Source organism: Croceicoccus sp. Ery15 (assembly GCF_020985305.1).
GTDB lineage: Bacteria > Pseudomonadota > Alphaproteobacteria > Sphingomonadales > Sphingomonadaceae > Croceicoccus.
The window spans coordinates 508,993-566,663 of sequence record NZ_CP087588.1; the positions used below are offsets into that span (position 1 = coordinate 508,993).

The 57,671-nt window shown below is 61.0% G+C and carries 43 protein-coding genes and 1 pseudogene (2 of these 44 only partly in view); 25 read left to right on the forward strand and 19 right to left on the reverse strand.

Annotated elements, in window-relative coordinates; all coding sequences use genetic code 11:
* Positions 1-2,773 carry the 3' portion of a TonB-dependent receptor gene (locus LOZ77_RS02600; RefSeq protein WP_230280657.1) on the forward strand. Its footprint begins 413 nt before the window's first position, so the window shows 2,773 of its 3,186 coding nt (coding positions 414-3,186); its start codon lies beyond the left edge, outside the window; its stop codon occupies positions 2,771-2,773.
* 14 nt (positions 2,774-2,787) lie between these two features.
* Positions 2,788-4,056: a metallophosphoesterase family protein gene (locus LOZ77_RS02605; protein WP_230280658.1), complete on the forward strand. Its 1,269-nt coding sequence runs from the start codon at positions 2,788-2,790 to the stop codon at positions 4,054-4,056.
* 194 nt (positions 4,057-4,250) lie between these two features.
* Here LOZ77_RS02605 and LOZ77_RS02610 read toward each other — a convergent pair whose 3' ends face one another.
* Positions 4,251-5,306, reverse strand: coding sequence for a nitronate monooxygenase family protein (locus LOZ77_RS02610; RefSeq protein ID WP_230280659.1), 1,056 nt, complete (start codon positions 5,304-5,306; stop codon positions 4,251-4,253).
* Positions 5,307-5,379: 73 nt separating this feature from the next.
* Positions 5,380-5,853, reverse strand: coding sequence for an Lrp/AsnC family transcriptional regulator (locus LOZ77_RS02615; protein WP_230280660.1), 474 nt, complete (start codon positions 5,851-5,853; stop codon positions 5,380-5,382).
* A 76-nt stretch (positions 5,854-5,929) separates the two neighbouring features.
* Between LOZ77_RS02615 and LOZ77_RS02620 the strand changes: the two genes are divergently transcribed.
* The 3 genes from LOZ77_RS02620 (at position 5,930) to LOZ77_RS02630 (ending at position 7,130) form a co-directional block, all read left to right on the forward strand.
* Complete coding sequence (locus LOZ77_RS02620; RefSeq protein ID WP_230280661.1) at positions 5,930-6,103, forward strand: hypothetical protein; 174 nt, start codon at positions 5,930-5,932, stop codon at positions 6,101-6,103.
* Positions 6,103-6,294 carry a hypothetical protein gene (locus LOZ77_RS02625; RefSeq protein ID WP_230280662.1) on the forward strand — a complete coding sequence of 64 codons (192 nt, stop codon included), beginning with the start codon at positions 6,103-6,105 and terminating at the stop codon, positions 6,292-6,294. Before LOZ77_RS02620 ends, LOZ77_RS02625 begins: the two co-directional genes overlap by 1 nt.
* A gap of 63 nt (positions 6,295-6,357) precedes the next feature.
* A protein-coding gene (locus LOZ77_RS02630; protein ID WP_156170621.1) for an IS5 family transposase occupies positions 6,358-7,130 on the forward strand; the annotation gives its coding sequence in 2 pieces (ribosomal slippage) (positions 6,358-6,676 and positions 6,676-7,130; 774 coding nt in all).
* A 449-nt stretch (positions 7,131-7,579) separates the two neighbouring features.
* Here the strand turns inward: LOZ77_RS02630 and LOZ77_RS02635 are convergent.
* A protein-coding gene (locus LOZ77_RS02635; protein WP_230280663.1) for an IS3 family transposase occupies positions 7,580-8,930 on the reverse strand; the annotation gives its coding sequence in 2 pieces (ribosomal slippage) (positions 7,580-8,594 and positions 8,593-8,930; 1,353 coding nt in all).
* Positions 8,931-9,002: 72 nt separating this feature from the next.
* Between LOZ77_RS02635 and LOZ77_RS02640 the strand changes: the two genes are divergently transcribed.
* A complete protein-coding gene (locus LOZ77_RS02640) occupies positions 9,003-10,001 on the forward strand; it encodes an IS110 family transposase (protein ID WP_196846159.1) in 999 nt (332 codons plus the stop codon).
* Positions 10,002-10,298: 297 nt separating this feature from the next.
* Here LOZ77_RS02640 and LOZ77_RS02645 read toward each other — a convergent pair whose 3' ends face one another.
* Positions 10,299-10,553 carry a hypothetical protein gene (locus LOZ77_RS02645; protein WP_230280664.1) on the reverse strand — a complete coding sequence of 85 codons (255 nt, stop codon included), beginning with the start codon at positions 10,551-10,553 and terminating at the stop codon, positions 10,299-10,301.
* Positions 10,554-10,627: 74 nt separating this feature from the next.
* A complete protein-coding gene (locus LOZ77_RS02650; RefSeq protein WP_230280665.1) occupies positions 10,628-11,437 on the reverse strand; it encodes a universal stress protein in 810 nt (269 codons plus the stop codon).
* Between the two features lie 251 nt (positions 11,438-11,688).
* Between LOZ77_RS02650 and LOZ77_RS02655 the strand changes: the two genes are divergently transcribed.
* On the forward strand, positions 11,689-12,648 hold the full coding sequence (locus tag LOZ77_RS02655; RefSeq protein WP_230280666.1) for an MBL fold metallo-hydrolase: 960 nt from the start codon (positions 11,689-11,691) through the stop codon (positions 12,646-12,648).
* A gap of 225 nt (positions 12,649-12,873) precedes the next feature.
* Here the strand turns inward: LOZ77_RS02655 and LOZ77_RS02660 are convergent, their stop codons facing one another.
* Entirely contained in the window at positions 12,874-13,596 is a 723-nt protein-coding gene (locus LOZ77_RS02660; protein WP_230280667.1) for a PepSY domain-containing protein, read from the reverse strand.
* Positions 13,597-13,799: 203 nt separating this feature from the next.
* On the opposite strand from LOZ77_RS02660, the gene LOZ77_RS02665 reads away from it, so the two are divergent.
* Complete coding sequence (locus LOZ77_RS02665) at positions 13,800-15,149, forward strand: IS1380 family transposase (protein ID WP_230280112.1); 1,350 nt, start codon at positions 13,800-13,802, stop codon at positions 15,147-15,149.
* A 169-nt stretch (positions 15,150-15,318) separates the two neighbouring features.
* Here the strand turns inward: LOZ77_RS02665 and LOZ77_RS02670 are convergent.
* Together LOZ77_RS02670 and LOZ77_RS02675 are read right to left on the reverse strand one after the other, a co-directional pair.
* A protein-coding gene (locus LOZ77_RS02670) for an IS5 family transposase (RefSeq protein WP_156170621.1) occupies positions 15,319-16,091 on the reverse strand; the annotation gives its coding sequence in 2 pieces (ribosomal slippage) (positions 15,319-15,773 and positions 15,773-16,091; 774 coding nt in all).
* A 436-nt stretch (positions 16,092-16,527) separates the two neighbouring features.
* Complete coding sequence (locus tag LOZ77_RS02675) at positions 16,528-21,969, reverse strand: autotransporter-associated beta strand repeat-containing protein (RefSeq protein WP_230280668.1); 5,442 nt, start codon at positions 21,967-21,969, stop codon at positions 16,528-16,530.
* Positions 21,970-23,561: 1,592 nt separating this feature from the next.
* On the opposite strand from LOZ77_RS02675, the gene LOZ77_RS02680 reads away from it, so the two are divergent.
* Complete coding sequence (locus LOZ77_RS02680) at positions 23,562-24,911, forward strand: IS1380 family transposase (protein WP_230280669.1); 1,350 nt, start codon at positions 23,562-23,564, stop codon at positions 24,909-24,911.
* Between the two features lie 140 nt (positions 24,912-25,051).
* On the opposite strand, the pseudogene LOZ77_RS02685 reads toward LOZ77_RS02680, so the two are convergent.
* The 5 genes and pseudogenes from LOZ77_RS02685 to LOZ77_RS02705 all read right to left on the reverse strand — a co-directional run.
* Positions 25,052-26,866 (reverse strand): annotated as a pseudogene (locus tag LOZ77_RS02685) (efflux RND transporter permease subunit); the annotation flags it as partial.
* A gap of 43 nt (positions 26,867-26,909) precedes the next feature.
* Positions 26,910-28,058 carry an efflux RND transporter periplasmic adaptor subunit gene (locus tag LOZ77_RS02690; protein WP_230280670.1) on the reverse strand — a complete coding sequence of 383 codons (1,149 nt, stop codon included), beginning with the start codon at positions 28,056-28,058 and terminating at the stop codon, positions 26,910-26,912.
* A gap of 11 nt (positions 28,059-28,069) precedes the next feature.
* Positions 28,070-29,323, reverse strand: coding sequence for a TolC family protein (locus LOZ77_RS02695; protein ID WP_230280671.1), 1,254 nt, complete (start codon positions 29,321-29,323; stop codon positions 28,070-28,072).
* 62 nt (positions 29,324-29,385) lie between these two features.
* The gene (locus LOZ77_RS02700; protein WP_147367032.1) at positions 29,386-29,733 is read right to left on the reverse strand and encodes a hypothetical protein; all 348 of its coding nucleotides are present in this window, start codon (positions 29,731-29,733) and stop codon (positions 29,386-29,388) included.
* Positions 29,734-29,743: 10 nt separating this feature from the next.
* Positions 29,744-30,516, reverse strand: a protein-coding gene (locus tag LOZ77_RS02705; RefSeq protein ID WP_156170621.1) for an IS5 family transposase whose coding sequence is annotated in 2 segments (ribosomal slippage) — positions 29,744-30,198 and positions 30,198-30,516 — 774 coding nt in all. Because the reading frame shifts where the segments join, the coding sequence is not laid out codon by codon here.
* Positions 30,517-30,606: 90 nt separating this feature from the next.
* Between LOZ77_RS02705 and LOZ77_RS02710 the strand changes: the two genes are divergently transcribed.
* On the forward strand, positions 30,607-31,197 hold the full coding sequence (locus LOZ77_RS02710) for an EamA family transporter (RefSeq protein ID WP_230280672.1): 591 nt from the start codon (positions 30,607-30,609) through the stop codon (positions 31,195-31,197).
* Between the two features lie 105 nt (positions 31,198-31,302).
* Here LOZ77_RS02710 and LOZ77_RS02715 read toward each other — a convergent pair whose 3' ends face one another.
* Complete coding sequence (locus LOZ77_RS02715; protein WP_119592595.1) at positions 31,303-32,559, reverse strand: IS701 family transposase; 1,257 nt, start codon at positions 32,557-32,559, stop codon at positions 31,303-31,305.
* 1,116 nt (positions 32,560-33,675) lie between these two features.
* Here LOZ77_RS02715 and LOZ77_RS02720 point away from each other — a divergent pair.
* From LOZ77_RS02720 to LOZ77_RS02735, 4 genes are all read left to right on the forward strand, one after another.
* Positions 33,676-33,831, forward strand: coding sequence for a hypothetical protein (locus LOZ77_RS02720; protein ID WP_230280673.1), 156 nt, complete (start codon positions 33,676-33,678; stop codon positions 33,829-33,831).
* Positions 33,832-34,214: 383 nt separating this feature from the next.
* On the forward strand, positions 34,215-34,670 hold the full coding sequence (locus tag LOZ77_RS02725) for a hypothetical protein (protein WP_230280674.1): 456 nt from the start codon (positions 34,215-34,217) through the stop codon (positions 34,668-34,670).
* A 107-nt stretch (positions 34,671-34,777) separates the two neighbouring features.
* Complete coding sequence (locus LOZ77_RS02730) at positions 34,778-35,167, forward strand: UrcA family protein (protein ID WP_230280675.1); 390 nt, start codon at positions 34,778-34,780, stop codon at positions 35,165-35,167.
* Between the two features lie 200 nt (positions 35,168-35,367).
* Positions 35,368-36,936, forward strand: a complete 1,569-nt coding sequence (locus LOZ77_RS02735) for a sulfotransferase (protein ID WP_230280676.1) — start codon at positions 35,368-35,370, stop codon at positions 36,934-36,936.
* A 57-nt stretch (positions 36,937-36,993) separates the two neighbouring features.
* Here the strand turns inward: LOZ77_RS02735 and LOZ77_RS02740 are convergent, their stop codons facing one another.
* The 5 genes from LOZ77_RS02740 to LOZ77_RS02760 all read right to left on the reverse strand — a co-directional run bounded on the left by LOZ77_RS02740 (position 36,994) and on the right by LOZ77_RS02760 (position 44,098).
* The gene (locus tag LOZ77_RS02740; protein ID WP_230280677.1) at positions 36,994-39,438 is read right to left on the reverse strand and encodes a TonB-dependent receptor; all 2,445 of its coding nucleotides are present in this window, start codon (positions 39,436-39,438) and stop codon (positions 36,994-36,996) included.
* Positions 39,439-39,671: 233 nt separating this feature from the next.
* Positions 39,672-40,652, reverse strand: coding sequence for a sterol desaturase family protein (locus tag LOZ77_RS02745; protein ID WP_230280678.1), 981 nt, complete (start codon positions 40,650-40,652; stop codon positions 39,672-39,674).
* Positions 40,653-40,996: 344 nt separating this feature from the next.
* Entirely contained in the window at positions 40,997-41,941 is a 945-nt protein-coding gene (locus LOZ77_RS02750) for a YncE family protein (protein WP_230280679.1), read from the reverse strand.
* Between the two features lie 33 nt (positions 41,942-41,974).
* The gene (locus LOZ77_RS02755) at positions 41,975-42,976 is read right to left on the reverse strand and encodes an MBL fold metallo-hydrolase (protein ID WP_230280680.1); all 1,002 of its coding nucleotides are present in this window, start codon (positions 42,974-42,976) and stop codon (positions 41,975-41,977) included.
* Between the two features lie 33 nt (positions 42,977-43,009).
* Positions 43,010-44,098: an MBL fold metallo-hydrolase gene (locus tag LOZ77_RS02760; protein WP_230280681.1), complete on the reverse strand. Its 1,089-nt coding sequence runs from the start codon at positions 44,096-44,098 to the stop codon at positions 43,010-43,012.
* Positions 44,099-44,308: 210 nt separating this feature from the next.
* Here LOZ77_RS02760 and LOZ77_RS02765 point away from each other — a divergent pair, with 210 nt between their 5' ends.
* The 11 genes from LOZ77_RS02765 to LOZ77_RS02815 all read left to right on the forward strand — a co-directional run.
* On the forward strand, positions 44,309-45,394 hold the full coding sequence (locus LOZ77_RS02765; RefSeq protein WP_230280682.1) for a putative urea ABC transporter substrate-binding protein: 1,086 nt from the start codon (positions 44,309-44,311) through the stop codon (positions 45,392-45,394).
* A 32-nt stretch (positions 45,395-45,426) separates the two neighbouring features.
* Positions 45,427-46,242, forward strand: coding sequence for an ABC transporter permease (locus LOZ77_RS02770; RefSeq protein WP_230280683.1), 816 nt, complete (start codon positions 45,427-45,429; stop codon positions 46,240-46,242).
* Positions 46,239-47,063, forward strand: coding sequence for an ATP-binding cassette domain-containing protein (locus LOZ77_RS02775; RefSeq protein ID WP_230280684.1), 825 nt, complete (start codon positions 46,239-46,241; stop codon positions 47,061-47,063). Before LOZ77_RS02770 ends, LOZ77_RS02775 begins: the two co-directional genes overlap by 4 nt.
* A 12-nt stretch (positions 47,064-47,075) precedes the next feature.
* Positions 47,076-47,567 carry a CopG family ribbon-helix-helix protein gene (locus tag LOZ77_RS02780; RefSeq protein ID WP_230280685.1) on the forward strand — a complete coding sequence of 164 codons (492 nt, stop codon included), beginning with the start codon at positions 47,076-47,078 and terminating at the stop codon, positions 47,565-47,567.
* Positions 47,564-48,388: an urea amidolyase associated protein UAAP1 gene (locus LOZ77_RS02785; protein WP_230280686.1), complete on the forward strand. Its 825-nt coding sequence runs from the start codon at positions 47,564-47,566 to the stop codon at positions 48,386-48,388. Before LOZ77_RS02780 ends, LOZ77_RS02785 begins: the two co-directional genes overlap by 4 nt.
* Positions 48,389-48,404: 16 nt before the next feature.
* Positions 48,405-49,040 (forward strand): urea amidolyase associated protein UAAP2, encoded by a 636-nt coding sequence (locus LOZ77_RS02790; RefSeq protein WP_230280687.1) that lies wholly within the window; start codon positions 48,405-48,407, stop codon positions 49,038-49,040.
* Positions 49,037-52,624, forward strand: coding sequence for an urea carboxylase (gene uca / locus LOZ77_RS02795; protein WP_230280688.1), 3,588 nt, complete (start codon positions 49,037-49,039; stop codon positions 52,622-52,624). The genes LOZ77_RS02790 and uca overlap by 4 nt, the downstream gene beginning before the upstream one ends.
* Complete coding sequence (gene atzF / locus LOZ77_RS02800) at positions 52,621-54,387, forward strand: allophanate hydrolase (protein WP_230280689.1); 1,767 nt, start codon at positions 52,621-52,623, stop codon at positions 54,385-54,387. The genes uca and atzF overlap by 4 nt, the downstream gene beginning before the upstream one ends.
* 95 nt (positions 54,388-54,482) lie before the next feature.
* A complete protein-coding gene (locus tag LOZ77_RS02805) occupies positions 54,483-56,024 on the forward strand; it encodes an ATP-binding protein (protein WP_230280690.1) in 1,542 nt (513 codons plus the stop codon).
* Complete coding sequence (locus LOZ77_RS02810) at positions 56,014-56,934, forward strand: response regulator (RefSeq protein WP_230280691.1); 921 nt, start codon at positions 56,014-56,016, stop codon at positions 56,932-56,934. The genes LOZ77_RS02805 and LOZ77_RS02810 overlap by 11 nt, the downstream gene beginning before the upstream one ends.
* A gap of 177 nt (positions 56,935-57,111) precedes the next feature.
* On the forward strand, positions 57,112-57,671 hold the 5' portion of the coding sequence (locus LOZ77_RS02815; protein WP_230280692.1) for a sterol desaturase family protein. Its footprint extends 427 nt past the window's final position; 560 of the gene's 987 nt are visible here — the first part of the coding sequence; the start codon lies at positions 57,112-57,114; its stop codon lies off the right edge, out of view.

Below are 57,671 nucleotides of genomic sequence, written 5' to 3' on the forward strand. Positions count from 1 at the left end.
CGTCACCGGCTATTTCGAGGCACTGCAAGAGTCAGTCGAGAAAAAGCGCGATGCCGATGTTATCTCAGATACGGTCAGCGCGGACGACATGGGCAAGCTGCCTGCCAATAATGTCTCGGAATCGCTTGCGCGCCTGCCCGGCGTGAACGCCGTACGTAATGCCACGACTGGTGAGGGTGACCGCATCACGGTGCGCGGCCTATCGACTGAACTTAACAATTATTCGATCAATGGCGTGCGACTTGGCGGTGCGGGTTCGCGTGACGAAGTGTTCTATCGTGGTGTGCGTCTGTCAGTATTGCCGCCGGACGGGATCAAGGAAATCACCGTCTTCAAAACGCTGACTCCCGATCGCGATGGCGACGCATTGGGCGGATCGGTCGATATATCGACTCCCACGGCCTTTGATCAGGACCCCACCTATTTCCGCCTATCGGCCCAAGGCGGGATGCTTGACAAGTTCGACGATCGCAAATCGGCGCAAGTGTCCGCCGCTGCATCGCGTCAATTCTCGGACAGTTTCGGCGCTTTCGTTTCAGGCAGTTGGAGCAAGCGCCGATCGCAGTTCGAACAGAACGGGGTGGACGGCGATAACCAGCCCGACACATGGTATGCAGACAGCGAGACACTGGGCTGGGACCCGAACCGGTTCGTGCTACGCGGCATGGATCTGGGCTTTGGCGATACAGAGGTGGAACGTTGGGGCGTGAACTCCAGCGTGGACTTCCGTTCGGAGAACCACGATTTCCATTTGCGCGGCCAGTACAATGAATATCGCCAGACCGAATTCCTGAACCGGCTGAATTTCCGCAACGATACCACGCGTAATTCGACCCGCCTGTCGCAGGTGGACGCCGGTCAAACCGACTTGCTTCAGCCCGAGGATAATATCGTCGGCTATGACGATGCACTGGGTCGCATCTATGCCTATACTACCGGCCAGATCGTGGATCGCGACGGTGATGGGATCATCACCGATGCCGACCGTTCCGCCCGCTCGACTTATAGTCTTGTCGGCAGTTCGGGACAATGGGACCCGCAAGGCTTCCGCCTTCGCCGATTTTGGGAAGGATCCAACGAAACCGGTACGCTGGGATCGGCCAATTTCGGCGGCGTATCGCGCTTTAACGCCATTACGGTTGACTACGACCTATCCTATTCGCAGTCCGAGGACAATCTGGACGACGGGTATGAGCTGGAATTCCGCAGCGACAAATATGGCTGGCGTGGCAACAAGGGCGTGCTGTTTTCGGCTGCCGAGGATGCGCGCTTTCCGAAATGGTTGTTGAACGATGCGGGTCTGGCCGGGGTGCAGGACCCGGCCGAATATAATTTCAGCGGGCTCGAAGGCGAAGTCGGCGGTTCGAACGAAAAATTGTGGCAGGCCCAGTTCAACCTTGAATGGGAACTCGGCGGCGGCCTGCTGGACACGGTGAAGACGGGAGCGAAGTACTACAACTCGCGCCGCCGAACCTACGAAGGCTCGTTTCTCGACCTGAATGCCGATGGCACTCTGGCGGATTTTTCCAGCCTGTACGGCAAGGAAATTACCAGCCTGTTCGGCGGCGCCTATAGCGGCGATTATCGGCTGGGCGTAACGCTGGACAATGATGCGATGATGGACGAACTGCAGCGCGCCGAAAGCGGCGAGAGCAGCCTGTTCGACGGTTTCGCTGTCGATCCCTCGCAAGCCGATTTGTCGGACGAGGACAGCTTCCATTTCGACGAGCGTGTGATCTCGGCCTATATGATGGGAACGGCGCAAATCGGCAGGGCACAGCTGATCGCGGGGCTTCGCATGGAGAATACCCGCAATACCATCGATGCGTGGAATATCGATCCGGTGCTGGGCGAACGTTTCGCCAACGACCGGTCCAGTTTTACCAACTGGTTGCCTTCGGTTCATGTCAATTACGATTTCGACAATCGCACCAAGCTGCGCGGCGCAGTCTGGACCAGCTTCGCCCGCCCCGATATCGCGCGCATGAGCTCCGCCCGCGAATATGCCTATGATCAGGACCCCGATGGTGACGGCGTGCTTAACCCGACGAGCGACTGGGTGCTGGTCGGGATCGAGATGGGCAATCCCGATCTGAAGCCCTTGACGTCGACCAATTTCGACCTGTCGCTGGAACATTATGCAGGTCGTTCGGGTGCCTACTCGGTCGCTGTGTTCTATAAGGACATCAGCAATTTCCTGTTCCGTTCGTCGTCGAGCAATATCCGCGACGGGACGGCAGGGGTTAACATCAATCCCGAAGGTGTTGTCGTGACGATGCCGAACAATGGCGAATGGGCCAAGGTTTACGGCGTTGAAATAAGCGCGCAGCAATTGCTGCACTGGCTGCCGGGCGTGTTCGGTTCGCTGGGCTTTGCGGGCAATCTTACCCTTCAACGGTCGGAAGCGAAGACGGGGCTGTCCTGGCATCCTGACGATTACACGCTGCCCCTTATGGAAACACCAGAAACTATCGCGAACCTGCAAATATTCTGGGAACGCGACGGTTGGGAAATCTATGGCGCGTGGAACTATCAGTCCAAGTTCCTTGCCGGGATCAACGACTTCGGCAACGATCCATACGAACAGGCATATGACTTTGTGGACCTGACTTTCCGGAAGAGCTTCATGGAAAAGTCGTCGGTCCAGTTTCAGGTGCAGAACCTGTTCGATTCCCACACCTATTGGCAGACCGTGTCGACGGGCGAAGGGGCGAGCCGCGCTTATATCAAGAACGGGCGGTCGATGTCGCTCGGCTTGAACCTGATCTTCTGAACGGAGCGAGCAAGATGAAACCGGCTTTGCCATATCTTTTCGCCGCCAGCATGTTGTTCACCTGCGCCGTCCCCGTGACGGCGCAAGATACCGCACAGCCTGCACTTGCACCCGCAACCGTCGCACCAGAGCGTATAATCCTGAATCTGACCGAGGATACGGCGCATGAAATGGCAATAAGCTGGCGCAGCGCCCCCGGCCTTGTCGGCAAGGTCGAATTTGCGGTCGCGACGGCAGGGCCGGATTTCGCGAAAAGCCCGATGGTCGTTGCTGCAGTGACCGATGACGCGACCTATGCGGTGCAGGAAAACCCCGCCTTTAGCGCGGCCTATCATTCAGCGGTGTTGCGCGATCTTCAGCCCGAAACTGTCTATGCCTATCGTGTGGGCGACGGGACGAACTGGTCGGAGTGGTTCCAGTTCCGCACCGGTTCCGAAACGCTCAAGCCGTTCAGCTTTATCTATCTGGGCGACATGCAGAACAATGTATTGTCCGAGGCATCGCGGACCTTGCGCATGGCGTTTCGCATGGGGGGCGAAGCGGCATTTGTGATCCACGCGGGCGATCTGATCAATCGCCATAATTCCGACCGTGAATGGGGCGAATGGTTCGCAGCGGGCGGTTTTCATTATGCCCAGACGCCGCAGATGCCGACGCCCGGCAATCACGAATATGGCAAGGACGAGGTCGCGGCCGCAGGTTCTTCCGTGACCGGCCAGTGGCGCCGTCAATTCACTCTGCCCGAAAACGGACCGGCGGGGCTGGAAGACGGAGCCGAGACCTACTGGCACACCGATTACCAAGGGCTTCGCCTGATTTCGATCGATTCCCCCCAGCTTGACAGGAATGATGAGGCGCGGGCCGAAACGCTGGCATGGCTGGAAGGTTTACTGGTCGACAACCCCAATCGCTGGACTGTTATTTTCCTGCATTTCCCGCTGTTTTCCAGCGAACCCGACCGTGACAATCCCAAAATACGCGCTGCGCTGAAACCATTAATCGACAAGTATGGCGTCGATCTGGTGCTGCAGGGTCACGATCACGGCTATGCACGCGGCTCTATCGACGCAAATGGCCCCGCCGATGATGGCGAGGGCGCAACCTATGTCGTATCGGTCGCGGGGCCCAAGATGTACGAGGTAGGCAAGCTGGATTGGGCGCATAGATCGGCATCACGTACGCAGAGTTTTCAACTGATCGATGTGAACGGTGACGAACTGGTCTATCGGTCATTTACCGCGAATGGCGACACGCTGGATGCGGTGACGCTACATAAGCCCTGAGCAACACGCTGCATTATCACCCGAACTGGACCTTTCAGCAGCTTCCTCTTGCCAGGTTGAGAGCTAAGTGTATCTAGAAAATAGATTATTTTTATCAAAGATGTCGTTCGGTGTTGTCTGTGGGTTCACCTCAGAACGAATGAATGGACGGCAGCTTGCGAAATTTTGATCCGTCTCGCGGAACTGCAGCTCTGTTAGCGAATTCCGGATTGGAGTTCCGCACTTAGAATCTTGACGAGATCGGCTGCCGGAAAATTGCGAGATAATGGTGCGCCTTGTCCTGCCCATTGAGCGGCGTATCCGGTCTCGCCAGTTGCCTTGGCTGCGGCGATCAGCGCCTTTCCCGCGTCATAAGTCATTGGATAGCCGGGATGCGGCAAGCCAACGATGCTGCCCCATTGCGTAAACTTGTTGGGCAATCCTCGTGCTGGCCGTCCGGAAATGGCGGAGGTCATCACTGTGTTCATTGCAGACGGACTAGCCAAGGCCTTGCGATATGCGGCATCAGCGCTGCTTTCGGGACAGGCGACGAAAGCGGTGCCCAACTGGGCAGAGATCGCACCCAGGTCAAGCGCGGCACGGATGCCCTGGCCATCCATGATTCCTCCTGCTGCGATGACCGGCAGCCCACATTGCTGCACCAGCAGGCGGGTGAGTGCCATCGTACCAAGCCGACTGTCAGGCGCGTCCTGATCGAACACTCCGCGATGGCCGCCCGCTTCCCATCCCTGTGCCACAACCCCGTCGATCCCAGCATTTCTTGCGGCAACCGCATCTTCAAGATTTGTGGTAGTCGCCAGCAACAGACAACCGGCCTCCTTAAGTGCGCTGATGCGTGCGGCATCGGGCAGGCCGAAGTGAAAACTGACAACGGCAGGCGCTGTCTCGATCAGGAGGGCCAGCATGTCGTCGTCCTCGACGAAGCTTTTGTAGATCGGACGAAGCTCTGTCGGGGGCTGTACACGGTATTTGTCGAACAGTGGCGTCATTGCCGAGATCCACGCCATTTCGCGGGCAATGTTGCGCTGCGCCGGTTGATGGACGAAGACGTTGACGTTGAACGGCCTGGCTGTGAGTGCCCGCACGCCTGCGATCATCTCACGGGCGCCAGCGTCGTCGGTCGCTCCCACGCCTATCGATCCCAGCGCCCCCGCATTGCTGACGGCAGCACACAGTCGCGGAGTGGATACGCCCGCCATCGGTGCCTGTACGATGGGAAGCGAAACTCCCAGATTTTCCAGCAAAGACATACATTCACCATAGCATGGCGCATGGCAAATGCCGCTGTCGATAACCGGACTGTTCAGGATTACCTCTCGCAGCTCACTTCAAGGACGTGGCGGTCGAATGCATTTCGCGAATGACGACGAATGTCTTGAAACTGCGAACGCGCTCGTCTGTGGCGAACAGCTCTATCGCGGCATCGTCGTAGTGCTCCATGTCGCGTGCCACCATACGAACGATCAGGTCGATCTCTCCCGTTACATTGGCGCAATCGACAACTTGTGAGTGACTCACGATCTTTGTCATCAGGTCGCGGATCGTCGGACCGTCCTCGCGGTCGAGCGTGACTGTGACCAAGACCGACAGGTTCCAGCCCAGCGTCGTGGGCTTCACGATCGCAACCTCGCCTTCGATCGCGCCCGTTTCCCGTAAGCGCCTGATCCGCCGGTAGCAGGCCGGAGGGGACAGGCCGACTGCCTCGGCAAGCGCCGCGACTGGCTGGCGCGAATCCCGTTGCAAAAGCTCCAGCAGATGCAGGTCGAACCCGTCGAGATCGGATTTTGCGGAAGGCATGATCTTACCGATAAACTTTATCGCGAATGGTTCAACTTCGATCACGATTGATGTCGGCCGAGGCTAAGATACAGCCATGGAAAAAATCAGAAGTCTAACCACCGGAATCTCGGAAAAACTCATCGCCATCGGCGCCATGCTGGTCGCGATGATATGTATCAGCGGCGGAGCGACGATCGCCAAGCAGTTGTTCCCCTTGTGGGGCCTTTCGGAGCATCAGCGTTGCGTCTGGGTTTTGCGGCAGTTGTGATGGCCTTGGTATTTCGACCTTGGCGGCTTTCGCTGAAAGGCAATTGGCGGGCATTGTTGCTCTACGGCCTGTGTCTCGCCGGGATGAATCTGGCGATCTACGGGGCCTTGCAATTCATCCCTTTGGGAATTGCGCTCGCGATCGAATTTACAGGCCCGCTCGCCGTGGCCATGGCAACCTCTAGGCCGTAAACTCATAAACTGACTTGCGCGGCGCGGGCGCGGTTGATTCAAGGCTTCGGGAAGGAGCTTTGGATGACGCGTCGTAGATTTGAACTGACCGATGATGAGTGGCTGGTGATCGAGCCGTTGTTGCCGAACAAGCCTCGCGGGGTTCCGCGTGTGGATGACCGGCGGGTCATCGACGGGATATTGTGGCGCTTTCGCACGGGCAGTCCTTGGGCTGATATTCCCGAGCGCTATGGCCCACATACCACCTGCTACAACCGTTTCGTGCGCTGGCGCAAAGCCGGTGTGTGGGACCGCCTTCTCGAAGCGGTGAGCCAAGCCTTCGACGGCGAGTTGGTCATGATCGACAGTTCTTCCATCCGGGTCCACCAGCACGGTGCGACCCTAAAAAGGGGGACCCAAATCGCTGCATGGGACGTTCCCGGGGCGGTTTGACAACCAAGATCCATGCCCTGGTTGATGGTCGCGGCCTGCCGATCCAACTGCATCTGTCCGAAGGCCAGGCGAGCGATTGCCGTGAGGCCGAGAGGCTGCTGGCCGCCGTGCCGAACGCCACCACCTTTCTCGCCGATAAGGCTTATGACAGCGATGCCATTCGCAGTCAGATCACCGCGCAGGGTGGCTTCGCCAACATCCCAGTCAAGCGCAATCGTCGCAAAGGCTTCGCGTTCAGCAGCTTCCTGTATCGCTACCGTAATCTGGTCGAGCGTTTCTTCGGGAAACTCAAAAACGCCAGAGGCTTGGCCACCAGATACGACAAACGAAGCGATAACTTCCTCGCTGCCATCAAGCTCTTCTGCACACGCCTATGGATCGCCGCTAATGAGTCTACGCCCTAAGCTAAAACAAATCAAAGTCAGGACGCGGATCAACTTCACCGTGACCGAATAGTCCGACACCCCTCGGAGTTCAAGTCAATCACCGTCTGCAAGGTTTGTATCCCGGAAATTCGTTGCACATTCCCCGGATGCCGGCTTTTGGTTTCACTGAAGCCCGAAGCGACACGGCATCATTGACAGCCGCGAGGAACATCACCTCAGGTCTCCCGTGGAGGTTAGAAGCTGACCCGAGCTCCGCCCACGAACCGACGGGGGACACCCGGCCGCAAACCGAATGGGCGCCGACTGACTGCGTACTGGTCATCGAAAAGGTTATCGACGCGCGCAAAGAGGGAGAACTTTTCCGTAAGCGCGTAGTTTCCCGCAAGATCAAAGTGTCCGTCGTCAGAACATTTGGCACAACTCGCGGCGTAGGTTTGCGGAGTGCGGGCCTCGTCTGAGGTTTGATGTTAGGCGGCGAGCCTGCGGTGTTGCAAGCGCCGATGTTCGAGTGTCTTTCGCTTGATCCTTTCTCTTCGTTTGATGATGGCAGGAGCCCTGCCGAAGTAGGTATCGGCAGGTGTCACATTGTCGAGGCTCTCGTGGTATCGGCAGTGGTTGTAATGCTCGACGAAGGCCTCGATCTGCTGGTGGAGATCGCCGGGCAGGAAGTAGTTCTCTAGCAGCACGCGGTTCTTCAGGGTCTGGTGCCAGCGCTCGATCTTGCCTTGGGTCTGTGGGTGGAAGGGTGCGCCGCGCACGTGGCTCATCTTGTTGGCCTCGATGTATTCGGCCAGTTCGCCAGCGATGTAGCTGGGGCCATTATCGCTGAGCAGGCGGGGCCTGTGCAGCACGTTGGCGTGATCGCAGCCTGAGGCTGCTAGCGCCATATCGAGCGTGTCAGTGACGTCCTCGGCTCGCATGGTGGTGCAGAGCTTCCATGCAATGATGTAGCGCGAGTAATCGTCGAGCACGGTCGACAGATACATCCAGCCCCACCCGATGATCTTGAAGTAGGTAAAGTCTGTCTGCCACATCTCATTCGGGCGCGTGGTCTTCGTGTGGAACGCCTCTGCCGCCTTGATCACCGTATAGGCCGGGCTGGTGATGAGGTCGTGGGCCTTGAGCAGGCGGTAGACCGTGGCTTCGGACACGAAGTAGCGCTTCTCGTCGGTGAAGCGCACCGCCAGCTCTCTCGGCGATAGCTCGCTGTGTTCCAGAGCCATGTCGACGATCTGATCCTGAACCTCGGGCGCGATCCTGTTCCACACCCGGCTCGGCGTCGATGGCCGGTCTGCCAGCGCTTCGGGCCCGCCTTCAAGGTAGCGATCATACCAGCGGTAGAAGGTCCGGCGAGCAACGCCGAGCTGGTCCAGCGTGCGCTTGGCGGGCAGGTGCGATTGCTCGACGATCCGGATGATCTCGAGCTTCTCGGATGCGGGGTATCTCATTCGTCGCCTCCCCCATCCGCGATCATGCTTTTTTGAGCAAGCGGTTCTCCAGGGTGAGGTCGGCCACGCACTCCTTCAGGTCGCGGGCCTCACGGCGCAGGTCCTTCACCTCGTCCGTGGTCGCAGCGCGGGCCGTGTCACCGGCGAGGCGACGCTTGCCAGCCTCCATGAACTCTTTGGACCAAGTGTAATACAGGCTCTGGGCGATACCCTCGCGGCGGCAAAGCTCGGCAATGGAGTCATCGCCTCGTAGCCCATCGAGCACGATCCGGATCTTGTCTTCCGCTGAGAAGTGTCGGCGGGTCTTGCGGCGGATGTCCTTTACCACCTGTTCGGCGGGCTTTTTGGAGCTTGAGGATTTGGGCTTCATCTTATGGGATGGACGTCTCCCGCAATCGGGCCAAAAAGATTGCAGCAAAAATAGAGCAGAGGAGTTCATCACATGCACATGCTGGCGATCGATTTGGGTAAGCAGTCCTTCCACATTTATGGGATAAGCGACGATGGCGAAGTGGTATCGCGCAAGGTTGGTCGGGCCAAGCTCGTCGACGCGGTGACCAGATTACAACCGCGTCTGGTTGCGATGGAAGCTTGCGCCAGCTCGCACCACTGGGGTCGCACCTTCGAGGCGCTGGGACATGAGGTGCGGCTCATCCATCCGCGGTTTGTGAAGCCGTTCGTGAAGGGATCGAAGAACGACGCAGTCGATGCCGAAGCCATTTTCGAAGCGGCAACCAGACCAACCATGCGGTTCGTGCCGCTGAAGAGCGTCGAGCAGCAGGATCTTCAAGCCCTGCATCGAACACGCGACAGGCTGGTCGTCCAGCGGACCGCTTTGATCAACCATACGCGCGGGCTTTTGGCCGAGTATGGCATCGTCATGCCCGCTGGCGCGTCCCGCTTCCGCTTGAAGATCGACAAGATGATTGAGACCGCCGAACTCTCGGACTTGGCCAAGCCCCTGTTTCGACAACTCGTCGAAGAGTATCGCGACCTTGATACCAGAGTGTCGGCTCTCGATGACATGCTGGTCAAGATCTGCCGCACTGACGAGCGTTGCAAGCGCCTGACAACGCTGCCTGGCGTTGGACCGATCGTCGCGACCTCCTTGGTGGCCGCGATCGACGATGGCCAACACTTCAAATCGGGCAGAGCCCTCTCTGCCTGGATCGGTCTGGTTCCGCGACAATACACGACGGGCGGCAAGCCAAGGCTTGGCGGCATCGGCAGCAGAGCCAACCACTACCTTCGGCGGCAACTCATACACGGGGCTCGATCGGCATTGCTGAGGATCAGCAAGCACGAGGACCGGCGATCAAAATGGGCGCAGGATCTGCTATCACGAGCTGGGCACAACAAAACGCTCGTCGCCATGGCGAACAAGACGGCTCGCATGGCATGGGCGATATTGCGCAGCGGAGAGAGCTACAAGATCGCGTGACCATGGCTCAGCGCTGAGCAGGATCACGAATGGCTTCAAATGCGGGGTGAAGACTTGATGGTGTAACGGCACGGACCGCCGCTTCACAGCCTGTAAGGAACGATGGCCTTCGAGGCCGCTCATCTTAGAAGGCACTGAACCGCGCGGATTCCCATCATGGCCAGGAGCAAATCCGCTTCAATCGATAGGCCGGATAGATTCACGCATCCAATGCCGCAGCAACATCAAAGATCCACCTTGCGCGGGAGGCGTCCATAGATTCGTTCCTTCGTCACTACGACGAAGCCCAAATCCTCCTTAAATCACAACCTCAAATCTGTGCCATTGGCGCTGACGGGGGACACTATTGCCAGCGCGCAGCTGGCCGAGGTTGAGGCCAAGCTCATTGATCTCAAGGGATTGCGCGACGAGCTCTCGCGCATGGTCGAAAGCTGCAAACAAGGTACGGTCGCAGAATGCCGTGCTGTCGATGTCTTGACGCTCGATCTTACCCAAACCGAATAAGATACCATTGAGAGCAATTGCTAGGGGATGGGCAAGATGCGAGGCCACAACCCTGAGTCCAAAATGCGATCGATTTAGTGATCCGCCTCTCAAGACGACAGCCAATCACCATACCTCGGAGCTCAGTTTGATAGAAACCACGACATGGATCTGTCTTTCAAAATCTTTTGGGTTGCCCCGCCGAACAGACGCTCTACGAAATTTTCGCCCGTGCGAATGCCGGCCACAATTAAGTCGGTCTCCTTATGCCTTGCGAGGCTGATCAATTCCGCGCAAACATCGTGCGAGGATAGTGGCACATGCTGGTCGCAAGCACGTACGCCATGGTTCTGGAGATATATGACGACCTTGGACAGGCTCTCGGAGGAAACCTCATCTCCGACGCCAACAACGGTGATCTTCTCCGCCAAAGCAAGTATTGGGAGCGAAAAATGCAGGGCTCGGCGAGCCTGAGCGGTATCTTTCCAGGCGACCAATATGCGCTGGAATTCTCGCTCATTTTTTTGTTCCCCCAGGATCAAAACTGGCACTCCCGTGCGAACTGTAAGTCCTCCGGCGTTTGGGAGCACGCATAGCTCGGGTTCTTTTGTACTTGAAACTAAGAGATCGCTGGTCAGCAGATGGCCTAGTAGGGCTTTGTCAGGATTGCCGATGCCCGAACACCATTCTGCGGTAACGCTCGCTGACTCAAATACCGTTTCGAAGGCGCCGCGTGCTGCCGCCAGTTCCCTCTTAACAGCGCGCTCTTGTTCGGCACCCGACAGCACATTTTGTGTAACAAAATCCGACACCGAAGCGCGGGGCCATGCATATGAGAGCGCTGAGACCCGCGCCTCGAGCCTCGTAGCCAACGTGCGGGCTCGGATCAGGATTTCCCGCACGCTGCTGTGCGGGGACGCATCAACGATCAATTCACGGTAAGGCATGGCCATTCTAAAACTTCACCTCTTCGAACTATCCTAACACCCTGATAGCGGCGCAAGAGTCTCTCGTACTCAGTATCCAATATACACCACTCGCGGCTTTCGGGGAAACGAGCGACAGCGGGTGGAGATTTATCCGTTTCCGTGGTGAAGCACAATTCAAGTAACTGGTTTCCAAAGCGTTGGGCTGGTACGCTCGAGACGCCTAACCGGAGGTGACTTTGACAAAGCGCAAGCTCACAACTCTCGCAAGTATCCTATTGGTTGCGTTCATCGCTATTGCTGTAATCACTGTTGATTTTTTCATCGACATAGAAAGGAACAACGTCGAGTGGCAGGATCGCAAGATGGTTTCAGTCGGCAATTTCGGATCGGTTGATGCCGTCGATATCACCCCTCTTGTAAACTGGTCTTCGCGGAACGATGCTCTTTCAACGGAGGCCGGCGTCAGCTACCTCATTCGTACCGTGGACCAGACCATCTTGTTCGATGCAGGATTTAACAGAGATGAGGATAGTGTAAGTCCCCTTGGGAGAAATATCGAGGCTCTTGGAATAGATCCACGCGAGATCGGCACCGTGTTCCTTTCACATCTACATCGCGATCATATGGGAGGCGCATCAGCTGAATCGGCCCGCCGAATTGAGCCAGGAATAGACGGGTTCTCCCTTGGGGGGCGCAGAGTATTCTCCCCGGAAAGCTTGGACATGCCGGACAGCGCCGTTACCGAGTTGGTATTGCCCTCGGCGATCGGTCCGGGATTGGCAACTACAGGACCGATCGGAAGAAGACTGTTCATCGGACAGGTCAACGAACAAGCTCTTGTTATCAATGTGAAGCGGAAAGGCTTGGTAGTGATCGTGGGTTGCGGACACCAGACTGTCGACAAATTGGTGACAAGAATTCATGAGAGCTTCGCGCAGCCAATTTATGCAATTGTTGGCGACTTACATTTTCCGGTCCCGGAAGGTAGATTGAAAATATTCGGCGTCGATGTGCAACGGCGTTTGGCCTCGGGAGATGGTCCGCACGCGCCAATGACTATGGAAGATGCCAACTCATTTCTCGCGTGGGCGCGTCAAAGCGGCATCCGCTTTGTTCTCGGCGGTCATGACACCTCGGATGAATTGCTGCGACGACTGACGAACGATGCAGCGATTGAAGGGCAAATCGCCTGGGTCGGCGAGACTGTTAGCTTTGGTGAAGGCTCACCACAGTGACATCAGAACCGCAAATATCGCTCCAATACACGTCAGCACCAACCCTCTGAAGCGAAAAGGATTGGCGTAGACGAGGCACAACTCACCCCATCAGGACAAAAAGCCCGGAACCCGGATATATGCAGCGTGACGACGAAGATACTGGCCAGAGCGCCACCGTACTTTTCCGCTCATTGCACTCGAAGAGCAAAAGAGACGGAATCTTTGGCTTAATCGCGCCCGAGCCTAATTTGACCTCTGCTCGCGGCGAGTTATTTCACCCGTGATGCGGTCGATATGGAGTTCTACGTCCTCACCGTTCTCATCACTGGCTAGTACCCAGTACTTCCCACTTTCCTTTTCGCGCTCGATCTTGCGGATATTCGAGAATCCCTCGCTCTCCAGCTTGGCTCTCACGGCGTCTTCCGAAAGTTCGGCGGGATCATCTGAAGAAGCGCTGTCTCCTTCAACCAACTCGCCTGTCTTGGCATCCAGGAAGATCTCTACTTCTTCGCCTTCAGGGTTGCGCGCCTTGACGCAAAATTTCTCGCCTTCGCGCTCTATCTCGGTTATATTGGTGAAACCTAGGTCTTGGGCCTTTGTAAGAATCTGTTGAATACTCATCCGTTCGCTCATCGGATCGCCATGCACTTCTGCGTCCGGAATTACATCTCCGGTTGTGGCATCGAAAAAAACCTCGACCCTCTTGCCATCCTGATCGAGCGCCTCGACGCAATAGCGCCCTTCCTCGAGCTCTATTTCGCTCAGGTCGGAAAATCCCAGCGACCGAGCTCTTGCTATGATCTCGCTCATCGAAAGAACGGTTTGTGAGCTGGGGGTTGCCGATACCGCTTGCTCGCCCGCGGTTTGAGCATGGGCAATTGAGGTATACCCCGAGCAGGCAGACAGCACCCCCAGAGCAACCACACCGCCAGCCAACCGCGCAACTCCAATGTGTAATCTGGTCATCTCTCGTTCCTTCTCTCTTCGTGTTCGTCCAGCGGCTCACAGTAAAGCTCGTAGAGAACCGCAATTATCTTTTTAACCCGTCGTATTCACCAAACCGGTCCTAAAGGGTTAGCGGGAGTGGCCTAAGCTTCTGATCTGAATTAGGAACTGGGTGTCTAAGCCGAACCTGCCGCAGGGCAGAAAATGCCACAGGTCACCCCCGCATGAACAACGATATCGCAAGCGCATTTGGATTCCCAGCAGTCGGCCGCAAGAAAGTCACAGCCGCTTTCGACGGCGGCCGGCTTACCTCGGATGGCGGCGTGTTGCTGCTGGCACAGGCCGAACGAGCGATGGGGATCTGCCAGCGGCTTGCAGCCTGCATTTCCGATCCGCGTGACCCGGGCAGAGTGGTGCATCACCTCGACGATATCCTGCGCGCCCGCATCTTTGCGATCAGCTGTGGCTATGAGGACGCCGATGATCTCGACGCTCTGCGCGACGATCCGGGCTTCCGCCTGGCGCTGGGCAAGCTGCCGGGATCGGGCGTGGGGCTTGCGAGCCAACCGACCATGAGCCGGTGGGAAAATGCGCCGACTACGCGCGAGTTGGCCAGGATGATGGCCGCGATGATCGACATCTACTGCGCCAGCTATCCCGCCGCGCCGGCGGCGGTGACGCTGGATATCGATGACACCTGTGATGTCGTGCACGGCTATCAGCAACTCTCGTTCTGGAACGGTCATCACGGGGAGCGCTGCTTCCTGCCGATTCATGTCTACGACACCGCCACCGGTCGGCCGGTGGCAATGCTGCTGCGCGCCGGCAAGACACCGTCGGGCGCCGAGGCTGCCGGACACATTCGGCGCCTGGTGCGCCATCTTCGGCGGCACTGGCCCGATACCCACATCACCATCCGCGGCGACGGGCACTATGGGCGGCCCGAGGTCATGACGTTGTGCGAGGCGACCGGCGTCGATTACGTATTTGGTCTGCCGACCAACGCCGTGCTGCGTGCCGATCCCGAAATCGTCACCGTCGCCGATGCTTGTGCCGTCAGGCGGGCTCAACGCCAATGCCCGGTCCTGCGCAACTATGCCGAGACCCGCTACGGCGCCAAAAGCTGGAAATGCCAGCGCCGCGTCGTCGCCCGGATTGAGGCCAGCACGCTGGGCATGGACATCCGCTATGTCGTCACCTCGCTGACCGAAGGCTCGGCCGAGCACATCTACGACACGCTGTACTGCGCCCGCGGTCAGGCCGAGAACCTGATCAAGCGCCACAAGAGCCAGCTCGCCAGCGATCGCACCTCGTGCCGCTCGGCGGGCGCCAACCAGATGCGCCTCATCCTGCACACCGCCGCATACTGGCTCCTGTGGCGAATCCAGCAGGAAATCCCAAGAGCCACCGCACTCGCCACCGCCGAGTTCGCCACGCTGCGCCTGCGCCTGCTCAAGGTCGCTGCCCGCGTCATCGAAACCGCCACGCGTATCCGCGTCGCCTTCGCTTCGGCTTGCCCGGATGCCGGTGTGTTCAAGGCCATCACCACCAGTCTGCGACCAGCGCCCACATAGCAAGAGCGGCGGTGCCGCCGAACCCCTGAGCCCCAGTCCATCAACCTCGAAAAGCCCATTGCTCCTGCCGCGGTGAAAAACGCCGGTGGAGGCGTGCGCCTTGATCAATCAGGCACCGCCACATCGCCGTCCGAACAACACGAAGCGGTAGCCTCATGAATAGGACGGGCTAGGGCGTAGACTCATTAGCGGCGATCCATAGGCGTGTGCAGAAGAGCTTGATGGCAGCGAGGAAGTTATCGCTTCGTTTGTCGTATCTGGTGGCCAAGCCTCTGGCGTTTTTGAGTTTCCCGAAGAAACGCTCGACCAGATTACGGTAGCGATACAGGAAGCTGCTGAACGCGAAGCCTTTGCGACGATTGCGCTTGACTGGGATGTTGGCGAAGCCACCCTGCGCGGTGATCTGACTGCGAATGGCATCGCTGTCATAAGCCTTATCGGCGAGAAAGGTGGTGGCGTTCGGCACGGCGGCCAGCAGCCTCTCGGCCTCACGGCAATCGCTCGCCTGGCCTTCGGACAGATGCAGTTGGATCGGCAGGCCGCGACCATCAACCAGGGCATGGATCTTGGTTGTCAAACCGCCCCGGGAACGTCCCATGCAGCGATTTGGGTCCCCCTTTTTAGGGTCGCACCGTGCTGGTGGACCCGGATGGAAGAACTGTCGATCATGACCAACTCGCCGTCGAAGGCTTGGCTCACCGCTTCGAGAAGGCGGTCCCACACACCGGCTTTGCGCCAGCGCACGAAACGGTTGTAGCAGGTGGTATGTGGGCCATAGCGCTCGGGAATATCAGCCCAAGGACTGCCCGTGCGAAAGCGCCACAATATCCCGTCGATGACCCGCCGGTCATCCACACGCGGAACCCCGCGAGGCTTGTTCGGCAACAACGGCTCGATCACCAGCCACTCATCATCGGTCAGTTCAAATCTACGACGCGTCATCCAAAGCTCCTTCCCGAAGCCTTGAATCAACCGCGCCCGCGCCGCGCAAGTCAGTTTATGAGTTTACGGCCTAGTCCAGCTCAGCCAGCCTCCGCCGCCAACATGCCCTCATTGTCGTAGAAGATGGAGAAAAATGATCCGTAGAAATCTGCCAAAGTAGTGCTAGGGTCCAAACCCAATCAACCTCTTGAAAAACGTTGAACACATTGATTCAAGGGTTATTCCACTGGATACGCCTCATTGCCGTCCGCTAGCAGGGAACTGACCAGGGTGCCTCGTTGGTCTGACAGAGCCATTAGGGCCAGTGGATCAAACCCCACAACAGACAGGCCGAAGACATGACCGCACCCGAACCCTTGATCGCAGGGCGCCGTCCAGACATGACAGGATCTGCGAATTGCCTGGCGGGAGCTGGTCAGCCCCCGCCAGGCGAAGTTCAGAAACGCAGCGACACATTCGCCCGCCCGGCGTTGCTCATCCCGTAATTGGCGATCGTGCCGCTATAGCCTGCACCGATCGTAAGCCTGTCAGACAGCTTGTAGTTCGCCGCAATGTCGACGATCGCGGCATCCCTCGCGAGCGGAGCGCCGGCCACGGTGAATGACGGATCGCCTGCCGCGAAGCGCATGGTCGCTGTCGTCGCCTTACCGTCCAGCGCGTGCTGCCACTCACCCGAGAAGGTGACCGCGAACCGCTTTGCCGGATCAAGCGGCACCTGCGACTTGAAACCAATCGAACCGAAGGTCCAATTTGATTTCTCTGCCATGCCGTCTAGAGCAAGAGTTCCACCATTTTCGGCGAAGCCACGCCGATCGAAGCGGATCCAGTTGACCCCGATAAAGGGTTCGATTGCCCCATTACCCAGTGGCATTTGGATGCCAGCGCGCGCAAAAGCTCCATAGGTTTTTGCATCGTACGACGCCGCCGCTTGCTGGTCGATCGATCCCAGGCTGAAATCGCGATTGGTATCGACGTCAAAGTCGGCGATCTGGGCTCCGGCTGACAGGTTGATCGGACCAAGTTTCGATCCAGCATAAAGATCAAGATGCTTGCCAGAAATCTTGGCATTCGAAAGCCGGTCGCGCAGCTTGAGACTGCCATCCGTGTAACCGATCGCAATGCCCATCTTTGATTTTCCGCGGGTCAATTCCAGACCGCCAATCACGCCAGTAGAATTACGCTGATACCCTGCAGCGTTGCGATCACTCGACCAGTCGTCTTGCGCCCCGACACCCTGGATCCAAAGCGCGGGGCCGTCATGCTTCGGCAGATCGAGCCGGCCAAGCACGGCCCGGCGGTTCCGATCGCTGTCCTGCACCAGAGCGTTGGCAACGGTCGCATGGATTTCGCCTGACAGGTTGTCGAGAATGGCGCGTGCGCCCTTCGCCGATTGTCCGACGATCGCGTAGTATAGCTCGCTCTCCGATGCGAAAGCGGCGTTGATCGCGCCACCTACGCTGGCCTGGTTGTAGGTCACCGCGATGTCGGCGAACGCGATATCGTTGCGCGTCAGAACCAGGCCGACGCCAGTGGCGCTATACTGCAGCGTTGGCATCAGGAAGGCGAGATCGGTCTGCACATTGTCGAAGCTGCCTTCGACCGTACCTCCCGAGATGATCGTATAGCCGGTCTGCGGAGCATAGTCGCCATACGCCGCGAGCACCTGAACCGTACCGCCTGCAATAGTGACCGTGCCAGTGGCTGACAGCATATCCGCCTCGCCGGCCGCATTGGCATTGACGATCAAGTTCGAACCGGAAGCAAAAGCGACGTCTCCGTCAACCAACATCGTGCCCAGACCATCACCGGCCACCGAGACCATCGAACCCGATGCGGCGTCGATTCCGCCAACAATACCGGAGCCTGCCAGCATCGTGCCGTCCTGCAAGGTGATTGCCGATCCGCGAAGGTCTCCGTCCACAGTGAGACCGCCTGCGGACACTGTCGTGTTGCCGCTAAAACCGTGAGCGCCGGAAATCGTCAGCGTTCCTGCACCCGATTTGAGGAGTGAGCCGCTACCGTAAAGCGTCCCGTCGAACGTAGCATCATCAGGCTGAGCCAGTTCGAGTGCCGCATTGTTGAGAACGTCACCGGTGAGCGAGTTGGCCGATCCGATCAGTGTGCCGCCTGCGATAATCGTGCCGCCGGTGTAGCTATTAGCGCCGGTGAGCGTAACCGCGCCGGTGCCGTCCTTGGTCAGTGAGCCGCTGCCGGAGATATCGCCGCTGAACCCGCCATCGCTATCCTGATCGATGACCAGCGCCGCATTGTCGAGCACATCCCCGGTGAGCGAGTTGGTCGAGCCGATCAGTGTGCCGCCAGCGATTGTGGTGCCACCGGTATATGTGTTCGTTCCGTTAAGCGTAAGCTCTCCGCCGGTCAGCGCGAAGCCGCCGGTGCCGCCGATCGCGCCGTCAAAGCTGCCCGAGCCATCGGTGATGGTCAGCGACTTGTCGCCCAGCGCCACTTCGCCAGCACCGCCCAGGGTCTTGATCGAAGCGCCGTCATTGGTGCCGCCGATATCGAACGTGCCGTCGGCGATGACCTTGGACGAGCCTTCGATGCTGCCGTCGCCGGTCAGTGCCAGCGTGGTGCCGCCAGCGATGGTGGTGTCGCCGGTGTAGCCGTTGGTACCGGTCAGGGTGATCTCCCCGCCGGTCAGCGCGAAGCCGCCGGTGCCGCCGATCGCGCCGTCAAAGCTGCCCGAGCCATCGGTAACGGTCAGCACCTTGTCGTCCAGCGCCACTTCGCCAGCACCGCCCAGGGTCTTGATCGAAGCGCCGTCATTGGTGCCGCCGATATCGAACGTGCCGTCGGCGATGACCTTGGACGAGCCTTCGATGCTGCCGTCGCCGGTCAGTGCCAGCGTGGTGCCGCCAGCGATGGTGGTGTCACCGGTGTAGCCGTTGGTACCGGTCAGGGTGATATCCCCGCCGGTCAGCGCGAAGCCGCCGGTGCCGCCGATCGCGCCGTCAAAGCTGCCCGAGCCATCGGTAACGGTCAGCACCTTGTCGTCCAGCGCCACTTCGCCAGCACCGCCCAGGGTCGTGATCGAAGCGCCGTCATTGGTGCCGCCGATATCGAACGTGCCGTCGGCGATGACCTTGGACGAGCCTTCGATGCTGCCGTCGCCGGTCAGTGCCAGCGTGGTGCCGCCAGCGATGGTGGTGTCACCGGTGTAGCCGTTGGTACCGGTCAGGGTGATCTCCCCGCCGGTCAGCGCGAAGCCGCCGGTGCCGCCGATCGCGCCGTCAAAGCTGCCCGAGCCATCGGTGATGGTCAGCGACTTGTCGCCCAGCGCCACTTCGCCAGCACCGCCCAGGGTCTTGATCGAAGCGCCGTCATTGGTGCCGCCGATATCGAACGTGCCGTCGGCGATGACCTTGGACGAGCCTTCGATGCTGCCGTCGCCGGTCAGTGCCAGCGTGGTGCCGCCAGCGATGGTGGTGTCGCCGGTGTAGCCGTTGGTACCGGTCAGGGTGATCTCCCCGCCGGTCAGCGCGAAGCCGCCGGTGCCGCCGATCGCGCCGTCAAAGCTGCCCGAGCCATCGGTGATGGTCAGCGACTTGTCGCCCAGCGCCACTTCGCCAGCACCGCCCAGGGTCTTGATCGAAGCGCCGTCATTGGTGCCGCCGATATCGAACGTGCCGTCGGCGATGACCTTGGACGAGCCTTCGATGCTGCCGTCGCCGGTCAGTGCCAGCGTGGTGCCGCCAGCGATGGTGGTGTCGCCGGTGTAGCCGTTGGTACCGGTCAGGGTGATCTCCCCGCCGGTCAGCGCGAAGCCGCCGGTGCCGCCGATCGCGCCGTCAAAGCTGCCCGAGCCATCGGTAACGGTCAGCACCTTGTCGTCCAGCGCCACTTCGCCAGCACCGCCCAGGGTCTTGATCGAAGCGCCGTCATTGGTGCCGCCGATATCGAACGTGCCGTCGGCGATGACCTTGGACGAGCCTTCGATGCTGCCGTCGCCGGTCAGTGCCAGCGTGGTGCCGCCAGCGATGGTGGTGTCACCGGTGTAGCCGTTGGTACCGGTCAGGGTGATATCCCCGCCGGTCAGCGCGAAGCCGCCGGTGCCGCCGATCGCGCCGTCAAAGCTGCCCGAGCCATCGGTGATGGTCAGCGACTTGTCGCCCAGCGCCACTTCGCCAGCACCGCCCAGGGTCGTGATCGAGGCGCCGTCATTGGTGCCGCCGATATCGAACGTGCCGTCGGCGATGACCTTGGACGAGCCTTCGATGCTGCCGTCGCCGGTCAGTGCCAGCGTGGTGCCGCCAGCGATGGTGGTGTCACCGGTGTAGCCGTTGGTACCGGTCAGGGTGATATCCCCGCCGGTCAGCGCGAAGCCGCCGGTGCCGCCGATCGCGCCGTCAAAGCTGCCCGAGCCATCGGTGATGGTCAGCGACTTGTCGCCCAGCGCCACTTCGCCAGCACCGCCCAGGGTCGTGATCGAGGCGCCGTCATTGGTGCCGCCAATATCGAACGTGCCGTCGGCGATGACCTTGGACGAGCCTTCGATGCTGCCGTCGCCGGTCAGTGCCAGCGTGGTGCCGCCAGCGATGGTGGTGTCGCCGGTGTAGCCGTTGGTACCGGTCAGGGTGATCTCCCCGCCGGTCAGCGCGAAGCCGCCGGTGCCGCCGATCGCGCCGTCAAAGCTGCCCGAGCCATCGGTGATGGTCAGCGACTTGTCGCCCAGCGCCACTTCGCCAGCACCGCCCAGGGTCTTGATCGAAGCGCCGTCATTGGTGCCGCCAATATCGAACGTGCCGTCGGCGATGACCTTGGACGAGCCTTCGATGCTGCCGTCGCCGGTCAGTGCCAGCGTGGTGCCGCCAGCGATGGTGGTGTCACCGGTGTAGCCGTTGGTACCGGTCAGGGTGATCTCCCCGCCGGTCAGCGCGAAGCCGCCGGTGCCGCCGATCGCGCCGTCAAAGCTGCCCGAGCCATCGGTGATGGTCAGCGACTTGTCGCCCAGCGCCACTTCGCCAGCACCGCCCAGGGTCTTGATCGAAGCGCCGTCATTGGTGCCGCCGATATCGAACGTGCCGTCGGCGATGACCTTGGACGAGCCTTCGATGCTGCCGTCGCCGGTCAGTGCCAGCGTGGTGCCGCCAGCGATGGTGGTGTCGCCGGTGTAGCCGTTGGTACCGGTCAGGGTGATCTCCCCGCCGGTCAGCGCGAAGCCGCCGGTGCCGCCGATCGCGCCGTCAAAGCTGCCCGAGCCATCGGTGATGGTCAGCGACTTGTCGCCCAGCGCCACTTCGCCAGCACCGCCCAGGGTCGTGATCGAGGCGCCGTCATTGGTGCCGCCGATATCGAACGTGCCGTCGGCGATGACCTTGGACGAGCCTTCGATGCTGCCGTCGCCGGTCAGTGCCAGCGTGGTGCCGCCAGCGATGGTGGTGTCACCGGTGTAGCCGTTGGTACCGGTCAGGGTGATATCCCCGCCGGTCAGCGCGAAGCCGCCGGTGCCGCCGATCGCGCCGTCAAAGCTGCCCGAGCCATCGGTGATGGTCAGCGACTTGTCGCCCAGCGCCACTTCGCCAGCACCGCCCAGGGTCGTGATCGAGGCGCCGTCATTGGTGCCGCCAATATCGAACGTGCCGTCGGCGATGACCTTGGACGAGCCTTCGATGCTGCCGTCGCCGGTCAGTGCCAGCGTGGTGCCGCCAGCGATGGTGGTGTCACCGGTGTAGCCGTTGGTACCGGTCAGGGTGATATCCCCGCCGGTCAGCGCGAAGCCGCCGGTGCCGCCGATCGCGCCGTCAAAGCTGCCCGAGCCATCGGTGATGGTCAGCGACTTGTCGCCCAGCGCCACTTCGCCAGCACCGCCCAGGGTCTTGATCGAAGCGCCGTCATTGGTGCCGCCGATATCGAACATGCCGTCGGCGATGACCTTGGACGAGCCTTCGATGCTGCCGTCGCCGGTCAGTGCCAGCGTGGTGCCGCCAGCGATGGTGGTGTCACCGGTGTAGCCGTTGGTACCGGTCAGGGTGATGCTGCCGCCCGTGCTGCTGTTGGTTATGGATAGTGAGCCGGGAGTGCCTTCTACAGCATCATTGAAGGCGCCTGAGAAAGTGGAATCATTGCCGTTCTGATCAATGACCGCCCCATCTTCCCCAATCCCAAAATCTTGAGAATAGGCAGAATCCGGCTCGTCTACCGTCAGGGTACCGCCTTGGAAATTCCCCGAATCTCCAAGATCGGACGAATTCGTATCTCCTGATATGATCGTCTCTACGGGACCAGAAGGGGTGACGGGCGCATTACTGCCAGGATTAGGACCAATTGGCGCAAAATATACGCCTTTATCATAGGTGGTTCCGGTATACTGATCAACAAATAGCACAGGGCTATTTACCGTATCCGACAAATTGAGCGACAAAAAACCGAGACGGTATGTTCCTGATGTATCCACACTGTACGTGGAAACTTGCCAGCCAGTTGCGCCGTAATTTCCTGTTGAGTAATTTCCGGTTCCGAGAACTGTTGCACCAAGAAGAGCATACTGGTCTTTATTGTTATTTACAGTCGCCAAAATTGAATTATTGTCTATATTTACCAGAGACGTCAAAGAGGCATCATTGAATGGGTCGTAATCCGTAGATACGTATTGCCAGGCCATCTCGAAAGAGTCGCCTGCATTGAGCAGGAGGTCCTGATAAATCCAGGCAGCGTTAGTTGGGTTGCTGGTCAATAAGGCCGCGACGGCCGATTGACTCGTGGCTGTCAATCCAAGGTCAGTCGCTCCATTTGCAAAGGTATAGTTGCCGCCAGCTTGAAGCGACGCCATATACGTATCATAGGGGACAACCGTCCATGAATGTGAGCCAGGAGCAGTGCCAGCAACAGACTGGAAATCAGTCATTCCTGTAACAACTGTAACTCCTACACCCGAGCTATTATATGATCCTGCCGCTTGCGTCCCCGTCCCGCCACCTACGTTCCACCCGTCAAGATTTCCGGTTTCAAAACTGGTGTTTTCGATGGTCTGTGCGTGCGCAGACATATTGCCGATAAGCAAGCTTGCGGCGATGGCAGCCGCTGAAGTCGCACCTTTGAACTCTTTGATCCGCCGCATTGTCATTACGCCCTCATTTGCGTCAGCGTGGCTGCGCTATTAACCTTAACACCAGAGCGCCTATGGGGTCGCAACCGTAAACAAAGGATTGCACTCGCTAGAAAATTTCTACAGCGATGCATTTAATGAACGTCTCTCCTTGCGCTCGCCTTAAGCCCGAACGTTTTAGCCACATTGAGCGGTGGTAGATCATCTTTTGCCGGCACAAGCCTAGCCGCCTCCCCAGCCGTCCATTTTGACAATGTAACCTATTTGGACCGACTAGCCCGTCGTATTCACCAAACCGGTCCTAAAGGGTTAGCGGGAGTGGCCTAAGCTTCTGATCTGAATTAGGAACTGGGTGTCTAAGCCGAACCTGCCGCAGGGCAGAAAATGCCACAGGTCACCCCCGCATGAACAACGATATCGCAAGCGCATTTGGATTCCCAGCAGTCGGCCGCAAGAAAGTCACAGCCGCTTTCGACGGCGGCCGGCTTACCTCGGATGGCGGCGTGTTGCTGCTGGCACAGGCCGAACGAGCGATGGGGATCTGCCAGCGGCTTGCAGCCTGCATTTCCGATCCGCGTGACCCGGGCAGAGTGGTGCATCACCTCGACGATATCCTGCGCGCCCGCATCTTTGCGATCAGCTGTGGCTATGAGGACGCCGATGATCTCGACGCTCTGCGCGACGATCCGGGCTTCCGCCTGGCGCTGGGCAAGCTGCCGGGATCGGGCGTGGGGCTTGCGAGCCAACCGACCATGAGCCGGTGGGAAAATGCGCCGACTACGCGCGAGTTGGCCAGGATGATGGCCGCGATGATCGACATCTACTGCGCCAGCTATCCCGCCGCGCCGGCGGCGGTGACGCTGGATATCGATGACACCTGTGATGTCGTGCACGGCTATCAGCAACTCTCGTTCTGGAACGGTCATCACGGGGAGCGCTGCTTCCTGCCGATTCATGTCTACGACACCGCCACCGGTCGGCCGGTGGCAATGCTGCTGCGCACCGGCAAGACACCGTCGGGCGCCGAGGCTGCCGGACACATTCGGCGCCTGGTGCGCCATCTTCGGCGGCACTGGCCCGATACCCACATCACCATCCGCGGCGACGGGCACTATGGGCGGCCCGAGGTCATGACGTTGTGCGAGGCGACCGGCGTCGATTACGTATTTGGTCTGCCGACCAACGCCGTGCTGCGTGCCGATCCCGAAATCGTCACCGTCGCCGATGCTTGTGCCGTCAGGCGGGCTCAACGCCAATGCCCGGTCCTGCGCAACTATGCCGAGACCCGCTACGGCGCCAAAAGCTGGAAATGCCAGCGCCGCGTCGTCGCCCGGATTGAGGCCAGCACGCTGGGCATGGACATCCGCTATGTCGTCACCTCGCTGACCGAAGGCTCGGCCGAGCACATCTACGACACGCTGTACTGCGCCCGCGGTCAGGCCGAGAACCTGATCAAGCGCCACAAGAGCCAGCTCGCCAGCGATCGCACCTCGTGCCGCTCGGCGGGCGCCAACCAGATGCGCCTCATCCTGCACACCGCCGCATACTGGCTCCTGTGGCGAATCCAGCAGGAAATCCCAAGAGCCACCGCACTCGCCACCGCCGAGTTCGCCACGCTGCGCCTGCGCCTGCTCAAGGTCGCTGCCCGCGTCATCGAAACCGCCACGCGTATCCGCGTCGCCTTCGCTTCGGCTTGCCCGGATGCCGGTGTGTTCAAGGCCATCACCACCAGTCTGCGACCAGCGCCCACATAGCAAGAGCGGCGGTGCCGCCGAACCCCTGAGCCCCAGTCCATCAACCTCGAAAAGCCCATTGCTCCTGCCGCGGTGAAAAACGCCGGTGGAGGCGTGCGCCTTGATCAATCAGGCACCGCCACATCGCCGTCCGAACAACACGAAGCGGTAGCCTCATGAATAGGACGGGCTAGGAGATCCCTTTCGTCGAGCTGTGGAGTGAATTCACTCCCCAGAAGACTAAAGGCGACAGCTGCAACCGCGAAGATGCCGAAACCGGTGCCGATAACCGGCCAAGGCCGCGCAATGGCCTTGCGAACCGCTGGGCCATAACGCTCCTTCGACCAGCGAATGGGCTTCACCTCCTTTTCGGTGAGCTTCTTGTTGAGCAGGACCGCGATCATCGCCGGAACGAAGGTCAGCGAAAGCACGAAGGCCGACGCCAGCGCGAGCATCATCGTGATCGCCATTGGCGAGAACGTCTTGCCTTCGACTCCGGTAAAAGTGAGCAGCGGGGCGAAGACGAGGAAGATGATCGCCTGCCCGTAGACGGTCGGCTTGATCATTTCCTGCGCCGCAAGGCGTGTTTCGGTGAGCCGCTCGCCCAAGGTGAGAAGTCGCCCCTCCCGGTGTTGTCGCGCCGCGAGACGTGCGACGCTGTTCTCGACAATGATCACCGCGCCATCGACGATAAGGCCGAAGTCGAGCGCTCCGAGACTCATCAGATTGCCCGACACGCCGAGCCGGTTCATACCGACCGCTGCCATCAGCATGGAGACTGGGATAACCAGTGCCGTTATGATCGCGGCGCGGATGTTGCCAAGTAGGAGGAATAGCACCGCAATGACCAGCAGCGCGCCTTCGAGCAGGTTTTTCTCGACTGTGGCTATGGTCGCATCGACAAGAGACGACCGGTTATAGACGATATCGGCCTCTACCCCCGCAGGGAGCGAGTCACGGACTTCTTCAAGTCGTTCGGCTGCCTGAGCCGATACCGTGCGGCTGTTCTCACCGCTGCGCATCAGAACCGTTCCGACCACGGCTTCTTCGCCGTTTAACGATGCGGCGCCTGTTCGCAGGTCGCCACCGATCTCGACATCGGCGACATCACCTATACGGATAGGCACACCTTCGCGGGTGGCGACGACTGCTTGCTCGATATCCGCGATCCCGCCAAGCCGCGCATCGACCCTTACAAGCAGAGCCTCGTCTGCGCGGTCGACGAAATTGGCACCGGCCGCCAGATTGGCCGCCTCGAGCGCATCGATCAGAGAGTCGAAGGACAAACCGTAGCCGGTCAAACGGGCCGGATCGGGTTGAACAAGGAATTGCTTTTCAAAGCCTCCGATTGAGTCCACCCCGGCGACGCCGTCGACTGAACGCATCAGCGGTGCGACGACCCAGTCCTGCACAGTGCGCAGATAGGCCGCCTTGGCGACATCGCTTTCGAGGCGGTCGCCACGTTCGGTGATAAAGCTGCCATCGGACTGCCAGCCTGTCCGGCCGCCAGTGGTCGCACCCTTGCCACCGGGGTGCTCATACTCGATCGTATACATCAGCACTTCGCCAAGGCCGGTGGAAATCGGCCCCATGGTGGGCTCCGCTCCCTCAGGCAGCGAAGCACCGATTGGTGCAAGACGCTCGTTTACCTGGCTCCGCGCGAAATAGAGATCGGTCCCTTCCTCGAAGATAGCGGTGACCTGGCTGAAGCCATTGCGCGAGATCGAGCGAGTCATCTCCAATCCCTCAATCCCGGCCAATCCGGTCTCGATGGGAAAAGTTACTTGCGTCTCGACCTGCGAAGGCGAGAGCGCAGGCGCGGTGGTGTTGATCTGGACCTGCGTATTGGTGATGTCAGGCACCGCATCGATCGGCAAACGCAACAAATTGAGCGCGCCGTAAATCGCAGCAAGTATGGTTAGAGCGATGATCGCCCAGCGAAAACGCACGGCGATATCCAGCACCATCCCGATCAGGCCATGGCGGTGGCTGCCCTCATCCGAAGGCGTCGATACATGATCAGTCGTCATCTTCGACGTTCTCCTTTTCGAGTTCGGCCTTCAGCAGAAAGGCATTGTCGGTCGCGATCCGCTGTCCGGCTTCAAGACCGGACAGTATCGTCACCATTCCGGCGGACCGGCTGCCTGTGGCCACTTCACGCGCCTGGAACCCGCGCTGTGTGCGCACGAAAACGACATCGCGCCCTTCGAGCACTTGCACGGCGTCCTCTGGAACCGCGATGCGGCTCTGGTCGACTTCGCCTGACGGGCGAATGCGTACCTGGAGAAACGAACCGGGCTGGAGGCCGGGAACAGCGCGTGTGAGACTGAGCACGGCGGTGGCACTGCGGCTCTCCGGATCGAGCGAAGGCGTGACCGATCGGACACGTGCGCCGATCTCGCGGCCATCCCCCACGATCACCGCGGCTTCATCGCCAGGCTGAATGCGCGCGGCATCTTCGGAAGGCAGCGCAACTTCTACCTGAAGGCCGTTCGGATTGACCACGCGGTAGAGTTCTTCACCGGCATCGACGAACGAGCCGAGCACGATCGGGGCAGCGGTGACGCGGCCCGAGAGTGGACTCGTCACCGCAAGCGAACGTCCATCACCACTTACACCCGCTGCAGCGACAGCAGCCTGCGCACGGTTCAATTCGGCACGGGCAACGTCAAGATTGGCGCGCGCCGCTTCGAGATCTTGGCGCGCTGTCACGTTAGCTTCAAAAAGACGACGCTCCCGCTCATAGGCTGCCGAAAGCTCGGTCACGCGGGCGCGGGCGGAACTAAGCTGGGAAGCGAGTGCCGCCGCATCGGCGCTTTCGATCCGTGCAACGGTTTCGCCTTGGCGGACATAGTCGCCAAGCGTCTTGCCAACGCTGCGGACGACGCCCGAAGCGCGCGCATCGATTCTTGCACTTGCAGTCGGGCTCGCCGCAACGGTCGCTGGGAAGACCAGTTCGACTGCAGCACCGGCCTGCACTGCGGCGACCTCGATCTCTGCCGTGCGAATCTGTTCTTCGTCGATCAGAACGAGGCCTTCTGGCAATTCAGTTTCGGCGGCTTCGTTTTCTGCAAGAGGATCAGCTTGATAGTCAGGCCACAGCAATAATAGCAGTGCCGCGGCGAGTATGACGATTCCGGCGACGATCGCCAGTTTTCTGCGGTTCATTGGGAGGTTCCTCATTGTGCGGCCAGCCTGATCAGTTCGGCGGCAGCTTGTCCCCGGTCTTGCTGCGCGGCGATCAACGCCTCGCGTATGGCGTCACGCGCTTCGGCTGCGCTCAACACCTCGATCAGCGGAAAGCGACCGTTGCGATACCCGATGCGAACGAGCCGCAGCGCCTCTTCAGCCTGGGGGAGTGATGTCGTGGAAAGTGTCTCGACGCGCGCTTCGGCGGCAAGATATTCGGCACGAGCGCGGGTTATGGACTGTTCGAAGTCAGCGAGCGCGACTGCCTCGCGGGCATTGGCGGCCCGCAGCCTAGCCTCGGCAGCAGCGATGTTGCCCTGGTTCCGATTGCGGAAAGGAAGCGGTATCGAGACGCCGACAAGAAAGGCACTGTCGTTGCTTTCCTCAAAGCGGCGAACACCGGCGGATACGACAGGATCGGGAATGCGCAAGCTGCGCTCACGATCGATCTCGGCGGCTGCGGCGGTGCTTTCGGCTCGCGCTACTTGTAATTGCAGCCCCGTCGCCGAGGCCATTACGATGCCCGGAGGCACGATTTCGGGAAAGTCGGTCGGAACGAGCGGCGGCGCTTCCTGGTCGCTCCAAAGCGAGGCGAGCGCCGTGCACGCCGCGAGACTGGCTGCTTGCGCCGCTTGAAGCTCGGCACGTGCTTCCGCCAGGGCCGCTTCTGCGCGCAATGCGCGTAGAGGCGGTTCGCGGCCCACTTCGACCAGCACACCGGCTATGCGGGCGAGTTCTTCGTTCCGCTCAACCACATCGCGAGCGAGTGCGACACGCGAGGCAGCCGCAACTGCCGCAACGTAGCGCTCACGAACGAGAAAGCTGAGCTCGACATCGGCGAGGTCGGCTCGCAAGCCTGCCAGCTGCGCCTGTGCCCGTGCAGCCTCCACGCGCGCGCCACGCTTGCCTCCAAGTTCGAGCTGCTGGCCGACAGCAAGCGTATATTCGGTTGCGCTGAGTCCCGAGAATGCACCACTACCGGCGATGTTCTCAACCTCGAGCGATACTTCAGGATTGGGCCGCAGCCGCGCCTGACCGACTAGCGCCTGTGCTGCCTCGGCCTCCGCCCGCGGACCGACGATGCGCGGGTTTAATTCGGGGTCTGCAGTTTCGCCGACCACGCCTGTCCGGCTCAATGCATCCTCGAGCGTCAGAAGCTCCTGCTCCTGCGCTGCCACGGGCGTGGCAATGGCGACGAGGGATAGCCCTGCAGTCAAGGCATCCCGCCAACTTATGGCTGACATTCTGTATAGTTCCTCTGCTGACGATCCGGTGTGCGCCGCGTTGCACAGCGCGATTCAACCCGTCAGCTTCGAGGAGGGCGTTGGGGCAGGCCGTGCGCCTCGCCAGTGATTTTCACGTCTGGAAACGAGGTAGTAACGATGACGGTTTCGCCGAACGTTTGACTATGACTATTGGGTACCAACGCTGCGAACAGGTGGTGGCAATGTCCATGCGCGCAGACCTGGGGCTGCGGACTATCTCGCTCAGATCCGTCACTGGTAACCGCATCAATCGTTTGGTTCGCATAGATTGCCGAAGACATTTCATCGCCGCATTGAGCGGCTTCCGCCACCGGCGACACCATTAGCGCCGCCACCGCCAAAACAGCGGCGACAATTCTAAAGGAAATCAATCCATGCAGCTCAAACATCCTGGCGCCTCTAGGGCGTAGACTCATTAGCGGCGATCCATAGGCGTGTGCAGAAGAGCTTGATGGCAGCGAGGAAGTTATCGCTTCGTTTGTCGTATCTGGTGGCCAAGCCTCTGGCGTTTTTGAGTTTCCCGAAGAAACGCTCGACCAGATTACGGTAGCGATACAGGAAGCTGCTGAACGCGAAGCCTTTGCGACGATTGCGCTTGACTGGGATGTTGGCGAAGCCACCCTGCGCGGTGATCTGACTGCGAATGGCATCGCTGTCATAAGCCTTATCGGCGAGAAAGGTGGTGGCGTTCGGCACGGCGGCCAGCAGCCTCTCGGCCTCACGGCAATCGCTCGCCTGGCCTTCGGACAGATGCAGTTGGATCGGCAGGCCGCGACCATCAACCAGGGCATGGATCTTGGTTGTCAAACCGCCCCGGGAACGTCCCATGCAGCGATTTGGGTCCCCCTTTTTAGGGTCGCACCGTGCTGGTGGACCCGGATGGAAGAACTGTCGATCATGACCAACTCGCCGTCGAAGGCTTGGCTCACCGCTTCGAGAAGGCGGTCCCACACACCGGCTTTGCGCCAGCGCACGAAACGGTTGTAGCAGGTGGTATGTGGGCCATAGCGCTCGGGAATATCAGCCCAAGGACTGCCCGTGCGAAAGCGCCACAATATCCCGTCGATGACCCGCCGGTCATCCACACGCGGAACCCCGCGAGGCTTGTTCGGCAACAACGGCTCGATCACCAGCCACTCATCATCGGTCAGTTCAAATCTACGACGCGTCATCCAAAGCTCCTTCCCGAAGCCTTGAATCAACCGCGCCCGCGCCGCGCAAGTCAGTTTATGAGTTTACGGCCTAGGAAGAGATCGGATTTCGTGTGGATCGGACTGGCGGCGACCGGTCTTGCCATGCTGTTGCCCGTGCATTCTGCAACTTCTGCGCAGGACTATCGCGGCCTGTTGCTGGCGGCCTTGGCCGGCATTTTCTGGGCCTGCTACATCATCACCGGCAAGCGGGTTGGAGAACGACACGGACCTGCTGCAAGCGCCGCTGGCATGATCGTGGCTGCACTTGTCGCCGCCCCCGTAGGCTTCGCGCAAGCTGGGCAGGATATGTTGCTACCCGGCGTCCTCCTGATCGGATCAATCGTCGCCATCGTTTCCAGCGCTGTTCCTTACAGTTTGGAAATGATTGCATTATGTAAGCTGCCATCCAACGCCTTCGGCACGATGATGAGTGCGGAACCGGCCATCGGAGCATTGATCGGAATGGTCGTGCTCGGCGAAACTCTCAACTTCACCCAATGGGCGGCGATCAGCCTCATCGTGATGGCTTCGGCAGGCGCGGCATTAGGTTCGAGGAGCATAAGTCCAGTGACCGAGAATGATGCGTGCAAGAGAGCATCAGTTGTCGCCATCGTCGGAGCAAATCCGGACGGAAGGCGGTCGAGCCGGCGTAAGCCGTAATCCGAGGGGTGCCTCTAGCACTACTTTGGCAGATTTTTTGGTGTCGGGTCAGATATGCAGCGACCGCAGTGCGGGCATGGCCGATCCGGTGGCTTGGAGAAGCGGTCAATGATGGCCTGTCTGATCGCTGGTAAGCTCGGCTGTGGAGGCGGACCGGCAGTCCTTTTTTTCCCCCTTGGCCTGCTTGAGGCGCTGGGTCTGCAAGAAGGCCAGGGCGATCATGGACATCAGCGCGTGTCGGTGCAGCCCCTTCCATGATCTACCCTCGAAGTGATCGAGGCCGAGTTCTTCCTTGAGTTGCTGATGCCCCTGCTCACAGACCCAGCGGGCCTTGATGGCGCCGGCAAGCTGCCTGATTGGCGTGCTGGCAGGCAGGTTGGAGAGGTAGTATTTGCGCTCGCCAGTCGAGCGATGCTCCCCGACCAACCACACCTCCTCGCCGGGCAGATGTTGCGCACCCATGTCCCGGATGCGCTGGGGCGGACCATCGGCGACACGCACGCGAACGGCAGCGAACCGCGCCGAGAGTGGCCCTTTGGTACCGCGCCGCCAACTCACCTTGCGCCACCTTGCCATCTCCAGCATTGCCTTGGCGGATATCGATTTCGCGTCGGGGATGGCGTTCTTGCGAGGGCGACCTCTTCCAGCGATCGGGAAGATCATCCCAACATCGGCGGGGTAGACCTTCTGTCTGAAAGGTATGCCCACCGCCCATGCAAGCCCGCGCTCACTCAGCCCCTGTCGGAACGGTGCGGACATGCCATAGCCCGCATCCGCCAGGACACAGCCGAAACGAACACCCGCAGCGCCGACCCGATCGATCTCAGCGAGCGCGATCTCGGGCTTGGTCCTGTAGGGGCAGCAATCGAGAGGAACTCCAGTCCGTTCCAGGCGGGCCACGTCTCCGGTCCAGCTCTCGGGCAGGAACAGGCGCAGGCCGACCATGATGGGGACTTCGCCAGATGCCAGCGTCACCGACACCAGCGTCTGGCAGTTGGCATTCTTGCCCAGTGCCGACGCATATTGCGGCGCCACGCCGACGGAATGGCGCCCCTTCTTGGGCAGCGCCGTGTCGTCGATGATCAGCCAGGCCTTCTCGCCGCCTACCTGCCGGTCGGCCTCGGCGAGCAGAGCTGCCTCCAGCGGTGCTTCGTCCCACACGCCGCTGGCGATGAAATGATGCAGCCGATCGTAGCTGACATCATCTGTCCGGGCGGCCATCGGCTGTATGCTTTTGCGATCCCCCGGGCCGATCAGTCCCGCGATATACGCCGGACACATCCGGCCACGCGTCTTGTGTCGCAACGCCGCTACAAACGGTGCCAACCACTCGTCCAGTTCGCCACGCCAATCCGTATCCATCGCCAGCCCCTTCGAAAAGCTGGCTCCCTATGAATCACTGGAATCCCACCTTGGGAATCCCAAAAATCAGATTTCTGCCAAAGTAGTGCTAGTTGCAAGGCGCTTATTATCGAGAAGCCTAACGATTGGCGCTGGCTCGGTCAGGCATTCGAACGCGCTTCCCTGATCAGCATTGGCGCGGGTTCTGTTGCTACGCTCGGCTATCTTGCCTTCGAAGCGTTGGCTTACCCTGCCCTTGCGATCACCAAGGCGATCGAACCCTAGCCGACTGCTAGTAAGCCGAGCAGAACCGCGTGCACCCCGATGGCGATTGCCACGAAGACAGAAGCGGCCAGCATGCATGGGTTTGGCGATCTCGTTCGCGGGAGCACGGCTGGCGTATCTTCTGCCTCATCTATGATAGCCCGGACGGTAGGGGAATTGTAATGATGTTCCTTCGACATTCGCTATGTATAGCGCGAAACCTTTTCCTGAGGGTTTCGTGTCAGAAGGGGGTAACGGGAAATTCAGGTTTCGTTTTAATGACTTACGCGAATGGCTATTTGCAGAACGCTGCCGACGAGCGGCGCGCTGCGGCGCGCGCTTCAACGCCGACTGTTAGGGATCATCACCTGAAGGCTGCCCGTCGGTGGGAAGCGCTGGCGGATGAAATATCCCGTCAGTTCCTGCCGCTTTAGCTCCACGTCATCTTCTGGACAGCGCTGCCAAGTCTCCTGACAGCGCTCATCACACTCATCTGAGGAATACCCCTGACAAACCACGCTGCGCGCCCGGTGCTGACAAGGTTCGGCCCGGAACAACGATCGAAAAGCGCCGTCGTTCCGGACTGCCAGGATCGACCGGACAACACATTTATCGACAGCGTCAACGGCAAGTTACGGGCGGAATGTCTGACCGTTCAATCTGCGAGAATGCGCTGCTATTGGCTTTTGCCATTGCCCATTTCAGCGTTCGCGTCGTTCCGCCCATCGAGCGCAGCCATTTCTTGGGGGCCTTGGTGGTGTGCGTTCGATTAGGCGAAACAGCTTCCTGTGCTGATACAGTCGACACTCGGACGAAAGAATCCTGTCGTATGCGCTGTCTTACGTTCAGGAGTTCGACCCGCGCTTTAGGCAGGTGCTGAAGGAACTGGCATCGGGGCGATTGGCGATGATCAATTCCCCGCGATTCGATGCGGCGCGGCACGTGCAGCTGAGCACGCGCAAAAGGTCTCGCCCGACGCGCGATGCGAACAATTTTCGCGACGTGCTGATGTCGTATCTTTCGGCGTAACCCGCCGACAAAGGTCTGTGCCGGTCTCGCGGCAGTAATTCGGACGAATTTGTGTTGAACAGGTGCTTTGACCTGCCCGTGTCGGCCACGCAGCGAAGGGCGATTTTCTCGAATCAATTGGCACAAATGGTCCAATGGCAAGCCGCAGGGCAAACACTGCAAATTTCAGAGGAGCATAGAGCGCCTGACCTGCGTCATGCCCAACAGGAATTGCCGCATCGCAGCATTGCAGAATGCGATCGTCCGGACACAGCGTTCGGTGAACCGAAGATATTATCGTTGACCTTGGGTGTAATATCGATAGGCTGTCGTCAACAAAGCAACAAACATCACCGTTTCGAAGGACTCGATCACCGTGCCGCTGGCTGGCACGGAGGAAAAGGGTGTTTCCGATGGTTCGTGTTTGTCGTGACGGCATCAACTCCTGCCTCTCTATTCCGGCTCCGCGTCAGGCCGGGCCAACCGGAAAACGGCGTATTCTGGCACTGGTTGGTGCGTTATGCAGCGCGCTTCTGGCGATGCCTGTCGGCGCCAAAGATGCCGAATCCCGCCTTGTTCGCTGCGGTGCGGCAAGCTGCCTTCAATTGTCCGGTTATCGCGATAATCCAGAGGATGCTGTGCTGGTCAACGGCCGTTCGGTCGCGGTTGAGGGTGACCGGCGCTGGCAAGTGCATATGCCATTGGATACATTGCGTAATTATGCTGATCCACATGCGCGTTCGATAGAGGTTTCGGTGGGCGAACGGCCCTCCCGCGAAGTGGTGGATCAGGTGAAATTGCCCATCGGCCTGCTCGGCAATACGACTGGGATGGACAGTATCGTCGTGACTGCTGGCTGAAGTCGGCCCCCGGAACAAAAGAATATTCCCTTGCGACCAATTGCTTCCCGCACCCGCGAAGCCGCAGAAAACCGCCAATTCTTGCAAGGCTAGGCCCATCGGCCTATATGCCTGTCCAGCCGTCAGAGAGCGGCGAGGAGTATACGCAGGAGTTGATGATGAAGAAGGGCCTTTTGGTCGCAGCCGCTTGCTGCATGGCAAGTTCGGCATGGGCCGCCACGGGCGATCCGGTCGCAAGCGATCCGTTTGTGCAGCAAGCCGCCGAACTGCGGCTGGACGGGATCGATTTCACCACTGTCGAAGGCCAGAACCGCCTTGCCATCCGCATGGACGATGCGGCGCGGGCCGTTTGCGGTGACCGGCTGGCCAGCGTGCACCTTGCCGTCGCAAGGCAGGCGCGCGAATGCGAAGTGCAGGTAAAGGCTAACATCCGCAACCAGATCGAGCAGCGTATGGCTGCCGGCGAAGATGGCATGCGGCTGGCCTCGAGCCAGTAACGGCCCAAACAATCGCTGCCGATTGTGTAGGCGGCAGCACTGGGATGAGGTTGCTATCCGGCCCGAAGCAAGCTTGCGTTTGCTTCGCCGGATAACACTTCATATGCTGCGGCGATGAATGTCGCGCAGCCTGAATTTCCGCCATTTCCTGTCCATTCCGGTGCCTTGCGCAGCCGCGCCGCGCGTGACTGGCAGGCGGCATGACGATGGGCGATCTGCAAGCGGACGCACGCGCCGCGCTGGAACGGGGCGATCTGGCCGCCGCCGCCAGTGCCGCAAGGGAACTGGTTCACAGCGAACCGGCCAATCCGGCAGGTTATTTCCTGATGGGCGTCGTCGCGGGAGAGGCGGGTCAGGTCGCCAAGTCGGTGCCCATGATCCACGCGGCGATAGAACGCGGCGAACAGACCGAGCATTGGGCCCATCTGGCCAAGATGCTGATTCTGCTGCGCCGCGATGGGGAGGCTGCACAGGCCGCGAAAAAGGCGCTGGCGCTGGCGCCCGATGATGCCATGACATGCGATACGATCGGTTGCGTTCTGGTGCGGCTGGGCGATCACGAAGGGGCACTGAAGCCGTTCCGTTCGGCCGTTGCGGCGCGGCCCGATCATCTGGAATTCCGCTATAATCTGGCCGCAGCGCTCGGCTTTACCGGCAGGGTGGAAGATGCGCGCGAGCAATACGAGCATATTCTGGCCGATGATCCGGGGGATGCGCGCACGCATTACGCGCTGGCGATCCTGTCGCGGCAGGGCAAGGACCGCAATCATATCCCCCGCTTGCAGGCCGCATTGGCCAAGGCGGCGCGGCCCGACGATGCGCTGCGCATCCGTTATGCGCTGGCCAAGGAGCTTGAGGATATCGGCGATGCCAGCGCGTTTTCGCATCTTTCCGCTGCGAATGAGCAGCAGAAGCGCGCGCTGAATTATGATTTTGCGCAGGACGCTGCCATTTTTGACTCGCTGGAGGCGCTGTTTGGCGCATGTCCGCCGCAAGATGGCGCGGGCCTGGCCGGACCGAACCCGATTTTCGTGATCGGCATGCCGCGCACCGGCACCACGCTGGTCGACAGGATCCTGTCGTCGCATCCCGACGTATGTTCGGCGGGCGAATTGCAGGCCATGCCGCTGGCACTGAAACGGCTGGCGGGAACGGCGTCGCGCACTATCATCGATCCTGCAACGATCGCGGCCAGCGCGGGGATCGATCCGGCGGCATTGGGTGATGCCTATCTGGCGCAGGCCAGCCACCATGTGCCCGATGCGGGCAAGCGCTTTATCGACAAGCTGCCCGCCAATTTCCTCTATGCCGGCCATATCGCGCAGGCCTTGCCCGACGCCGCCATCGTTTGCCTGCGACGCGGACCGATGGATACGGTGTGGAGCAATTACAAGAACCTGTTCGCCAGCAATTCGGCCTATTACGCCTATTCCTATGATCTGATGGACATTGCCCGTTATTACGCGCGGTTCGACCGGTTGATGCAGATGTGGGAACGGCTGTTTCCGGGCCGAGTGCTGCAATTATCCTATGAAGGGCTGGTCGCCGATCAGGAGGGGCAGACCCGCCGCCTGCTCGACCATTGCGGGCTGGGCTGGGATGCGGCCTGCCTGTCGTTCCACGAAAACAGCGCCGCCGTCGCCACGCCCAGCGCCGCGCAGGTGCGCCGCCCGATCAATGCCGATGGCATCGGCAAATGGCGCGCCCATCAACAGGCAATGGAACCGGTGCGCAGCTGGTTTGAAACGCAGGGCATTCGCACCGCATAAAAAGAGGGCGCCTGCCGCAACCGGCAGGCGCCCCATGTGTGGCATTCAATCAGGCGATCAGAACTTGATCCGCCCGTCGATCCCGACGGTGCGCGGGGTCAACACCACATTGCGGTAATAGCGCAGCAGCACGCCGTCGTTCAGCCCGGTGCGCGAACGGTCGTTGGCGACCGAGACCACGGCATATTTGTCGAAGATATTATCGGCAAAAAGGCTGACGGCGAACTTGTCGTTTTCAAAACCGAGCGATGCGCGATGCGTGACAAAGCTGGGCAGCTTGTCGCCATAGGCGCGTTCCCAGCCAAGGCGCGACACGACGTTGCCGCGATAGACGGCGGTCCAGTTCGCGATCACGTCGCCATCGGCCATCGGCATGACATAGGTGGCCCCCAGCGTGCCCGAATTCTTGGGCGAACCGGGCAGGCGATCGCCGTCTTGAGCGATCAGCTTGATGGGCGAGCTGGGATAGGTGCCCGCCGGATCGTTGATCGGGATCAGACCGTCGAAGATCGGATCGAGCACGCCGTCGCCATTGGCATCGACATCTTCCGACAGCTTGGCATCGGTATAGCTATAGGTGCCCTGAATCGACAGTTCGGGGGTCGGGCGGATCTGGAACGAGGTTTCGAAGCCCTTCGATTCCGCCTTGCCCGCGTTCACCGTGATGCCGGTCACGCCATAGGTGGTGGCCGATGCAACCTGCAACCCGTCCCATTTGATCAGGAAGGCATTGAAGTTGAAGGTCAGCTTGCGGTCGAACAGCTGCGTGCGAATGCCGACGTCGATATTCTTCGTCTCGTCCGGCGCGTACTGGATTTCGTTCGGCAGGGCGCAAATGACCTGCGGACCGTCATACTGGTTGGGATCCAGCGGAATATCGGGACCGCAAGGCGCGACCCTGTTCGGTCCGCCAATACGATAGCCCTTGCTGTAAGTACCATAGAGCATGATGTCGGGCGTGATTTCGAACGAGGTGTTGAACTTCCACACCCAACCGTCCTGACCGGCCTCGCCGCCATTGGCAGTCAGGTCATAGGGGCTGAGGGGGTCGCCCAGAAGCGGCAGTGCCGCCGCGCCTGCGATTTCGGAATCGTAGTCGAAATAGCGCGCACCGGCCGTTACCTGCCATTGCGGGATGATCTGGAACGAACCTTCGCCGAAGGCTGCCTTCTCGGTCACTTTCGAAGTGACATAGCTGACATATTCAAGCGCTTCGGGATTGCTGTCCGTATCGACCCACGGGTGGTTGGGCGTATGCTCGGCATAATCGCTCTGGTACTTGTTCTCGTTATAGAAGCCGCCGACGACCCAGCTGAACGGGCCGCCATGGCGCGACACAAAGCGGATTTCGCCGGTCTTCTGTTTGCGTGTCGTCTCGCTCCCGTTCCACGCGGCAAAGGCGGGATAAAGCTCGTAACCATAGTCGAGGTCGAGCAGCAGGTCGGTCACGTCGCCCTCGGCCTCGGTCTTGACCTCGGTATAGGCGCCGGTGGCGACGATATCGAAGATATCCGCGATATTGGCGTTGATCTCGGCGCTGGCCAGATGCGCCTGACGCGTGGTGGGTTCGGTAAAGCGGCTGGCGTTTTCATAGCGGCCCGTGCCCAGCACGCCGTCGCTGTTCGCCTGCGCGCCGCCCGTCTCGGTCTTTTGATAGGCATAGGTCAGGATCAGTTTCAGATCCTCGCTCGTCTGCATCAGCAGCTGGTTGCGCGTGGTAAAGGTACGCTCGTAATTGAGGTCCTTCTTCCACTTGAGGTTCGCGGCATAATCGTCAGCGTCGATGCCGTCGACACCGCTGGGCTGCGGCAGCGAAATGCCCGGCTCCTGCACCAGAGTGGTGTAATCGATAAAGCCCGGCGTATCGTACCAGCCGGTGGCGGTGCGGAATGCGATATGGTCGCGCACGATGGGAATGTTCAGCGTGACATCGCCCTGATAGCCGAAATCGTCGCTGTGCGACATGGCCATGCCGCGTACATGGACCTCGCCCTCGATCACATCGGTATTGGGGCGGTTGGGGATATAGCGGATCGCACCTGCCAGCGTGCCCAGACCGTAAAGCGTGCCCTGCGGGCCCAGCAGCGTTTCGACGCGGTCGATATCGATCAGCTTGAAATCGTAATAGAGCGGCGTTTCACCCAGATAGGTGCCGAGCGCATTGTCATAGTTCGAACCGAAATCGCCCGTGTCCGACGCGCTGAGGCCACGCAGCACGATCTTGCCGGTCGACCCCGGACCGGTGTCGAGCACGGTCATGCCGGGGGTGAAATCGGCGATGTCGCGCACGTCGTCGATCCGCTGGGCTTCCAGCTCTTCGCCGCCGATGGCGGTGATGGTGATCGGCGTATCCTGAAGCGTGGTGCTGCGGCGGGTGCCGGTCACGATAATGGCGTCGGGATCGGTCGCTGCGGATTGGGCGACGGCAGCCGTGCCGGTCGCTTCTTCCTGCGCCGATGCCTGCGCGGAAAAGGCACTGCCCGTCAGCACCGTCGCCGTCATCAGACCCAATCGAAATTTCGCGCAATTCGTCATTTAGTTCCCCCTAATCTGGGCCAAAACCTTCCCGCGTTCCGAAACGCGGGTGCGCATCGGCCCATGGGTTCCTGATCTGAATGGATCCTGGCGTTCACCGGCTGCCGGCTTTGCGGCTTGTCGGCTGGTGTCCGCTTGCTGCCCGTCCGTCCTTCTGCCGGGCAATGCGATCCGTGCTACTCCTGCGTATTCACCGGACTTCAGCCCGCTGACGGGGGCGAATTGCGCCCCGCCTTCCACCGGTCGATCACGGGCTGAAACGGAAACATGAATTGTTCATAGATCGACAGCCGCTTGCGTTCGTCCTGCCCCACGACAGAGGATTCCCCCTCGCGATAGGTGCCGAACACGCGGTCGATGACGATCAGCGAATTGGCATAGTTACAGCGCGTATCTTCATAGCTGAGCGCCGTGTGATGCAGGCTGTGATGCCGGATCGTGGTGAAGAAAAACGAATAGAACATCGGCGGATCGGACCGCACATTGGCGTGGGCAAAGCCCGAGATGACGCCCAGCAGGTTGATCGCGCAAAAGATCGCCGCCGGTGCGAAATCGAACAGCGCCACGACACTGAGCGTAATGAGGAACAATTCGATTGGATTGCCGACCGCGCCTTTCAGCGCGTTGAGCTGGGTGATGTGATGATGCGGCGCATGGGTGAGCCATAGCGGATGGGCATTATGCATCAGCCGGTGCATCCAGTATTGCCCGAACTCGATGATGAAAATCACCGCCGCGACCTGAACCAGAAAGGGCAGCGCCAGCATCCACGGCGTTTCGATGCCCAGCGCTTCTTTCAGCAGGGCAAGCGGTTCGTCGGCCAGCGTGACCGTGGCCCATGCGATGACCGTATAGCTGAGCACGACATAGAACACGTCGGTCGCCAGTTCGCGCAGGTTGATGCGCCAGGTCGCATGGCGTTCGAAGACCAGTTCCAGCCCCTGTATCCATGCCATGATCGCAACGGCCACCAGCGTCAGCGTGACGGGGCTTTCGGCAATGTCGGTGGGGGCAAGGGCCCAGAACGCGGCGGCGACGACCAGCGTGACGGGCGGGATCAGATTGACGAGAAGGGTTTTGACAGATGATGCGCGCCCAGCGCCCTGCGCCGCATCACCGGCCGTCGCGCCAGCCTGTCCGGCGGCTGCGGAAGCGGTGCTTTCGGCGTGCGTCTGGTGCATCGAAAACCTCCATAGAGGACCGTTTTGGCCCTGCCGTGAAAATCCTCTCGCCATTCCCTCAACGCCGCTTCTCGGGCAGCTATGGGATACGGTACAGATATTACGAAAAGCGTCAAGCGTATTAAATGGGGGTATGGTTTTGATGGTCTGCGCCAGTTAACGTATTGATTTTATCAATTTTATGATTTCGCCGGTAATATTCGCCGCGATGTCTTGATGGGCGACTCGTGTATACAAAGTGACAGGTGCGCCACATTCCCCCTGGGCTGATTCTGAAAGGCGCGGCCGCCCTGTCCGAAAGGTCCGGACGGGGCGGCCGCGCCGCTTGCCATGGCTGGCCGGAATCAGTCGTCTGCGGGCAGGGTCCACCACGACAGGGTCTGGTTGTCATGCGCCGATGTCCACACGCCGTCGGGCGTATAGCGGATTGCCCCGCTGCCCGCGGCCTTGCCCAGCCGCGCCTTGACCGCATTGGTCGCCGGATCGATGACGGCAAACACCTGATCGTCGGTGGTGCGCAGCCAGACAAGCCCGCCGCCGACATCGATATCGCCATAGATCAGGTTTTCGCCCACAGCGATGCGGTCGGTCACGGTCATGGTTGCGGGATCGACGCGGGCCACGGTGCCATCGCCCTGTTCCTGCACCCACACGGCCCCTTCGCCCGCAGCAAGGAAGCCCGGCTGCTTGCTCAGTGCGACCTTGCCGGTGACCTTGTTCGTCGCCGGATTGATCTTTTGCAGCGACTGCGCATCGCTGCTGACGGCCCATAGTGCGTCGAGCCCGAACGCCAGATAGAATGTACCGGGATCGACGCTGACCGTGGCGATCACTTCGTTGGTCGCAGGATCGACGCGCGCGATCGCGCCCTCGCTGTCGCTGGGCACCCAGACCGAACCGGCGCCTGCCACCACATTAGTCTCACCCTTGGGATTGGCGATGCCGGTGGCGATGATCGTTTCGACCTGCGCATCGTCCAGCCCGATGCGATAGAGATTGCTGTCGGGACAATTGGCGACCCACAGCGAACCCTCGCCAATGGCCATGGTGCCGCAGGGGCGCGGCATTTCCGTCGCGGCGAGCTTGCCGTCGACGCCCCATTGTTCGACCCTGCCGTCATTGGTGACCCATACGGTGTCGCCATCGACAGCCAGGAAATCGGCAAAGCCGGGCACGGCCAGTTCCTTTTCGACCATCTCGAATGCCTCGCCCGCCGGTTCTTCGGCAGGGGGCGAACCGCATGCGCCAAGCGAGACGGATGCCAATGCGATTGCAACGGTTTTCTTCATGCGCGTGCTCCTGTCACGGCCCGGACGCGGGCCTTAGCTATAGCGATAGGGATAGGTGTCGATGGTGGTGGTGCTGCGCGTCTGGTTGCACAGGAACACCGTGCCGGTGAAATAGATGCCGGGTTCGGTGATGGTCTTGGCGAATTCGAAGGTGTGGCGCAGCTGTTCGACCGTCATCTGCACCGGTGCCTCGTCCGGTTGCCATGTCAGCCCGTAGGGATAATCGACCCCGTCCTTGCTGATCTCGACATGGCAACCCATCACATGGGTCACGGGATGGGTGTCGACGAAATCGATCAGCCGCTTCATGCTGTCGAACCAGGGCTCCCAGAAACTGATATAGCAGCGCCCGCGATAAAACATGTCGCCGGTATAGAGGATCTGCGAATAGCTGTCGTAATAGGCGAATTCCGAGATGACATGGCCCGGTGAGCCCCAGATCAGAATGTCGCGCCCGCCAAGGTCCAGCGTCACCCGCTCTTCGGGGAAATTGGTCATGCCCCAGAAACCGACCATTTCTTCATGGGTCAGCCCCATGTAACGCGTGTTGGGCCGCTCCGCGAACTGGTTGACGGCGGCGTAATGGTCGGCGTGCAAATGGCTGAACGCGACCAGCAGCTCCATCTTTGCCGGGTTCTTGCCGTTGCGCTTGCACCATGCGTCGATCGTATCGTCCACGATGCCGCGCAGGTCGCAATCGTTGCGCAACTGCACGAAACCTTCGTCCAGCAGCAGGATGCGGTCGTTCCCGAAATAGAGCGGGGCGAAGGGCGCTTCGTAACTGTACGCCTTGTTCTGGCGCAGGATGGCGGTGTGTTCGTTGTACCAATGCACCTGCCACGGCGGATCGGTGTTATCCATGCACGACGGCGAACCGCAGATCCATTTGTCGGGAAAGGAACCGGGGGCGGGCAGGTTGCTTTTGAAATCGATGGGCGGGCCGTTGTCGGCTAGCGTTTCGGCATAGGCGATCCCTGCGCCCGACAGCGGAATGACGGCGGCGGCGTTCGTGGCCAGAAAGGTTCGGCGGTCCATGGCGTGTTTCCTTAAAGTCGGAACGGGTGGGGCTCAGAACGGGTGAGGGGGGCGGATCTGCGGCACGCCTTCGGGCCATTCGCGCGTGCGCTGATCGGGGCTGACGCCGTTCATCATGATAAAGTCGGGGCGGATCAGCATCGTATCCTTGCCCTGAACCTCGCGGGCGAAATGCAGCGCCTCGTCGATCAGTTCGGGTTCCATCTCCAGCACCCGCTCATACGGTTTGTAATTGGCAAAGCGCGGGTAATACTGGCCGGGCACGAACATCATTTCGATATGGCCGCCCATGATCCATTTGACGGGATGGCTGGCGGCAAAATCCTTCAGCCGTTCCAGCGAGGCCACGAAGTCGCGGTCGTTCCCGATATTGATCTTGCCGGGATACAGCAGGTCGCCGGTGAACAGGAAATCGCAATAGGGATCGTAGAAGCTGATCCCGTCCTTATGCGCGCCGGGGGTGGGGATCACGGTGATGGCACGGTCGCCCAGATCGATGGTGCCGGTGCCCTTGGGCCAGCTGGATAACAGGCCGTAATGATCCTTCATCGCGGCCAGCGGGGCAGGGACGAATATCGTGTCGGGCCGTCCCGCGAACTGGCCAAGGCCGCGGTTCTGGGCCACATCCTCGCCCGATGTCATGGCCAGGGTCAGCGGCACGCGCGTGCGTCCGCGCCCCTTGGCCCAGCGCGCGACGATCGCATCGACCGTGTCGCGCAGCGGATATTGGGCGGGATCGGCAGTCGCGCCATTGTCGATCAGCAGGGCGCCCTTGTTGCCGAACAGCAGATAGGTGAACGGCGCTTCCCAATGCACGCAGACATTCTGGCGCAGGACGAAAGTGTCCTCGTTATATTGCATCACCTGAACCCGCGGATCGCGGTTCTTGGCGGCTACATTAGAGCCATAGGTCCAGCGGAAACCGAGCCGGCCCGGCGCCGGGCCGTCGCAGTCGTAATCATGCATGACGGGGGCGACCGGATGCAGCGGCACGACGCTGTCGGTATGGCGCACGCCGTCAGGATTGTATCCCAAATCCGGATTGCCGTTGGGATAGGCCCGCCCCGTTCGCGATTGCGGATTGCCGGATCGTTCGGGATTGTAAGTCTGGTTTCCAGGCATCGGAATCTCTCGCAACGCCGCGGCGGCGGCAGGGGTTCAATCGCCGGTCCGGCATGCCTGTCCCGATGCGTTCGCTCTATCGCAGCGCATGCGATCCGTCACGCTTGGACAGCGAACATATGGATATTACAAAACATATCAACAGTAATAATTACCCATAGACAAACGTCGGAATACCGGCGATGCTGCGGGTGCGAAAGGAGTCGAATCATGCTCAACAGGTTCCGCAGTGCGGGAAGAATTGCACTGATCGCTTGTGCCATGGCGGTTGCATCATGCAGCTCTGGCGGGGACGATCCGGCCGAGCCGCGGACCGAGTTCGATATCGGCTGGTCGATCTATGCCGGATGGATGCCGTGGCCCTATGCCCAGCAGGCCGGCATCGTCGACAAATGGGCCGATAAATACGGTCTCGACATCGAATTCGTGCAGGTCAACGATTACGTCGAATCGGTCAACCAGTATACAGCAGGCAAGCTGGACGGCGTGACCGTCGCCAATATGGATGCGCTGACGATCCCCGCCGCTGGCGGCAAGGATACCAGCGCGATCATCGTCGGCGATTATTCGAACGGCAATGACGGCATTCTTCTGAAAGGGGCGAGCGATCTGTCCGCGATCAAGGGGCGTCAGGTCTATCTGGTCGAGCTGTCGGTATCGCATTATTTGCTGGCGCGCGGGCTGGAAAGCGTGGGCATGCCGCTGACCGATGTCAGCACCGTCAACACTGCCGACGCCGATATCGCGGGCGCCTTCAATTCGCCCGACATCACTGCCGCGGTCGCGTGGAACCCGCAGTTGACCACGATGAAATCCGCGCCGGGCGCCAATCTGGTGTTCAGTTCGGCCGACATCCCGGGCGAAATCGTCGACCTGCTGGTGGTCGATACCGCCACGTTGAAGGCCAATCCCGATCTGGGCAAGGCGCTGGCGGGCATCTGGTATGAAACCATGGCGCTGATCCGTCAGGATAACGCAGAGGGCAAGGCCGCGCGCGATGCCATGGCCAAGCTGGCGGGCGCCACGCCCGAAGAGTTCGAGCAGCAGCTGGCGAGCACCTTCCTTTATACCGATCCCGCCGATGCCGTGGCCGCCACGCAGTCGCCCGATCTGGTGACGACGATGACCCGCGTTCGCGATTTCAGCTTTGCGCAGGGCCTGTTCGGACAGGGTGCGCGTTCGGCCGATGCCATCGGCATGGCGTTTCCCGGCGGCAAGACGCTGGGCGATGCGAACAATGTCACGCTGCGCTTTGACGACACCTATATGAAAATGGCTGCGGATGGCGAGCTTTAAGGCGGTTCGCAAGGCAGGACGGGGCTAGCCATATGCGATGGGTGAACCGGAAGATCCGGCCTGCACAGGCGGTCATGCTGGGTGCGATTCCGATCGTGCTGTTGCTGATCCTCTATCTCGTGCTGGCCGCGAACCGGCATGCGATCAATCCTGCCGATAAAATCCTGCCCCTGCCGCAGGATATGGCCGAGGCGATGTCGGCGCTCGTGTTCGAGCCCGACCGCCTTTCGGGACAATATCTGTTCTGGGCCGACAGTTTCGCCAGCCTTGCCCGGCTTTTCATCGGGCTGGGCATCTCGACCCTCTCCGCCCTGATCGTGGGGCTGGTGCTGGGTGTTCTCCCTCCGGTCAGGGCCACCTTCGGGCCATTGGTAACGGCGGTTGCGGTCATCCCCCCGATTGCGCTGCTTCCGATCCTGTTTATTGCCTTTGGCCTTGGCGAAACCGCCAAGGTGGCCCTGATCGTTATCGGCATCGCGCCCTTTATGATGCGGGACATAGCCGCCCATATCACCGCCCTGCCGAAAGAGCAGATCATCAAGGCGCAAACCCTGGGCGCCAGCAGCTGGCAGGTGATGCTGCGCGTCGCCCTGCCGCAAGCGATGCCGCGGCTGATTCAGGCGCTTCGCCTGTCGCTGGGGCCGGCATGGGTCTTCCTGATTTCGGCGGAGGCGATCGCGTCGGACATCGGCCTTGGCTATCGCATCTTTCTGGTCCGGCGCTATCTCTCGATGGATATTATCCTGCCCTATGTCGCATGGATCGCCGTTCTGGCGGTCGTCATCGATTTCCTGCTGGCGACAGGCAGCCGGAAAATGTTCCCCTGGGCCCATGGAGCAAGCCATTGAGCGCGCTCCTCTCGCTTCGCAGCGTCTGGGTCGAGTATGGCGAGAAGATCGTGCTCGAGAATGTCTCGCTCGACATTGCAGACGGTTCCTTCGTGTCCATCATCGGCCCGTCGGGCGCGGGCAAGAGCAGCCTTTTGCGCGTGATACTGGGGCAGGACGTGCCGACGCGCGGCAGCATCCTGTTGGACGATAAGCCGCTGCCGCCCGAATGCGGGCCGGATCGCGGCGTCGTGTTCCAGCGCTATTCGGTCTATGCCCATCTGACGGTGCTGCGCAATGTGACCTTCGGGCTGGAGTGCGCGCAGGCCCCGTTCACCGCGCGGCTGTTCGGCGCCAAGCGCCGCGCGGCCGAGGCCGAGGCGAGGGAGATGCTCCACGCGGTCGGTCTTGGCGATGCGATGCATCTTTATCCCTCCGAAATGTCGGGCGGCATGCAGCAGCGTCTGGCCATCGCGCAGGCGCTGATCAAGCGGCCCCGAATCCTGTTGCTCGACGAACCGTTCGGCGCGCTCGACCCCGGTATCCGCGCCGACATGCATGCGCTGATCATGCGGCTGTGGAAGGACTATGGGCTGACCGTGGTGATGGTCACCCATGACATCAAGGAAGCGTTCTCTTTGGGCACGCGCGTGCTCACGCTCGACAAGCGCCGGCACGATCCGCACGCGCCGCACCGCTATGGTGCCACGGCGGTCTATGACCTTGAACTGACAAAGAAAATGGCCGCAGCCGCGCTGGCCGAAGCAGAGCAGGCAGAAGCGTCGGACGGCCCTTCTGCCGACCCTGACAGTATTACGATTGACACGAATAATAATACTTGAGAGAACAGTGAAATGAGTTCCGACTCCAGCAATCTCGCCCGCCTGAGCATGAGCCTGCCGGCCGAACTTTTCCGCCAGCTCGACGTGATGGTGGAGGAACGCGGCCTGCCTTCGCGCTCGCAGTTGATCGCCGAACTGATCCGCCACGCACTGGCCGATCACGAGGCGCGCTTCCGGCCCGAGGACATGCTCGCGGGTACGGTCACGCTGGTCTATCGCGGCAGCCGCGGGCGGGTGCGCCAGCAGCTTGCCGAAACGCAGGCGGATTATCTGAAGGAAGTCATCTCCTCGCAGCATGTCTTTCTAGAGGATGACCAGTCGCTGGAGGTCATGCTGGTGCAGGGCCCTGCCAAGCGGCTGGAAGAATTATGCGACGCTTTGCGCGGCATTCGCGGGGTGCGCCAGCTTCAGCTTGTGACCACCACGGCCCTGCTGCCGCCGCTCCACGATGTGGAGGAAGGCGCGAAGGAACCCGTCAAGAAAAGGAAGGAGACCGCCGTATGACGGTCAATCTCGCCGATCCGATGGCGGCGCGCGAACACGCCCGCGCCATGGCCGGAACCAAGGCCGATGCCATGCCGGTGCTGCCGCCTGTGGCAGACGATCTGCCCGATGGCGTCGCACCCGGCGATCTGGTCTGGGAAGAAATGATCGCGGCGGGCGGCTATGCCACGCGGCGGCTGTCGCGCGGATCCCGGCTGCGGCTTGTCGATCTGGAGGGCGACGCCTGTGCCTCCGTGCTGATCTATAACGCCGAAATGCCGACCGAAAGGCTGAATGTCGCCGATACGGTCAAGGTGCAGTGGAACGGCTATCTGGGGGCGGGCAAGCTTTTGCTGTCCGACATGGGCCGCGTGATGATGAGCATTCTGTCCGACGATGCCGGAACGCATGACGCGTTCTGCGGTACGTCGAATGCCGCCACCAATGCCGCTAAATATGGTGAGGGGCGCAACAGCGGCGCATTCCCCAACGGGCGCGACAGGCTGCTGCTGGGATCGGCCAAGCACGGATTGCAGCGGCGCGATGTGCACCCCTGTATCAACCTGTTCAAGGGCGCGCGGATCGAGGCCGATGGCACGATCGTGCCGCAGGTGGGACCGTTCGATGCGGGCCGCGAGCTGGTCCTGCGCGCCGAAATGGACGTCATCGTGGTGATCGCCAATTGCCCGCATGTCCTTGACCCGCGCGACGGATACGCCGTCACGCGCCTGCGAGCCACGGCATGGCGCGGCCCCGTCACCGGCAGCAACGATCCCGTGCGCAACGCCAGCCCCGAAGGGCTGCGCGCGTTCGAGAATGTCGAAGATTATTACCGCCGATAAGCAGGAACGACCGAACATGAGCACCGATGCCGCACTCTCGGGCCTATCCGGCGCGATCGTACATGACGAAATCGTGCCTGCGCGCGCGCCGTGGCTGCACCATATCGCCGCGGGCCAGACGCTGCGCATCGTCGATGTAGAGGGTAATCAGGCAGTCGATTTCCTGCTCTATTCCGCGCAGGACGATACCGAACGCTATAGCGCGCAGGACACTGTTTCGGCGCAGGGCAATCTCTTTCTGCGCAAGGGCACGGTGCTGCGGTCGAACGAAGGGCGTCCGATGATGACCATTGCCGACACGGCGGTGGAATATCACGACACTATCGGCGGCGCCTGTTCGTGCGAATCCAACACGCTGCGATACGGCCATCACACCAAGGCGCAGCACGCCTGTGTCGAAAACTTCCTGGAAGCGAACCTGACTGAGGAACGCGGCAAGCGCGACATCGTATCGAACATCAATTTCTTTATGAATGTGCCGGTACTGGAAGACGGATCGCTGGGCATCGTCGATGGCATTTCCGCGCCGGGCCTGACCGTCGACCTTAAGGCAGAGATGGATGTGATCGTGGTGGTGTCGAACTGCCCGCAGATCAATAATCCGTGCAACGCGTTCAATCCCACCCCCGTGCGCATGATCGTCACCGCATGAGTTTCGATACGGTACTGGTCGCCAATCGCGGTGCGATCGCCACGCGGATCATCCGCACGCTGCGCCGCATGGGCCTGCGTTCCGTCGCGGTCTATTCCGAGGCGGATGCCGGATCGCTGCATGTGTCGCAGGCCGATGTCGCGGTGTGCATCGGACCCGCATCGGCCGCCGAAAGCTATCTCAATGTCGATGCGATCCTTGCCGCGGCGCGCGAAACCGGCGCGGGGGCGATCCATCCCGGTTACGGCTTTCTGGCCGAAAACACCGATTTTGCCGAGGCTTGTGCAGCTGCCGGTATCGAATTCATCGGCCCCACGCCCGACAATATCCGTACCTTTGGCCTGAAGCACAGCGCCCGCGCGCTGGCAGAGGCGCATGGCGTGCCGCTGGCCCCCGGCACCGGCCTGCTGACGGACGAGGACGAGGCGGCAGAGGCAGCGCAGGGCATCGGCTTTCCCGTGATCCTGAAAGCCACGGCAGGCGGCGGCGGCATCGGCATGCGCATTTGCGAGGATGTGGCCGTCGTGCGTGACGGCTTTGCCGCCGTTGCGCGGCTGGGCGCGGGCAATTTCGGCGATGCGGGGGTTTTCCTCGAACGCTATATCGGGCGCGCCCGCCATATCGAGGTGCAGATTTTCGGCGATGGCACGGGCCGCGTCATGCCCTTGGGCGAACGTGACTGTTCGCTTCAGCGCCGCAACCAGAAGGTTGTCGAGGAAGCGCCCGCACCCTGCCTGGGCGATGCCAAGCGCGCCGAGCTGATCGCCGCCGCCGTCCGTTTGGGCGAAGCGGCGAACTATCGCTCTGCCGGTACGGTCGAATTCCTGTTCGATGCCGAGCGGGAAGAGTTCTTCTTCCTTGAAATGAACACCCGCCTGCAGGTCGAACATGGCGTTACCGAAGAGGTGACGGGCGTCGATCTTGTCGAATGGATGATCCGCGGCGCGGCGGGCGACTATGCGTTTCTGGATGGCGATGCGCCGGTGTTGCAGGGGCATTCGGTGCAGGTGCGCCTCTATGCCGAAGACCCTGCGCTGGATTACCGCCCCACCGTCGGAACGCTGACTGCCGTCGAATTTCCGGGCGACATCCGTGCCGAAACATGGGTGATGGCGGGCAGCGAGGTCAGCGCCTTTTACGATCCGATGCTGGCCAAGCTGATCGTCCATGCCCCGACGCGTGAAGGCGCGATCGCGGCAATGCAGGACGCGCTGGCGAACAGCCGCGTCGACGGGATCGAGACCAATCTGCGCTGGCTGCGCGATGTCGTGCGTGATCCCCGCTTTGCCAGCGGTGAGGTTTCGACCCGCATGCTGCAGACCATTGATTACGTCCCGCGCTGCGTCCGCGTGGTCAGCGGCGGCACCGCGACCACCGTGCAGGACTGGCCGGGGCGGCAGGGGCTGTGGGCCATCGGCGTCCCGCCGTCGGGTCCGATGGACGATCGTTCTTTCCGCATCGGCAATCTGCTGCTGGGCAATCCCGAAGGTATGGAAGGTCTGGAACTGACCGCCAGCGGCCCGACGCTGAATTTCACGCAGGACACGCAGATCTGCCTGACCGGCGCCGATTTCGGCGCGAAGATCGATGGCGAGCCGGTGGGGCGCAATCGCGTGCTGACGGTGAAGGCGGGGCAGACACTGGCGATGGGCCGCGCGACCGGCGGCGGCGTGCGCGGTTACATATTGTTCGCGGGCGGTCTGGACATCGCGCCCTATCTGGGCAGCTGCAGCACGTTCGAGCTGGGCCAGTTCGGCGGCCATGCCGCGCGCCGCCTGCTGGCAGGCGATACGCTGCATCTGAACGCGCCCCAAGCTCTTGTCGCGGACAATCATCGCGCGGCCGAGGAACTGGGCAAGACATGGACCCTTCGCGTCCTGTACGGACCGCATGGCGCGCCCGATTTCTTCACGCCCGCCGATATCGACCAGATCCTCGATGCCGAATGGCAGGTCCATTACAACAGCAACCGCACCGGCGTGCGTCTGGTGGGGCCAAAGCCCGAATGGGCGCGCAAGGACGGGGGCGAGGCGGGGCTTCACCCGTCGAACATCCACGACAACCCCTATGCCGTGGGCGCGGTCGATTTCACCGGCGACATGCCGATTATCCTTGGCCCCGACGGTCCTTCGCTGGGCGGGTTCGTGTGCCCGTTCACCGTGATCGCCGCAGACCGCTGGAAGATCGGCCAGCTTTCGCCCGACGACCGGCTGCGTTTCGTACCGGTCAGCATCGATGATGCACAGGCGGCGCAGCGCACCATGCTGGAGCCGCTGGACGCGGCCCCTACGCCGCGCGACATCGCCACGCTGTCGCCCGTGCTGGCCGAAACGCCGGCCCAGGGAAAGCGTCCGCGCACCTTCTATCGCCAGCAGGGCGACCGCAATATTCTGGTCGAATACGGGCCCATCGTGCTCGACATTGAATTGCGCATCCGCGTCCATGCCTTGATGACCGAACTGGAGCGGCTGGCGCTGCCCGGCGTGGTCGATATCGTCCCCGGCATCCGGTCGCTGCAATTGCATTTCGATGGCGAGACGCTCGACCAGAAAGGCGCGCTGGCCGCGTTGATGCAGGCGGATGACGCGCTGGGCGATCTTGAGGATTTCACCGTCCCCTCGCGCATCGTGCACCTGCCGCTCAGCTGGCGGGATCCGGCTACGATCGAGACGGTCGAGAAATATATCGCCGCCGTGCGCGACGATGCGCCGTGGTGCCCCGACAATATCGAATTCATCCGCCGCATCAATGGCCTGCCCGATGTAAAGGCGGTCGAGGATATCATCTTCGACGCCAGCTATCTGGTGATGGGTCTGGGCGATGTCTATCTGGGCGCGCCGGTCGCCACCCCGATCGATCCGCGCCACCGGCTGGTGACGACCAAATACAACCCCGCCCGCACGTGGACGCCGCCCAATGTGGTGGGCATCGGCGGCGCCTATATGTGCATTTACGGCATGGAGGGGCCGGGCGGATACCAGCTGTTCGGCCGCACCATTCAGGTGTGGAACACGCACCGCCAGACCGATGCCTTTATCGAGGGCAAGCCGTGGCTGCTGCGCTTTTTCGACCAGATCCGCTTTTACGAGGTGAGCGCCGAAGAGCTGTCCGAATGGCGGCGCGATTTCCCCAATGGACGCCGTTCCATCAAGGTGGAGCCGTCGGAATTCCGCCTTGCCGATTACCGTGCCTTTCTGGCCGATAATGCGGGCTCCATCGCCGAGTTTCAGGGGACCCGGCAGGCGGCTTTCGACGAAGAGCGCGCCGAATGGGAGCGTTCGGGCGAATTCGACCGCGTATCCGACCTGATCGAGGAAGCCGATGGCAGCGCCGAACCGGCGGCGATCGAACTGCCCGAAGGGACCGAGCTGATCGAGGCACCCTTTGGCGGTAGCGTGTGGAAGCTGATGGTGGAGCCGGGAGACAGCGTGAACGCAGGCGATGTGATTGCCGTGATCGAGGCGATGAAGATGGAATGTCCGTTCGAAAGTCCCGCCAGCGGCACGGTCGAGGCGCTCTACCTGCAAGAGCGTCAGGCATTGCAGCCCGGCGCACCCATGCTGGCGTTGAGGCGTTCGGCATGAGCGCGCCCGATACCCGAAGCGCCGCGGCCATCGCCGCAGCCGTCAATGGCGGGCAGGCCAGCGCGGCCGAGATGGCCGAACAGGCACTGGCGCGGATCGATGCCTATGATGCGGTGCAGCCGCAGATCTGGATCACCCGTGCCGCGCGCGAAGACGTGCTGGCTGCGGCACGCGAGGTAGACGAACGCATTGCGGCGGGCGAAATCCTGCCGCTGGCAGGCGTCGCCTATGCGGTGAAAGACAATATCGATGTGGCCGGTCTGCCGACGACGGCGGCATGCCCCGCCTTTGCCTATGACCCGGCGGCATCGGCCGGCGTGATCGAAAGGCTTGCGGCGGCAGGCGCGATCTGTGTCGGCAAGACCAATCTGGACCAGTTCGCCACCGGCCTTAACGGCACGCGCAGCCCCTATGGCATTCCGCGCAATGCCTATAATCTCGATTACGTCAGCGGCGGGTCCAGCTCGGGGTCGTCGGTTGCCGTGGCGGCGGGGCTGGTGCCGTTCGCGCTGGGCACCGATACGGCGGGTTCGGGGCGCGTTCCGGCGGCGTTTCAACATCTCATCGGGTTCAAGCCCAGCAAAGGGCGGTGGAGCACGCGCGGTCTTGTGCCTGCGTGCCGCAGCATCGATTGCATCACCACATTCGCCAACGACGTTGCCGATGCGCGGCTGGTCGACGCGGCGATAGCCGGTTTCGACCCTGCCGATCCGTGGTCGAAGCCGCTGGCCGAAACCCCACTGCAGCCGCGCCGCATCGGCGTGCCGCGCCCCGACCAGCGTGTGTTCTTTGGCGATGCGCAGGCGGCGTTTTTCTATGAACAGGCGATCGCCACGCTGGGTCAGAATGCCGAGATTGTCGAGCTCGATATCGCGCCTTTGCTGGAAGCCGCGCTGCTGCTTTACGGCGGTCCGTGGGTGGCCGAACGCACCGCGGCGATCGAGGAATTGCTGACGGAAAATCCCGACGCCATCGACCCCACCGTGCGCGAAGTCGTCAGCGGCGGAACCGATATCAGCGCGGTGACATTGTGGAACGGCATCTATCGGTTGGCCGAGCTGAAGCGCCATGCCGATCTGATGTGGCAGGATGTCGACATGCTGGCGTTCCCCACGACGCCCACCACCTATCGCGTGCGCGAGATGCTGGCAGCGCCCGTCGCGCTGAACAGCAATCTGGGGTTCTACACCAATTTCGTGAACCTGCTCGACATGGCGGCCATCGCCGTGCCCGCGGGTGTGCGCGACAATGGCACCGGCTTTGGCATCACGCTGATCGGCCCTGCCGACAGCGACCTGGCCCTGATGCGCGGGGCCGAGGCTTTTCTGGGCGCGGCGGAAATTCCCGCTCCGCCACCGCTCGATCTGGAGGGACATATGGAACGCGTGAAACTGGCCGTCGTCGGCGCCCATCTGAAAGACATGCCGCTCCACTGGCAGCTAACCTCGCGCGATGCCGAATTCGTCGGCGCGTTCGATACCGCGCCCAGCTATCGCCTGTATGCCATGGCCGACAGCACCCCGCCCAAGCCCGCGCTGGCATGGTCGGACGATGGCGCGGCCATTCCGGTCGAGGTCTATGAGCTGGATGTCGCCGCATTCGGCAGCTTTACCGCCGAAGTGCCCGCGCCGCTTGCCATCGGGACGGTCACGCTGGAAGACGGCAGCAGCGTCAAGGGTTTCGTTGCCGAACCGCGCGCGCTGACGGGGGCGACCGACATCACCCATCTGGGCGGCTGGCGCAACTTCATCGCGGCGGGCTGAACGGCGATGAACGGCGCGGTCGAAATATCTCTGGCGGTCGTGTGAATGGCACGCGGGGCGCACTCTGGTAAAGGCCGGCTGCGGTGCCGGGCCTGATGGAAAGCGTTCTTTCCCGCCTGACCACGCGCCGCGCCGCGCCGCGCCATGATGCGGGCCTGCTGGAACGTATCGCCACGCTCGAATCCCGCCAGGCCGAACTGCTGCGCGCCAAGGCAGCGGCAGAGGCTGCGAACGAGGCAAAGACACGCTTTCTGGCGAGCGTCAGCCATGAGATCCGCTCGCCGCTCAATTCGATCTATGGCTATGCGCAATTGCTGGAACGCGGCACGGCGCGCGATCCGGCGCATGCCGCGCGGGTGATCCGCCGCAGTTCGGAACATCTGGCCAATCTGGTCGAAGGACTGCTCGACCTGTCGCAAGTCGAAGGCGGCGTTATGCGGATCAGCCGCGATACGATCCGCTTTCCCGCGCTTATCCGCCAGATCGTCGACATGTTCGAACCGCAGGCACATGCGCGCGGCATCGATTTCCATTTCGAATGTCCGGCACCATTGCCCGAATTCGTGCGCGGCGATCAAAAGCGGCTGCGGCAGGTGCTGATCAACCTGCTGTCGAACGCGATCAAGTTTACCGACAGCGGCCATGTCACGCTGAAGATTACCTATCGTTCGCAAATCGCCACATTCGAAGTGGCCGACAGCGGCATCGGCATACCCGCCGAACGGCTGGACCGCATATTCGAAGCGTTCGAACGGAGCGGCGATCCCGCCAACGACCGGCCGGGCACGGGGCTGGGCCTTGCGATCACGCAGGCGCTGGTCCGTATCATGGGCGGCGAGATCGCGGTGGAAAGCCGCGTGGGCAAGGGGACGCGGTTCACCGTCCGGCTGATGCTGTCCGAACCGGCAGAGCGACCGGCGGACGAGACGCCCGAGACCGCCGTCACCGGCTATCGCGGACCACGCCGCACGATACTTGTCGTCGATGACGATCCGGCCCAGTCGGCGCTGCTGTCGGGGCTGCTCGAACCTTTGGGTTTCGCGGTGAGTGCGGCAACCGATGCGGACGGGGCCATGCGCCTTGCTGCCGACATGTCCCCAGATCTGGTATTTCTTGACATTTCCATGCCCGGCAAGTCAGGATGGGAAGCGGCGCGGATGCTTCGGGCCCGCTATGGCAGCGCCCTGCGGATCGTGATGCTGTCCGCCGATGCGGACGAATTTCGGGGCGCTGGCGATGGGACAGGGCCGCACGACGCGTTCGTTCTGAAACCGTTTGAATTCGGCGCGTTGCTGGATGTTGTTTCGGCGCAATTGCAGATCGAATGGACGGGTAACGCGGTTCAGAAGGCGCTTTCCAACGCATCGGTCGAGGCGACACCGGCTGAAGATTTACGGGCCGATCCGCGCACGGGCCCCCATCTGGCCACGATCGCACAGGCTGCGCGGATTGGCGATATTCGCGGGATCGAAAGCGGGATCGATGCGCTGGCGGCGCTGGCCCCGGATGACGACGCGCTGGTCGCCCGGCTGCGCAGGTGCCTCGACGATTTCGACCTGAAAACGCTGACCTCGCTTGCGGAAAAGGGCCTTGCTGAAAAGGCCGGTGCGGAAAAGGGGGGCTCCGATGCCGGATGAAGCCCGCCCGAAGGACCGCATTCTCGTCGTCGACGACCAGCCGGATTCGCTGCGTTTCATTGTCGAGACGCTGGAACAGGCAGGCATGGGCGCGCTGGTCGCCACCAGCGGGGAGGCAGCGCTCGACGTGCTTGCCGAAGCGATGCCCGATCTGATCCTGATGGACGGGGTCATGCCCGGCATGTCGGGTATCGAAACCACCGTCCGGATCAAAAACGATCCCGCGCTGGCGCATATTCCGGTGATTTTCATGACGGGGCTGACCGAACCCGAACATGCGGTCGCCGCGCTGGAAACCGGCGGCGTCGATTATATCCGCAAGCCCATCGTGATCGAGGAATTGCTGGCCCGCATCCGCGTTCATCTGGCCAATGCGCGCCAGTCGCACCGGTCGCGCCTCGCGCTTGACGCGGCGGGTGGCAGGCTGGCGGCATTCGATGCGCGCGGCGCGCTGGCATGGTGCACGCCCCAGGCGGAGGAATTGCTGACATCCGTCGATCCGGCATGGACGGCGAACGCCCGCGCTTTGCCCGCCGCCTTGCAGCCGACCGCCGATCGCGTGCTGGCCGATCCGGCGCGGGCGGGCAATGCAATGCGCGTGTCGGTGGCGGATTTCGCGGTCGAGATTTCCGCCGTCAAAAGCGAGCGCGATGGCGAGACATTGATCCGCCTGACCGAAATCCGCGAAGGCGCCGATCTTGAATCGTTGCAGAGTTACGCGGGCCTGACCCAGCGCGAGGCAGAGGTTCTGCTGTGGGTCAGCTATGGCAAATCGAACCGCACGATCAGCGAAATTCTGGGTATCAGCCCTCGCACGGTCAACAAACATTTGCAGCAGATTTTCACCAAGCTGGGCGTGGAAACGCGTGCGGCGGCAACGGCCTTGGCGGTAAGGGTGATTTCGGAATGAAAATCGTATACATTCCATCGCGAGAATCGTCGATTTTCAGGGAAAAATCGCTGCAAAACTACGTCATTTGGACACTTACTTTGCCTCTGTCAGGGGGCTTACGCTTGGCTTGAATTTGGACGGGCCGCCCTTGGGCGTCCCAATCGGTTTTCACGACATGTGATGCGGGTGGGTAGTATGAGCGGAGTTCGCGTAGGCAAACGGATCATCGGGGCAGACTCTCCGGTCACGGTCGGCTGGGAAAACCTGCCCAAGGTCGAAGGCAGCCGGGGCAAGGTGTTGTTTTTCACCTGGTTTCAGCCCGCGACGCTGCTCGCGCTGCTGGCGTTCTGGTATTATGCGCCCAATTCGATCGCGACCGCATCGACAGCCATCGCCATCGGCATCGGGTTCAAGATCTTCCTGCTCGGCCTTGAATGGGTGAACCCCCGTTTTCGCAGCTGGCGCCTGACGTGGAAGGAATTCGCGGTCGACCTGTTCTATGTCGGACTTGGCTATACGATCATCCGCACGGTGGGCAGCTATATCGGCGACGATGCCATCATCGGTTTCGTCCAAAGCTCGTTCGACTGGGAAAAATTCGCCTGGTTCATGATGCTGCCGCTGCTGGTGCAGGCGTTCCTGATCTCGTTCATTTTCGATTTCGGGCAATATTGGATGCATCGCGGCATGCATAACTGGCACCCGCTGTGGCTGACCCATGCGCCGCACCACTACATCACCCAGCTGAACATCAA

Excerpts from the sequence above, each read along its gene's own strand:
- LOZ77_RS02605 (WP_230280658.1), top strand. The coding sequence starts at position 2,788 with ATGAAACCGGCTTTGCCATATCTTTTCGCCGCCAGCATGTTGTTCACC.
- LOZ77_RS02610 (WP_230280659.1), bottom strand. The coding sequence starts at position 5,306 with ATGTCTTTGCTGGAAAATCTGGGAGTTTCGCTTCCCATCGTACAGGCA.
- LOZ77_RS02615 (WP_230280660.1), bottom strand. The coding sequence starts at position 5,853 with ATGCCTTCCGCAAAATCCGATCTCGACGGGTTCGACCTGCATCTGCTG.
- LOZ77_RS02620 (WP_230280661.1), top strand. The coding sequence starts at position 5,930 with ATGGAAAAAATCAGAAGTCTAACCACCGGAATCTCGGAAAAACTCATC.
- LOZ77_RS02625 (WP_230280662.1), top strand. The coding sequence starts at position 6,103 with ATGGCCTTGGTATTTCGACCTTGGCGGCTTTCGCTGAAAGGCAATTGG.
- LOZ77_RS02640 (WP_196846159.1), top strand. The coding sequence starts at position 9,003 with ATGCACATGCTGGCGATCGATTTGGGTAAGCAGTCCTTCCACATTTAT.
- LOZ77_RS02650 (WP_230280665.1), bottom strand. The coding sequence starts at position 11,437 with ATGGCCATGCCTTACCGTGAATTGATCGTTGATGCGTCCCCGCACAGC.
- LOZ77_RS02660 (WP_230280667.1), bottom strand. The coding sequence starts at position 13,596 with ATGACCAGATTACACATTGGAGTTGCGCGGTTGGCTGGCGGTGTGGTT.
- LOZ77_RS02665 (WP_230280112.1), top strand. The coding sequence starts at position 13,800 with ATGAACAACGATATCGCAAGCGCATTTGGATTCCCAGCAGTCGGCCGC.
- LOZ77_RS02675 (WP_230280668.1), bottom strand. The coding sequence starts at position 21,969 with ATGTTCGATATCGGCGGCACCAATGACGGCGCTTCGATCAAGACCCTG.
- LOZ77_RS02680 (WP_230280669.1), top strand. The coding sequence starts at position 23,562 with ATGAACAACGATATCGCAAGCGCATTTGGATTCCCAGCAGTCGGCCGC.
- LOZ77_RS02690 (WP_230280670.1), bottom strand. The coding sequence starts at position 28,058 with ATGAACCGCAGAAAACTGGCGATCGTCGCCGGAATCGTCATACTCGCC.
- LOZ77_RS02695 (WP_230280671.1), bottom strand. The coding sequence starts at position 29,323 with ATGTCAGCCATAAGTTGGCGGGATGCCTTGACTGCAGGGCTATCCCTC.
- LOZ77_RS02700 (WP_147367032.1), bottom strand. The coding sequence starts at position 29,733 with ATGTTTGAGCTGCATGGATTGATTTCCTTTAGAATTGTCGCCGCTGTT.
- LOZ77_RS02715 (WP_119592595.1), bottom strand. The coding sequence starts at position 32,559 with ATGGATACGGATTGGCGTGGCGAACTGGACGAGTGGTTGGCACCGTTT.
- LOZ77_RS02730 (WP_230280675.1), top strand. The coding sequence starts at position 34,778 with ATGCCTGTCCAGCCGTCAGAGAGCGGCGAGGAGTATACGCAGGAGTTG.
- LOZ77_RS02735 (WP_230280676.1), top strand. The coding sequence starts at position 35,368 with ATGACGATGGGCGATCTGCAAGCGGACGCACGCGCCGCGCTGGAACGG.
- LOZ77_RS02740 (WP_230280677.1), bottom strand. The coding sequence starts at position 39,438 with ATGACGGCGACGGTGCTGACGGGCAGTGCCTTTTCCGCGCAGGCATCG.
- LOZ77_RS02745 (WP_230280678.1), bottom strand. The coding sequence starts at position 40,652 with ATGCACCAGACGCACGCCGAAAGCACCGCTTCCGCAGCCGCCGGACAG.
- LOZ77_RS02750 (WP_230280679.1), bottom strand. The coding sequence starts at position 41,941 with ATGAAGAAAACCGTTGCAATCGCATTGGCATCCGTCTCGCTTGGCGCA.
- LOZ77_RS02755 (WP_230280680.1), bottom strand. The coding sequence starts at position 42,976 with ATGGACCGCCGAACCTTTCTGGCCACGAACGCCGCCGCCGTCATTCCG.
- LOZ77_RS02760 (WP_230280681.1), bottom strand. The coding sequence starts at position 44,098 with ATGCCTGGAAACCAGACTTACAATCCCGAACGATCCGGCAATCCGCAA.
- LOZ77_RS02765 (WP_230280682.1), top strand. The coding sequence starts at position 44,309 with ATGCTCAACAGGTTCCGCAGTGCGGGAAGAATTGCACTGATCGCTTGT.
- LOZ77_RS02770 (WP_230280683.1), top strand. The coding sequence starts at position 45,427 with ATGCGATGGGTGAACCGGAAGATCCGGCCTGCACAGGCGGTCATGCTG.
- LOZ77_RS02780 (WP_230280685.1), top strand. The coding sequence starts at position 47,076 with ATGAGTTCCGACTCCAGCAATCTCGCCCGCCTGAGCATGAGCCTGCCG.
- LOZ77_RS02785 (WP_230280686.1), top strand. The coding sequence starts at position 47,564 with ATGACGGTCAATCTCGCCGATCCGATGGCGGCGCGCGAACACGCCCGC.
- LOZ77_RS02790 (WP_230280687.1), top strand. The coding sequence starts at position 48,405 with ATGAGCACCGATGCCGCACTCTCGGGCCTATCCGGCGCGATCGTACAT.
- uca (WP_230280688.1), top strand. The coding sequence starts at position 49,037 with ATGAGTTTCGATACGGTACTGGTCGCCAATCGCGGTGCGATCGCCACG.
- atzF (WP_230280689.1), top strand. The coding sequence starts at position 52,621 with ATGAGCGCGCCCGATACCCGAAGCGCCGCGGCCATCGCCGCAGCCGTC.
- LOZ77_RS02805 (WP_230280690.1), top strand. The coding sequence starts at position 54,483 with ATGGAAAGCGTTCTTTCCCGCCTGACCACGCGCCGCGCCGCGCCGCGC.
- LOZ77_RS02810 (WP_230280691.1), top strand. The coding sequence starts at position 56,014 with ATGCCGGATGAAGCCCGCCCGAAGGACCGCATTCTCGTCGTCGACGAC.